The sequence below is a fragment of the Candidatus Nitrosopumilus sp. bin_6a genome, assembly GCF_054095695.1.
This window is the reverse complement of record NZ_JBSWSR010000001.1, coordinates 1-56,845: the sequence shown is the minus strand read 5'-3', so window position 1 is coordinate 56,845 and position 56,845 is coordinate 1. Positions and strand designations below refer to the sequence as shown.

The 56,845-nt window shown below is 33.7% G+C and carries 67 protein-coding genes and 1 pseudogene (1 of these 68 cut by a window edge); 33 read left to right on the top strand and 35 right to left on the bottom strand.

The annotated features are described in order from the left end of the window. Positions 1 to 247, bottom strand: the 5' portion of a protein-coding gene (locus ACW9XA_RS00340) for a hypothetical protein (RefSeq protein WP_457762477.1). It extends 140 nt beyond the left edge of the window; 247 of the gene's 387 nt are visible here — the first part of the coding sequence; its start codon is at positions 245 to 247; its stop codon lies beyond the left edge, outside the window. An 82-nt stretch (positions 248 to 329) separates the two neighbouring features. On the opposite strand from ACW9XA_RS00340, the gene ACW9XA_RS00335 reads away from it, so the two are divergent. Then, positions 330 to 701, top strand: a complete 372-nt coding sequence (locus tag ACW9XA_RS00335; RefSeq protein ID WP_457762476.1) for a C2H2-type zinc finger protein — start codon at positions 330 to 332, stop codon at positions 699 to 701. Here the strand turns inward: ACW9XA_RS00335 and ACW9XA_RS00330 are convergent. Further along, positions 698 to 991, bottom strand: coding sequence for a hypothetical protein (locus tag ACW9XA_RS00330; protein ID WP_457762475.1), 294 nt, complete (start codon positions 989 to 991; stop codon positions 698 to 700). The genes ACW9XA_RS00335 and ACW9XA_RS00330 overlap by 4 nt on opposite strands. Before the next feature lie 50 nt (positions 992 to 1,041). Between ACW9XA_RS00330 and ACW9XA_RS00325 the strand changes: the two genes are divergently transcribed. From ACW9XA_RS00325 to artG, 4 genes are all read left to right on the top strand, one after another. Continuing rightward, the gene (locus tag ACW9XA_RS00325) at positions 1,042 to 1,239 is read left to right on the top strand and encodes a hypothetical protein (RefSeq protein WP_457762474.1); all 198 of its coding nucleotides are present in this window, start codon (positions 1,042 to 1,044) and stop codon (positions 1,237 to 1,239) included. 32 nt (positions 1,240 to 1,271) lie between these two features. Next, positions 1,272 to 1,931: a DsbA family protein gene (locus ACW9XA_RS00320; RefSeq protein ID WP_457762473.1), complete on the top strand. Its 660-nt coding sequence runs from the start codon at positions 1,272 to 1,274 to the stop codon at positions 1,929 to 1,931. Further along, positions 1,931 to 2,416, top strand: a complete 486-nt coding sequence (locus ACW9XA_RS00315) for a hypothetical protein (RefSeq protein WP_457762472.1) — start codon at positions 1,931 to 1,933, stop codon at positions 2,414 to 2,416. Before ACW9XA_RS00320 ends, ACW9XA_RS00315 begins: the two co-directional genes overlap by 1 nt. A 234-nt stretch (positions 2,417 to 2,650) precedes the next feature. Further along, positions 2,651 to 3,568: a thaumarchaeosortase gene (gene artG, locus ACW9XA_RS00310; protein WP_457762471.1), complete on the top strand. Its 918-nt coding sequence runs from the start codon at positions 2,651 to 2,653 to the stop codon at positions 3,566 to 3,568. A 7-nt stretch (positions 3,569 to 3,575) separates the two neighbouring features. Here artG and dinB read toward each other — a convergent pair whose 3' ends face one another. Further along, complete coding sequence (gene dinB / locus ACW9XA_RS00305; protein WP_457762470.1) at positions 3,576 to 4,670, bottom strand: DNA polymerase IV; 1,095 nt, start codon at positions 4,668 to 4,670, stop codon at positions 3,576 to 3,578. 71 nt (positions 4,671 to 4,741) lie between these two features. Here dinB and ACW9XA_RS00300 point away from each other — a divergent pair, with 71 nt between their 5' ends. Then, positions 4,742 to 4,990, top strand: coding sequence for a hypothetical protein (locus ACW9XA_RS00300; RefSeq protein ID WP_457762469.1), 249 nt, complete (start codon positions 4,742 to 4,744; stop codon positions 4,988 to 4,990). A gap of 41 nt (positions 4,991 to 5,031) precedes the next feature. Further along, positions 5,032 to 5,568 carry a DNA-binding protein gene (locus tag ACW9XA_RS00295; protein ID WP_457762468.1) on the top strand — a complete coding sequence of 179 codons (537 nt, stop codon included), beginning with the start codon at positions 5,032 to 5,034 and terminating at the stop codon, positions 5,566 to 5,568. A 248-nt stretch (positions 5,569 to 5,816) separates the two neighbouring features. Here ACW9XA_RS00295 and ACW9XA_RS00290 read toward each other — a convergent pair whose 3' ends face one another. Together ACW9XA_RS00290 and ACW9XA_RS00285 are read right to left on the bottom strand one after the other, a co-directional pair. Next, positions 5,817 to 6,530 (bottom strand): proteasome assembly chaperone family protein, encoded by a 714-nt coding sequence (locus ACW9XA_RS00290; RefSeq protein ID WP_457762467.1) that lies wholly within the window; start codon positions 6,528 to 6,530, stop codon positions 5,817 to 5,819. A gap of 42 nt (positions 6,531 to 6,572) precedes the next feature. Continuing rightward, positions 6,573 to 7,514: a deoxyhypusine synthase gene (locus ACW9XA_RS00285; protein WP_457762466.1), complete on the bottom strand. Its 942-nt coding sequence runs from the start codon at positions 7,512 to 7,514 to the stop codon at positions 6,573 to 6,575. Positions 7,515 to 7,616: 102 nt separating this feature from the next. Here ACW9XA_RS00285 and ACW9XA_RS00280 point away from each other — a divergent pair, with 102 nt between their 5' ends. After that, a complete protein-coding gene (locus ACW9XA_RS00280) occupies positions 7,617 to 8,711 on the top strand; it encodes an inositol-3-phosphate synthase (RefSeq protein WP_457762465.1) in 1,095 nt (364 codons plus the stop codon). Here ACW9XA_RS00280 and ACW9XA_RS00275 read toward each other — a convergent pair whose 3' ends face one another. Continuing rightward, positions 8,712 to 9,449, bottom strand: coding sequence for a carbon-nitrogen hydrolase family protein (locus ACW9XA_RS00275; protein ID WP_457762464.1), 738 nt, complete (start codon positions 9,447 to 9,449; stop codon positions 8,712 to 8,714). Between the two features lie 180 nt (positions 9,450 to 9,629). On the opposite strand from ACW9XA_RS00275, the gene ACW9XA_RS00270 reads away from it, so the two are divergent. Then, positions 9,630 to 13,154: an AAA family ATPase gene (locus tag ACW9XA_RS00270; RefSeq protein WP_457762463.1), complete on the top strand. Its 3,525-nt coding sequence runs from the start codon at positions 9,630 to 9,632 to the stop codon at positions 13,152 to 13,154. Here the strand turns inward: ACW9XA_RS00270 and ACW9XA_RS00265 are convergent. Further along, complete coding sequence (locus ACW9XA_RS00265; protein WP_457762462.1) at positions 13,151 to 14,116, bottom strand: ABC transporter ATP-binding protein; 966 nt, start codon at positions 14,114 to 14,116, stop codon at positions 13,151 to 13,153. The two genes, ACW9XA_RS00270 and ACW9XA_RS00265, sit on opposite strands and share 4 nt — an antisense overlap. Positions 14,117 to 14,211: 95 nt before the next feature. Between ACW9XA_RS00265 and egtD the strand changes: the two genes are divergently transcribed. Continuing rightward, positions 14,212 to 15,234 (top strand): L-histidine N(alpha)-methyltransferase, encoded by a 1,023-nt coding sequence (egtD, locus tag ACW9XA_RS00260; RefSeq protein WP_457762461.1) that lies wholly within the window; start codon positions 14,212 to 14,214, stop codon positions 15,232 to 15,234. Here the strand turns inward: egtD and egtB are convergent. Genes egtB through ACW9XA_RS00245 form a run of 3 tightly spaced genes read right to left on the bottom strand, consistent with a single transcriptional unit; the run spans position 15,231 to position 18,375 of the window. After that, positions 15,231 to 16,541 carry an ergothioneine biosynthesis protein EgtB gene (gene egtB / locus ACW9XA_RS00255; protein ID WP_457762460.1) on the bottom strand — a complete coding sequence of 437 codons (1,311 nt, stop codon included), beginning with the start codon at positions 16,539 to 16,541 and terminating at the stop codon, positions 15,231 to 15,233. The genes egtD and egtB overlap by 4 nt on opposite strands. A gap of 48 nt (positions 16,542 to 16,589) precedes the next feature. Next, a complete protein-coding gene (proS, locus tag ACW9XA_RS00250; RefSeq protein WP_457762459.1) occupies positions 16,590 to 18,032 on the bottom strand; it encodes a proline--tRNA ligase in 1,443 nt (480 codons plus the stop codon). Between the two features lie 55 nt (positions 18,033 to 18,087). Further along, positions 18,088 to 18,375, bottom strand: coding sequence for a hypothetical protein (locus tag ACW9XA_RS00245; RefSeq protein WP_457762458.1), 288 nt, complete (start codon positions 18,373 to 18,375; stop codon positions 18,088 to 18,090). 103 nt (positions 18,376 to 18,478) lie between these two features. Between ACW9XA_RS00245 and serB the strand changes: the two genes are divergently transcribed. From serB to ACW9XA_RS00230, 3 genes are all read left to right on the top strand, one after another. Continuing rightward, positions 18,479 to 19,129, top strand: a complete 651-nt coding sequence (serB, locus tag ACW9XA_RS00240; protein WP_457762457.1) for a phosphoserine phosphatase SerB — start codon at positions 18,479 to 18,481, stop codon at positions 19,127 to 19,129. A gap of 34 nt (positions 19,130 to 19,163) precedes the next feature. Beyond that, complete coding sequence (cofE, locus tag ACW9XA_RS00235) at positions 19,164 to 19,889, top strand: coenzyme F420-0:L-glutamate ligase (protein ID WP_457762456.1); 726 nt, start codon at positions 19,164 to 19,166, stop codon at positions 19,887 to 19,889. Between the two features lie 195 nt (positions 19,890 to 20,084). Further along, positions 20,085 to 20,531, top strand: a complete 447-nt coding sequence (locus ACW9XA_RS00230) for a universal stress protein (protein ID WP_457762455.1) — start codon at positions 20,085 to 20,087, stop codon at positions 20,529 to 20,531. A 23-nt stretch (positions 20,532 to 20,554) separates the two neighbouring features. Here ACW9XA_RS00230 and ACW9XA_RS00225 read toward each other — a convergent pair whose 3' ends face one another. Then, entirely contained in the window at positions 20,555 to 21,973 is a 1,419-nt protein-coding gene (locus ACW9XA_RS00225) for an SLC13 family permease (RefSeq protein WP_457762454.1), read from the bottom strand. Positions 21,974 to 22,070: 97 nt separating this feature from the next. On the opposite strand from ACW9XA_RS00225, the gene ACW9XA_RS00220 reads away from it, so the two are divergent. Both ACW9XA_RS00220 and ACW9XA_RS00215 read left to right on the top strand, forming a co-directional pair. After that, entirely contained in the window at positions 22,071 to 22,307 is a 237-nt protein-coding gene (locus tag ACW9XA_RS00220; protein ID WP_457762453.1) for a sulfurtransferase TusA family protein, read from the top strand. Between the two features lie 8 nt (positions 22,308 to 22,315). Continuing rightward, positions 22,316 to 23,308 (top strand): cysteine synthase family protein, encoded by a 993-nt coding sequence (locus ACW9XA_RS00215; protein ID WP_457762452.1) that lies wholly within the window; start codon positions 22,316 to 22,318, stop codon positions 23,306 to 23,308. 1 nt (position 23,309) lies between these two features. Here ACW9XA_RS00215 and ACW9XA_RS00210 read toward each other — a convergent pair whose 3' ends face one another. The 4 genes from ACW9XA_RS00210 to ACW9XA_RS00195 are packed head-to-tail and all read right to left on the bottom strand — an operon-like array spanning position 23,310 to position 25,514. Further along, positions 23,310 to 23,783 (bottom strand): hypothetical protein, encoded by a 474-nt coding sequence (locus ACW9XA_RS00210; RefSeq protein ID WP_457762451.1) that lies wholly within the window; start codon positions 23,781 to 23,783, stop codon positions 23,310 to 23,312. Between the two features lie 19 nt (positions 23,784 to 23,802). Next, positions 23,803 to 24,027 (bottom strand): hypothetical protein, encoded by a 225-nt coding sequence (locus ACW9XA_RS00205; protein ID WP_457762450.1) that lies wholly within the window; start codon positions 24,025 to 24,027, stop codon positions 23,803 to 23,805. Continuing rightward, the gene (gene trxB / locus ACW9XA_RS00200) at positions 24,027 to 25,028 is read right to left on the bottom strand and encodes a thioredoxin-disulfide reductase (protein WP_457762449.1); all 1,002 of its coding nucleotides are present in this window, start codon (positions 25,026 to 25,028) and stop codon (positions 24,027 to 24,029) included. Before trxB ends, ACW9XA_RS00205 begins: the two co-directional genes overlap by 1 nt. A 48-nt stretch (positions 25,029 to 25,076) precedes the next feature. Further along, positions 25,077 to 25,514 (bottom strand): CBS domain-containing protein, encoded by a 438-nt coding sequence (locus ACW9XA_RS00195; protein ID WP_457762448.1) that lies wholly within the window; start codon positions 25,512 to 25,514, stop codon positions 25,077 to 25,079. Positions 25,515 to 25,625: 111 nt separating this feature from the next. On the opposite strand from ACW9XA_RS00195, the gene ACW9XA_RS00190 reads away from it, so the two are divergent. Together ACW9XA_RS00190 and ACW9XA_RS00185 are read left to right on the top strand one after the other, a co-directional pair. Then, a complete protein-coding gene (locus tag ACW9XA_RS00190; RefSeq protein ID WP_300325935.1) occupies positions 25,626 to 26,057 on the top strand; it encodes a universal stress protein in 432 nt (143 codons plus the stop codon). Next, positions 26,054 to 26,482 carry a universal stress protein gene (locus ACW9XA_RS00185; protein WP_457762447.1) on the top strand — a complete coding sequence of 143 codons (429 nt, stop codon included), beginning with the start codon at positions 26,054 to 26,056 and terminating at the stop codon, positions 26,480 to 26,482. The genes ACW9XA_RS00190 and ACW9XA_RS00185 overlap by 4 nt, the downstream gene beginning before the upstream one ends. A gap of 2 nt (positions 26,483 to 26,484) precedes the next feature. Here ACW9XA_RS00185 and ACW9XA_RS00180 read toward each other — a convergent pair whose 3' ends face one another. Continuing rightward, entirely contained in the window at positions 26,485 to 27,339 is an 855-nt protein-coding gene (locus ACW9XA_RS00180; RefSeq protein WP_457762446.1) for a CBS domain-containing protein, read from the bottom strand. Positions 27,340 to 27,448: 109 nt separating this feature from the next. Between ACW9XA_RS00180 and ACW9XA_RS00175 the strand changes: the two genes are divergently transcribed. From ACW9XA_RS00175 to ACW9XA_RS00165, 3 genes are read left to right on the top strand one after another with little or no spacing between them, the layout of a single operon-like run. Next, positions 27,449 to 27,790: an HPF/RaiA family ribosome-associated protein gene (locus tag ACW9XA_RS00175; protein ID WP_300325943.1), complete on the top strand. Its 342-nt coding sequence runs from the start codon at positions 27,449 to 27,451 to the stop codon at positions 27,788 to 27,790. Then, positions 27,790 to 28,224 (top strand): universal stress protein, encoded by a 435-nt coding sequence (locus ACW9XA_RS00170; protein WP_457762843.1) that lies wholly within the window; start codon positions 27,790 to 27,792, stop codon positions 28,222 to 28,224. The genes ACW9XA_RS00175 and ACW9XA_RS00170 overlap by 1 nt, the downstream gene beginning before the upstream one ends. Positions 28,225 to 28,239: 15 nt before the next feature. Then, the gene (locus tag ACW9XA_RS00165) at positions 28,240 to 29,142 is read left to right on the top strand and encodes a malate dehydrogenase (RefSeq protein ID WP_457762445.1); all 903 of its coding nucleotides are present in this window, start codon (positions 28,240 to 28,242) and stop codon (positions 29,140 to 29,142) included. On the opposite strand, the gene ACW9XA_RS00160 is transcribed toward ACW9XA_RS00165, so the two are convergent. Together ACW9XA_RS00160 and ACW9XA_RS00155 are read right to left on the bottom strand one after the other, a co-directional pair. Continuing rightward, entirely contained in the window at positions 29,133 to 29,903 is a 771-nt protein-coding gene (locus tag ACW9XA_RS00160; RefSeq protein ID WP_457762444.1) for a DUF6775 family putative metallopeptidase, read from the bottom strand. The two genes, ACW9XA_RS00165 and ACW9XA_RS00160, sit on opposite strands and share 10 nt — an antisense overlap. A 24-nt stretch (positions 29,904 to 29,927) precedes the next feature. Then, positions 29,928 to 30,746 carry a sulfide-dependent adenosine diphosphate thiazole synthase gene (locus tag ACW9XA_RS00155; protein ID WP_300325955.1) on the bottom strand — a complete coding sequence of 273 codons (819 nt, stop codon included), beginning with the start codon at positions 30,744 to 30,746 and terminating at the stop codon, positions 29,928 to 29,930. Positions 30,747 to 30,914: 168 nt separating this feature from the next. Here ACW9XA_RS00155 and ACW9XA_RS00150 point away from each other — a divergent pair, with 168 nt between their 5' ends. Both ACW9XA_RS00150 and ACW9XA_RS00145 read left to right on the top strand, forming a co-directional pair. After that, positions 30,915 to 32,720, top strand: coding sequence for a nitrite/sulfite reductase (locus tag ACW9XA_RS00150; protein WP_457762443.1), 1,806 nt, complete (start codon positions 30,915 to 30,917; stop codon positions 32,718 to 32,720). Continuing rightward, positions 32,717 to 33,514, top strand: coding sequence for a sulfurtransferase (locus ACW9XA_RS00145; RefSeq protein WP_457762442.1), 798 nt, complete (start codon positions 32,717 to 32,719; stop codon positions 33,512 to 33,514). The genes ACW9XA_RS00150 and ACW9XA_RS00145 overlap by 4 nt, the downstream gene beginning before the upstream one ends. On the opposite strand, the gene ACW9XA_RS00140 is transcribed toward ACW9XA_RS00145, so the two are convergent. Then, positions 33,515 to 34,636 carry a tetratricopeptide repeat protein gene (locus tag ACW9XA_RS00140; RefSeq protein WP_457762441.1) on the bottom strand — a complete coding sequence of 374 codons (1,122 nt, stop codon included), beginning with the start codon at positions 34,634 to 34,636 and terminating at the stop codon, positions 33,515 to 33,517. Between the two features lie 125 nt (positions 34,637 to 34,761). On the opposite strand from ACW9XA_RS00140, the gene ACW9XA_RS00135 reads away from it, so the two are divergent. After that, positions 34,762 to 36,399 carry a collagen-like protein gene (locus ACW9XA_RS00135; protein ID WP_457762842.1) on the top strand — a complete coding sequence of 546 codons (1,638 nt, stop codon included), beginning with the start codon at positions 34,762 to 34,764 and terminating at the stop codon, positions 36,397 to 36,399. A gap of 264 nt (positions 36,400 to 36,663) precedes the next feature. On the opposite strand, the gene ACW9XA_RS00130 is transcribed toward ACW9XA_RS00135, so the two are convergent. Both ACW9XA_RS00130 and ACW9XA_RS00125 read right to left on the bottom strand, forming a co-directional pair. Beyond that, positions 36,664 to 37,005, bottom strand: a complete 342-nt coding sequence (locus ACW9XA_RS00130; RefSeq protein ID WP_457762440.1) for a hypothetical protein — start codon at positions 37,003 to 37,005, stop codon at positions 36,664 to 36,666. Positions 37,006 to 37,294: 289 nt separating this feature from the next. Next, positions 37,295 to 38,404 (bottom strand): OBG GTPase family GTP-binding protein, encoded by a 1,110-nt coding sequence (locus ACW9XA_RS00125; protein WP_457762439.1) that lies wholly within the window; start codon positions 38,402 to 38,404, stop codon positions 37,295 to 37,297. Positions 38,405 to 38,493: 89 nt separating this feature from the next. Here ACW9XA_RS00125 and ACW9XA_RS00120 point away from each other — a divergent pair, with 89 nt between their 5' ends. The 3 genes from ACW9XA_RS00120 to ACW9XA_RS00110 all read left to right on the top strand — a co-directional run bounded on the left by ACW9XA_RS00120 (position 38,494) and on the right by ACW9XA_RS00110 (position 41,980). Beyond that, positions 38,494 to 39,189, top strand: coding sequence for a phosphoglycolate phosphatase (locus ACW9XA_RS00120; RefSeq protein ID WP_457762438.1), 696 nt, complete (start codon positions 38,494 to 38,496; stop codon positions 39,187 to 39,189). Position 39,190: 1 nt separating this feature from the next. Next, the gene (locus ACW9XA_RS00115) at positions 39,191 to 41,077 is read left to right on the top strand and encodes an arginine--tRNA ligase (protein WP_457762437.1); all 1,887 of its coding nucleotides are present in this window, start codon (positions 39,191 to 39,193) and stop codon (positions 41,075 to 41,077) included. Between the two features lie 306 nt (positions 41,078 to 41,383). Beyond that, a complete protein-coding gene (locus ACW9XA_RS00110; protein ID WP_457762436.1) occupies positions 41,384 to 41,980 on the top strand; it encodes a response regulator in 597 nt (198 codons plus the stop codon). A gap of 4 nt (positions 41,981 to 41,984) precedes the next feature. Here ACW9XA_RS00110 and ACW9XA_RS00105 read toward each other — a convergent pair whose 3' ends face one another. The 6 genes from ACW9XA_RS00105 to ACW9XA_RS00080 all read right to left on the bottom strand — a co-directional run bounded on the left by ACW9XA_RS00105 (position 41,985) and on the right by ACW9XA_RS00080 (position 44,712). Next, complete coding sequence (locus tag ACW9XA_RS00105) at positions 41,985 to 42,281, bottom strand: hypothetical protein (RefSeq protein WP_457762435.1); 297 nt, start codon at positions 42,279 to 42,281, stop codon at positions 41,985 to 41,987. A gap of 68 nt (positions 42,282 to 42,349) precedes the next feature. Then, positions 42,350 to 42,862 (bottom strand): hypothetical protein, encoded by a 513-nt coding sequence (locus ACW9XA_RS00100; RefSeq protein WP_457762434.1) that lies wholly within the window; start codon positions 42,860 to 42,862, stop codon positions 42,350 to 42,352. A gap of 48 nt (positions 42,863 to 42,910) precedes the next feature. Further along, complete coding sequence (locus ACW9XA_RS00095; RefSeq protein WP_179372614.1) at positions 42,911 to 43,048, bottom strand: hypothetical protein; 138 nt, start codon at positions 43,046 to 43,048, stop codon at positions 42,911 to 42,913. Positions 43,049 to 43,132: 84 nt separating this feature from the next. Beyond that, on the bottom strand, positions 43,133 to 43,456 hold the full coding sequence (locus tag ACW9XA_RS00090) for a hypothetical protein (RefSeq protein WP_457762433.1): 324 nt from the start codon (positions 43,454 to 43,456) through the stop codon (positions 43,133 to 43,135). Positions 43,457 to 43,872: 416 nt separating this feature from the next. Beyond that, positions 43,873 to 44,316: a hypothetical protein gene (locus ACW9XA_RS00085; RefSeq protein ID WP_457762432.1), complete on the bottom strand. Its 444-nt coding sequence runs from the start codon at positions 44,314 to 44,316 to the stop codon at positions 43,873 to 43,875. Between the two features lie 207 nt (positions 44,317 to 44,523). Then, a complete protein-coding gene (locus tag ACW9XA_RS00080; RefSeq protein WP_457762431.1) occupies positions 44,524 to 44,712 on the bottom strand; it encodes a hypothetical protein in 189 nt (62 codons plus the stop codon). Positions 44,713 to 44,987: 275 nt separating this feature from the next. On the opposite strand from ACW9XA_RS00080, the gene ACW9XA_RS00075 reads away from it, so the two are divergent. Genes ACW9XA_RS00075 through ACW9XA_RS00065 form a run of 3 tightly spaced genes read left to right on the top strand, consistent with a single transcriptional unit; the run spans position 44,988 to position 48,197 of the window. Then, the gene (locus ACW9XA_RS00075; protein ID WP_457762430.1) at positions 44,988 to 45,917 is read left to right on the top strand and encodes a tRNA (adenine-N1)-methyltransferase; all 930 of its coding nucleotides are present in this window, start codon (positions 44,988 to 44,990) and stop codon (positions 45,915 to 45,917) included. Between the two features lie 56 nt (positions 45,918 to 45,973). Then, on the top strand, positions 45,974 to 46,837 hold the full coding sequence (locus ACW9XA_RS00070) for an NAD(P)H-hydrate dehydratase (protein ID WP_457762429.1): 864 nt from the start codon (positions 45,974 to 45,976) through the stop codon (positions 46,835 to 46,837). 7 nt (positions 46,838 to 46,844) lie between these two features. After that, on the top strand, positions 46,845 to 48,197 hold the full coding sequence (locus ACW9XA_RS00065; protein WP_457762428.1) for a M20/M25/M40 family metallo-hydrolase: 1,353 nt from the start codon (positions 46,845 to 46,847) through the stop codon (positions 48,195 to 48,197). Here the strand turns inward: ACW9XA_RS00065 and ACW9XA_RS00060 are convergent. Then, positions 48,194 to 48,610 carry a DoxX family protein gene (locus tag ACW9XA_RS00060; protein ID WP_457762841.1) on the bottom strand — a complete coding sequence of 139 codons (417 nt, stop codon included), beginning with the start codon at positions 48,608 to 48,610 and terminating at the stop codon, positions 48,194 to 48,196. The two genes, ACW9XA_RS00065 and ACW9XA_RS00060, sit on opposite strands and share 4 nt — an antisense overlap. Before the next feature lie 95 nt (positions 48,611 to 48,705). Here ACW9XA_RS00060 and ACW9XA_RS00055 point away from each other — a divergent pair, with 95 nt between their 5' ends. Next, positions 48,706 to 49,302, top strand: coding sequence for a proteasome subunit beta (locus ACW9XA_RS00055; RefSeq protein WP_457762427.1), 597 nt, complete (start codon positions 48,706 to 48,708; stop codon positions 49,300 to 49,302). 22 nt (positions 49,303 to 49,324) lie between these two features. Here the strand turns inward: ACW9XA_RS00055 and ACW9XA_RS00050 are convergent, their stop codons facing one another. The 5 genes from ACW9XA_RS00050 to ACW9XA_RS00030 form a co-directional block, all read right to left on the bottom strand. Beyond that, a complete protein-coding gene (locus ACW9XA_RS00050) occupies positions 49,325 to 49,801 on the bottom strand; it encodes a PUA domain-containing protein (RefSeq protein ID WP_457762426.1) in 477 nt (158 codons plus the stop codon). Beyond that, positions 49,798 to 50,808 (bottom strand): homoserine dehydrogenase, encoded by a 1,011-nt coding sequence (locus tag ACW9XA_RS00045; RefSeq protein WP_457762425.1) that lies wholly within the window; start codon positions 50,806 to 50,808, stop codon positions 49,798 to 49,800. The genes ACW9XA_RS00050 and ACW9XA_RS00045 overlap by 4 nt, the downstream gene beginning before the upstream one ends. A gap of 130 nt (positions 50,809 to 50,938) precedes the next feature. Then, a complete protein-coding gene (msrB, locus tag ACW9XA_RS00040) occupies positions 50,939 to 51,346 on the bottom strand; it encodes a peptide-methionine (R)-S-oxide reductase MsrB (RefSeq protein WP_457762424.1) in 408 nt (135 codons plus the stop codon). A gap of 35 nt (positions 51,347 to 51,381) precedes the next feature. Then, positions 51,382 to 53,001, bottom strand: coding sequence for an FAD-dependent thymidylate synthase (locus ACW9XA_RS00035; RefSeq protein WP_457762423.1), 1,620 nt, complete (start codon positions 52,999 to 53,001; stop codon positions 51,382 to 51,384). 32 nt (positions 53,002 to 53,033) lie between these two features. After that, on the bottom strand, positions 53,034 to 53,327 hold the full coding sequence (locus tag ACW9XA_RS00030) for a hypothetical protein (protein WP_457762422.1): 294 nt from the start codon (positions 53,325 to 53,327) through the stop codon (positions 53,034 to 53,036). 134 nt (positions 53,328 to 53,461) lie between these two features. Between ACW9XA_RS00030 and ACW9XA_RS00025 the strand changes: the two genes are divergently transcribed. The 3 genes from ACW9XA_RS00025 to ACW9XA_RS00015 all read left to right on the top strand — a co-directional run bounded on the left by ACW9XA_RS00025 (position 53,462) and on the right by ACW9XA_RS00015 (position 56,304). Next, entirely contained in the window at positions 53,462 to 54,343 is an 882-nt protein-coding gene (locus ACW9XA_RS00025; protein WP_457762840.1) for a CdvA-like protein, read from the top strand. 374 nt (positions 54,344 to 54,717) lie between these two features. Further along, positions 54,718 to 56,019 (top strand): hypothetical protein, encoded by a 1,302-nt coding sequence (locus tag ACW9XA_RS00020; protein ID WP_457762421.1) that lies wholly within the window; start codon positions 54,718 to 54,720, stop codon positions 56,017 to 56,019. Positions 56,020 to 56,073: 54 nt separating this feature from the next. After that, positions 56,074 to 56,304 carry a hypothetical protein gene (locus ACW9XA_RS00015; RefSeq protein WP_457762420.1) on the top strand — a complete coding sequence of 77 codons (231 nt, stop codon included), beginning with the start codon at positions 56,074 to 56,076 and terminating at the stop codon, positions 56,302 to 56,304. 93 nt (positions 56,305 to 56,397) lie between these two features. On the opposite strand, the gene ACW9XA_RS00010 is transcribed toward ACW9XA_RS00015, so the two are convergent. Both ACW9XA_RS00010 and ACW9XA_RS00005 read right to left on the bottom strand, forming a co-directional pair. Beyond that, positions 56,398 to 56,550, bottom strand: coding sequence for a hypothetical protein (locus ACW9XA_RS00010; RefSeq protein WP_457762419.1), 153 nt, complete (start codon positions 56,548 to 56,550; stop codon positions 56,398 to 56,400). Positions 56,551 to 56,552: 2 nt separating this feature from the next. Continuing rightward, positions 56,553 to 56,845, bottom strand: a pseudogene (locus ACW9XA_RS00005) (hypothetical protein); the annotation flags it as partial.

The following is a 56,845-nucleotide window of genomic DNA, read 5'->3' as shown; positions in this document are numbered from 1 at the left end:
GTTTGTAACCTCCTTCAATTACTTTCACTTTGAATCTCTTACTTGCTTTAATTATCATCTTTCTTGCACTTTGAACATCCCCGATCCATGAAAACATTTCAAAATCTCCAAAATTTTTAGTAGATACATTATATCCGTATAATCTTGCTTCAAATTTCATTGAGTGTGATTTAGCCTGTTCATTTAACCATGAAACAACCTCTTCCCCATGGCCTTTTTCAATTCCAAATGTTTCTGAATCCCCCATTAATTTATCTGACAAAATTAATCCATAATAATCATTTTCAAATTGATGTTAGACTAAAATATTGTTCTAGTTGTAACACTATATGCTAACAATTGATTGCAGAGATGTCATATCAATTAAGAATGATTTACTTGTTTATGTTGCAGATCAAGTTGCTGCAATTCCAACTTTAAAAAACCATCAATTTACCTTGTCATCATTTGACGATGATGAAATTATTGACACATCTGAAGTAATTTCTGCTATAAAAGAATTTTTAGATTCTATAGATGAGGGACGTAACTTTGCAGTCATTTCTAACAATGATGTAATTAACATCACCTCTATTTCTGGAAAAGTAATTGAGAGGATTGTTTCTGAATCAGAACATGAGATGTTTTCCTGCACCCATTGCGGTTTTGTTACTCAATACCAAGTTGAATTAGACACTCATATGAAAATTCACTATATCTAATTTTTTTTTAAATTTTCAAGCAACCAGTTTCTTTTGACTATGGGCATTTCAGATGACATTGAGAATTCATATTGAGGAAATCGATTTTGGTATTCTGAGATAAAATTATTTGCGACTTTGAATGTCTTGAAACTTGTTCTCACTCCGTCTATGTTCACTTGATTTCCTAAAATATCATAAATGATTATTTTGTATTGGGTTGGTTTTACAAAACATTTTGTACAATACCACAATATTCCTAATGTTACAATAAAAAACCCTGTCACGCATTTGTCCAATATTTTTCTCATATGTTGATTTTCAACAGGATCTTTATAAGCACTGATTACCCGAAATGTTTGTGGGAAAATCATCTAAAAATAATGTCACAAAGGTATATTGTGAAAAATGTGATCTAGTTTTTGAATCTCGTGAAAAGTTTGAAAATCATCTTGATAGTCATTCTTCAAGTATCCCATGTGATGTTTGTCCTATAGATACTATCATTGCAAAATTCGTGAATTTGTTTAAGAGAAAATCTTCACGTAATTTGGAATAAGTTTTTTTAACCTATTTTGTCTGATTTGGAATATGAATAAAAAAGGTGTAGTGATAGGTGTTATTGTTATTGGAATCATTATTGGTATAGTTTCTTCTCTTTCTACCTCTGATGAAACTGTTAATTTGGATATGAGTAGGACTCATGGAACAATCTCTACTGCTATGGGGTCACCCATTTTAGGAGATCCTTCTGCTCCAATCACTATTGTTGAATTTGGGGATTATCAATGTCATCAATGTTATAATTGGTTTCATAACACCAAACCCACAATATTTCAAAATTATATTGAAACTGGAAAGGCAAATTTGGTTTTTGTAGATTTGGCTTTTTTAGGTCGTGATTCTCAAAAAGCCTCACAGGCATCGTACTGTGCAGAAGATCAAGGGATGTATTGGGAGTATCATGACACTTTGTACAATTTTCAAGAACCTCAAATTGATGGAGGATGGGCAAATTCTGAGAGATTAAAGGCATTTGCAAGTAACTTGGGATTGGATATGGATTTGTTTGAAAGTTGCCTTGATTCTGGGAAATACACAAAACGTGTTCAGTATAATATTCAGCAGGCAAGAGATCATGGTGTTAGAGGAACTCCAGGATTCTTTATTGTTGGGCCTGATGGACAACAACAACTTGGTGGGGCACAACCCTATTCAGTATTCAAACAGATTTTGGATACTATGATCTGATGACATCGCCAATCATTTTGATATTTTCTGACCCGAAATATCTTGTTCTTTCATTGGCGATTTTCTCATCCATGTTGATTGGTTTGTTGATTTTATCTGAATATGTTTTCATAGAACCTTATGTTGTAGGTCATATTCCATCTGGAACTGAATTAGGGTTTGCACTTATTGTGGTGATAACTACATTGTCTGCATTAGTCCTTCCTATGAATATATTTAGAATAAATTTTCTTAAAAAATCAAAACAGAAGATGGGTGGAGGATTACTTGGGTCTGTTGTTGGTGCAATTGCAGGAGCATGCAGTTGTGGTCCGATCGGATTTGCTGTCATTTCTACATTCGGTTCAGTTGGGGCCACTGCCACAGCTTTTTTGACTAGCTATGAAATTCCAATCAGAATTATCGCAATTGGAATTTTGGCAATCACTTATTTTACAACTGTGAAATCCCTGAAAATCGAATGTAATTTAAAATCTAACTCGTAATGGATTAGAAATTACCTGTTGGACAAACTTTTACAACCTTGGAATGTATGTTATAGTATTCTTAACTTTTATTGTGACCTTTATCTATATTCCAATAAGGCCTGGTAGAAGGGATCCCGAGGCTGATGAAATAGACGATGCCGAAGACTGACTAGGATATTTTCAATTTCTTTTTGATGGGGTTTGATGTGAGTAAAGTCGAGATATTTATTTACCTGTTTTAGATCTACCTTAATGCAGAATTGGAATTTAATTTTTGGAATCCTGATCATTTCAAGTCCAATTCTCTTTGCAATTATTGCGTTTCCTGATTCTATAGCTTGGAGCTGGAATGAAGGGCGCGGAGGCTACTTTTTTGCTCTAATTTTTGTTGTCGCTGAATTAATTGGACTAAAAATTATGATTTCTAAGAAAAGACTACTGTCTGTCATTCCAATGGCTTTTGCAACGATTGCCTATCTCATATCATTAGAATATGGGTTGCGAGAATACATTGTTGAATCTGCAGAATTATTTAATGTACAATTGATTTATTCTTGGACTTGGCTGTGGGATTTTGTTGTAATGGCAATATTTGTTGTTGCTGCACTGAGTATCTTTTTTGGAAAACGTTGGATTAGAATTGCTCCTGCAGGCCCAATATTTCTAACAGGAACTGCAATCATTCTTTCACTTGATGCATTTTTCCCATATGATACACTTGGTCCTTTACAGTACATAGTTCCATATTTTGTTCAGGCAAATGTATGGTTAGTAACTGTGCTTGATCTTGGAACTGCAGTAGCGCGTGACAATGTGATGTTTTTGCGTGGTGATCATGGTTCTATGGCTCTTCAGGTATTTTGGCCATCAGCTGGGGTTCATAGCATCATCATATTTTCATTGGTAATTGGCGCATTCATGTTAAAACTAAATATCCCACGAACTCGAAAGACGATTTATTTTGTTTTAGGAATTATTGGAACAATTACTGTAAACTTGATTAGAATTTTTTCATTATCTTGGTATGCCCTCAAAGTAACAACCGACCCTGTGGCCTGGGAAGAATATCATAAAATTGCAGGTGAGATAATGTTCTTGCCTTGGTTATTTGCTTTCATCTTAGTTGTGGTTGTAATAGAATCAAGGCGTCTGAAAAATTCAGAAAAATAACCTGATTTTAAAAATACGATGTAATGTCACTCTGTCCTTGAACTTCAGAAAGCTCTGAAACTTTAACTCCTAATCTTCTAATTGTCGTAGTTTGAGTTTCTAGTGCTTCTTTTAGTAACATGTCTGCAGTTTTTTGTAATTCTTCTATGCTTGATGTTGGACTTCTGAGCATCCTTGATTTTGATTTATTTGATAAATTGGACTCTACAAAATGAATCCCAACTGATTTGAACATTTGATTATTTTTTTTAACTATGTCGTGTACTTCTTTACATAATTCTGAAATATTTTCCGACAAGAAATCATAATCTTTTGAATCTTTTTTCAATGTAGTAATTTTGCTATATTGAATTCTAGCTTCACGTTTCTTTACTGGATCATTGTCTATGCCTCTAACTGAATTGTAGATATAGGATCCTGTTTTTCTTCCAAAATGTTTGTTCAATGTAAATATGTCGATTTTTTTTAAATCTTGAATTGTCTCTAATTTCATCTCTGAAAACTTTTCTTCTGTTTTTTTACCAATTCCAGGTATCGTTCTGATTTTTAATCCGTCTAAGAACGCTTCAACTTTTTCTGGAGACACTACTGTTAGTCCGTCTGGTTTTTGAAAGTCAGATGCAATTTTTGAAATTAATTTGTTGGGTGAAATTCCAATTGAACAACTTAGTTTGATTTTATCACGAATGGAATTTTTAATTTGCTGTGCTAGATGAAATGCTTTTTTAAAATCTCCTTGAACTCTTTCTGTTACATCCAAATAAGCTTCATCTCTACCTACATATTCGAATATGTCCGCACTTTCTTTCATAATTTCCATAGCTTTTTCAGACATTTCTGAGTAAAAATCAAAATCTACTGGTAAAAATACTGCATCCTTTCTATCCTCTAATCTTTTTTTAGCAAATGCAATTGGAATTCCTGATTTGACTCCGTATTTTCTAGCTGTATAATTTGCAGTTGCAATGGCTCCACTATCTCCCCCTCTATCTGAAAAAACACAAACACACACAGGTTTTGATTTTAATTCTGGAGATCTTGTTTCTTCACATTGGGCATAAAAATAATCAAAATCTATGTGGAAAACTACTCTGGTTTCCAATATTGTTCAGAACTATTTTGATTATTACTGTTTTGTGTATTGATTAAATATTGATTTGATTTAGTATTTTTATGGAATATCCTGTGTCTGTAGATGAAAACGGGATAAAGTTCAAACCTGAAAAAATGGAAAAAGAAAAACTTTACCATTGCATATACAAAGACAAAGCTATGTTGGTATTCAAAGATTCCCAAGATGTAATGAATTGTTATGAAATTGAAGAACCTGATCTAGTTGAACAAATCAAGAAAATTGGCAGTGATGACGATCTTGAAAAATTATTTGAGGACTATATGCAAGGAAAACACCTTAAAAATTAAATAAAAGCGAGAGAGAAATTTGCTATTACAGGAATTTGAAATTGAGCAGCAATAAAAAATCTAAAGACGCAGAAGACATTCTATCTGAATTTGACTCTAGAATTAATTCAGAACCTGAGCCAACACCAGAACCTGAGCCAACACCAGAACCTGAGCCAACACCAGAACCTGAGCCAACACCAGAACCTGAGCCAACACCAGAACCTGAGCCAACACCAGAACCACAACTTGAAGCACCTGCACCAGAACCACAACTTGAAGCACCACCATCTCAAACTGAAAATTTTGAAACACAAAAAATTCCAGAAGAACGCAATGTGATTTTTGTTGGAACAAAACCTATCATGACTTATGTTTCTGCAACTTTAACTCAACTTTCTACAAGACCTACAGTTACAATCAAAGCTAGAGGCAAAAGAATTACTCAAGCTGTTGATGTTTCTCAAATGATTGTGAAAAGAATGGATTCTGTAGGTTATGTAATTAGTGACGTTAGAATTTCCTCTGACTCTTTAACTTCACAAGATGGAAAACAACGTAATGTTTCTACAATGGAAATTGATATTTCAAAAAACTAATTTAAAATATTTAACATTAATTTTATTTGGTAGTATATTTTTGATTGGAGTTTTGATGCTTACAAATGATTCGTGTAATATTAAATATTTTGTAATATCTGATGAGATTAATTCATATGAAAAATCTTTAGACCCTGAGTTTTGTGAAAATATTCTTGAAAAAATTGACTTATACAATGATCAATGTTCATCACCAATTGATATTTTGGATTGCGGTTAAGGTACTAAATCTATCAAAAGATTTCGTTCTACCTGTACATGAAATCTTTAAGGTAGTTTGTTTCTTCCTGTGCTTCTTTAATTATTTTTTCTGCCTTTTCTGCTTCTTTTTGTAATGATGAAATATTACATGATGATCCTGGAATTAGTTTTGACATTGCCATACATAATTCTGCGCTTGATTGAAAATCTGGACCTTTCCCATCTGTATGAAAAAGTATCACAATGACATCTTGATCTGATACACTTCCTTCATTGAGCAGCATTCCTGGAATTCCTGGAACTGTCCCATGTTCTAATACTTTCAACCCTGATTCTTTTATTTTGTTTCTTGCAGATTCAGTACTTCCAATACCTATCATTTCTCCATTACTTGTCGTTGATTTTATTGCAACACTGCTTACAATCAATTTGATTTTGTGTTTTTTTGCCCATGACAACATTGTTTTTGCAGTAATTCTATGTAATGACTGATCTAATGTAAGATACGACAAAAATACTCCGACTTTCAAATCATCGTTAACAAAAATTCTTGTTGTGAAATTTGGTTTTCCATCTTGTATCACACTAATTGGTGGAAAACTTTCAGAATCCACAACTCCTGCTAATCTAAACTGTGATGTATGAATCATCGATTCTGTTGCAATTGCACTACTGAATCCTATTGAAGGAAATCCATCGACAAGATATCCTCCCTCCAAATCTAATTTTCCAAATTCTCTTATTCTAATTTTTGAAGACAATGAATTCTCAATCATTGATCAACTAATATCTTTTATCTCACTTTATTTTTGTAATTTAGAAATTAATGCCGCATAAATAAATGGCAATATTGTTGTAACTTCTGCATGCAATGTTGATTGTTTTGCTTTTTGTGTTACTTTGCCCCATGAAATTGCCTCTCTTACTAGTGCTCCACTTAAACTGCCATCAAATTCTTGAGCCGTAGTGATATAGAATGCATAATCCAATCCTTCTCTGTATTGATTCCACCATAATGTGTGATGTTTTGAAATTCCTCCCCCAATCATGAATGCTCCTGATTTTTCAGCCTTGAAAATTAATCCTGAAAGTAAGTTTGCATCTCCTGCCATATTTAATTTAAAATCGCTGTGTTTTTGTGTAAATAACCAAATCTGGCTTCCTACAGCACCATCCATTATTCCTGGAACAACTACATCAATATCATTTTTGTATGCCCAATAAAGAAATGAATCTTCTCCTAAATGTTTTCCAATCATTTTACATATTTCTGCTGTACTCATTTCTTTATTCCCTTTTTGATATTCTTCCTCTAGAAATGATTGCATTTTTTCCTCAATGAGTGGACCGTAACTATCCATCGGAACCAATACATTGCCTAATCTGTGAATGTTTTGATTTGCAAGTTCCATGTCATCCATTGTGAATGAACCTTCGTTATAATGCGAGAAATGTCTTGCAATGTCATGATCTAATGCACCACATGTGGTAATTGTCACATCGAACCATTTGTTTTTTATCATGTCTTTGATAATTCCTCTGAGACCTGTGGACACTACTGCTCCTACAAACGAAACGAATCGTAAACACTGTTTATCTGAAATCATTTCTGTTAAAATTTTTAAACCGTCAGAGAGATTCACTGATTCAAATCCTCCGGATTGAGATAATTCTTCAAAAATTTTCTCTAAAGTTGTGTTTGAATCAATTACTATGTCTTTTACTGGACGTCCTGACACTACCACGTCCTTGATCTTTGATGCCGAGTATAAAATTCTGCCTTAATTTTATTGATTTTTTATTTCCCTAAGAAAACTTTAAACCCACCCAATAACACTCATTTTCGAATGCCAGATAGAATTAAGGTGGGATTAGTAGGGATTGGTAATTGTTTTTCAGGTTTAATTCAAGGTATTGAGTATTATAGACAAAACCCTACCCAGGAGGTTACTGGTATTATTCACGATAAATTAGCTGGTTATGGCATTCATGACATTGACTTTGTTTGTGGTTTTGATGTTGGTGAGAATAAAGTTGGAAAGCCACTTCATGAAGCAATCTATGCATTTCCTAACATGGTTAATTGGATTCCTAAAGATGAATTGCCAAAAAATGATGCCAAAATATACGAAAGCCCCATTTTGGATGGTGTTGGATTATGGGTTGAAAATCGAATCAAACCTATTGAGAATCCAAAATCTATAGAACAACTTACTGAAGAAGTTAAACAAGTAATCAAAGATACTGGTGTTGAGATAATTGTCTCTTATTTGCCTGTAGGCTCTGACAAAGTGACTGAATTTTGGGCACAGATTTGTCTTGACACTAACACGGCATTTGTAAATTGCATTCCATCCTTTATTGCATCTGACGAAAAATGGGCAAAAAAGTTCGCAGAAAAAAATATTCCTTGTATTGGTGATGACATTAAAGGTCAGGTTGGCGCAACAATTGTTCATCGAACTCTAGCTAAGCTTTGCAGTGACCGAGGAACAAAAATTGAAAAAACATATCAAATCAATGTTGGTGGCAATACTGATTTCTTAAACATGAAAGAACAAGATAGACTTGTATCCAAGAAAATCTCTAAAACTGAAAGTGTTCAGAGCCAACTTAAAGAAAGATTAGACGATGATCAAATTTATGTTGGTCCTTCTGATTTCATTCCTTTCTTAGGTAATACCAAACTCATGTTTATGAGGATTGAAGGTCGTCAATGGGCTAATATTCCATACAATATGGAAGTTCGTTTAGAAGTAGATGATAAAGCAAATTCTGCAGGTATTGTAATTGATGCAATTAGATTAGCAAAAATTGCTCTTGATAGAGGTGTAGGTGGACCAATAAAGCCTGCAAGTGCATATTTGATGAAACATCCTATTGAACAAACATCTGATGTCCTAGCAAAAACTGAATGTGAAAAGTTTGTTGCTGGTGATTAATCACTGAAAATTATTTGAATCTCTGAATCTCACTGTTCTGCTTTTTTCATATTTCTTTAAATCAAACTCTTTGCTTATTCCACACTCTCCTTCTAATTCAGTAATTTTTGTTGTCACCACTTTGTTGTTTTCAGTCATGTCTACAATGAGGCTGTCTCCTCCAAATTTATGACTCTGAACATTAGCTGCTAAAATCGGTATTCTGTTTTCTAATGCCCTGACTTGTACATACATCTTCCAAGGTCCTATTCCTCTTTTGACTATTCTACTTGGTGAAAATAGTACTTGGGCTCCTTTTTTTACAAATGTATTTGCAACATTAGGGAAAACCATGTCATAGCAGATTATTACTCCAAATCTACATGCAGTATTGAATATTTTAGCCTCTTTTCCAGGCGTAACGTTGTCTCTCTCATAGTCAAACGGATGGATTTTTTCCTGCTTTCCGATAAATTCCCCGTTTGGGCCTATGATTGGGGAGATTATCGATGTTCTAGTTTTGGTAATCTCATAGAATGCTCCTGGGATTACGGTCATGGAAAATTCTTTTGCAATTTTCCTAAATTCTGAAAATTCCTTCTCAAAATCACTGATCTCATTATTTTTTAGCCATTGTTCTGGCAGGCATACAATGTCTGTATTTTGCCTCCCCAGTTTTTTTAAAATTTTTGATATTTCGAAAATTCCTTTTTGATTTGTACTTTGTGGTTTGGTTTGTATTAATCCAAGCTTTACCATGAATCTATAATTTCTTTTTAGTAATTATAGTAGGCGCAATCGTGCGATCTATCCATAAAAATTCAATGTATTTTTTTTACCGCTACGAAAAATATCATATCGTAACAAGAAAAATTAAGCAATTATGTCAACTAAACTTGTTAAGCATCGATTATCCTACGTAAAAAGAAATTACTAGCATTGGTTCATGTAAAAAAAGTTGAGATCTTCGGTTTCAAATCATTTGGATTCAAGAATACTACTGTACAGTTTGAACCTGGTTTAGTTTCTATTTCTGGACCCAATGGTTCTGGCAAAAGTAACATTTTAGATGCAATAATTTTTGCAATGGGTGAAAATAAACCCAAAGTTATGAGGGTCGATAAATTACGATCACTGATTCATGATATTGAAGGAAATAGACGTGGACCTAAATTAGCAAGATCTAGTGTTCACTTTGATAACTCTGATAGAAAAATTCCAGTCGATTCTGATGTTGTTGAAATTACAAGGGAAATGGATGGTGCTGGTGAAAATACATACTATCTAAACAAAAAGAAAACAAACAGAAGTCATATTCTAGATTTACTTGATATGGCAAATGCTGGATTGGGACAATTAAACGCAGTTCAACAAGGTACTGTAACTAGAATTTCTGAATTCACTTCTGAAGAAAAAAGAAAAACTATTGAAGATTTAATCGGTCTATCGTATTTTGATGATAAAAAAACTGAATCAGTAAAACAACTTGATGAAGCAGATAGGAGACTTGAAATTGCTCTTGCAAAAATGGGTGAAATTAAAAAAAGAATTGATGAATTAGAAGAAGAAAGGAATCAAAAATTAAGACATGATATTTTGGAACGTGAATTAAATCGCTATAAAGCAATAGCTGCTGCTAATAAAATGAAGGTAATTTCTGCCCAAAAAGACTCAAAAGAAGCAACTTTGAGGGAATTGACTGCTGAAGTCACTTCACTCGATGCCGAAAGAAATGTTTTGAGAGAAGAAATCACTTCTTTAGAAACTGAAAAAACAAAGTTAATGGCTGAAGCAAATGATTACAATAGAGCAAAAGCCTCACTTGATGCAGAAATTAGTACTGCAATGGAACAATATGAAATAGACAATACTGCAATATCTGCATCCAAGAAAAGAATAGATCAAATCAATGCAAGATTACCTGAGATTCAGAATGAAATTGATGAAATTAATCAAGCTCGAAGTGATATCGATATACAAGTACAAAAAATTAAAGACTCTATCGAGGAAACTAATGTCAAGAAAAGTAAAATTAACGATGATCTTGAAATAATTGATACTCAAAGAAATAAAATTCTTACCGAACAATCAGAGGCTGCTGCAAAAAAATCTGAAATTGACAATAAAATTAAAACTCTTACAGGACAACTAAATGATACTAAACTAAAACTTTCCAAAGTTTTACATGAGCAAGATGAATCTAAAACCAAAATTAATGTAAACACTACAAAACTTTCTGAATTAGAAAATGATATCGTTCAACTAACTGGTTATCAATCCCAACTAGAAACTATGTTGAACAATCATAACGCATCAATTGCTGAATTAAAATCTAGAATTGAAAAATTACAGACAAAAAAATCTAAACTAAATAATGACATGGATGAACTTGGATTGATTTTAGAGAAATCAAGTAAAGCTGCAAATCAATACGAATCAAAAATTAATACTGTCAAAGGATTCATGCATGAAGATTACACTGTTGCTAAATTAAAAGAAGATGCAGATAAGCTTGGTATTGAAGGACTAGTTTATGAGATGATCTCTTGGGACAAAAAATACGAACGTTCTGTTTTAGCAGTAAGCTCTGATTGGATTAAGGCAATCGTCGTTAAAGATTTTGCAACACTGCTTGGCATTGCTGAAGTTGCTAGAAGTAGGAAACTTCCAAAACTGAAAATAATTCCACTGGATGCAATCCCAAAATTTTCTCTCTCATTACCTAAGGAATCTGGAGTTGTAGGAATACTTGCAAACTATGTATCCTGTGATCCTGCTTATTCTTCTCTCAAAACATTCCTGTTTGGAAACATCATTCTTACTGAAAATCGGGAATCTGCTTACAATGTCTCTCAAATGGGATACAAATCAGTCACCCTTGATGGTGAATTTTTTGAGGCAAAAGGAGGCACAGTTGTAATTGATATTGATTCTAAAATTTCAAAACTTACGAAACTTATCTCTATGAGTAGTGATATTGACGGGTTATTTCAATCAATCAGTCTTATTAAAAAATTCATGTTGAAGAAAAAGTTTTCATTAAAAAAATTAGAAGAATCTATTCAATCATATGATGATAGATTATCGATCTCTGAAAATTCTCTAACATCCACATCTGAAAATCTCTCTAATCTCAAATCTAGAATTGCATCTGCAATTAACATGAAAGAACAACTAACAAAAAGAATTTCTGAATTAACTTCTAGAAATAATATTATTGAATCTGAAGTAAGTACTAATGAATCTCACATAGAATCTTTGCAAGAAAGAATTGCAATTGTTGATGAAAACTATGCTAGTGGAGAACAGGATAGAATTGCAAACGAATTGTCTAGAATAAATATTAAAAAATCTGACATTGAAAAATTATACACTACAATTATGAATGAATATCGTGATAAATCTTCACAACTAACGACACTTCAAACTCAGTACAATAGAGAAAAATCTCAGTCTAATCGCCTTAATGATGAAACTAATTCATTAAATCTTGAACGTCAAGAACTAGAAGCAAAAATTCAAGAATTGGAAAAACAAAAGGAACCAAAGAATGCTTTACTGGTTTCTTTACGTCAAAAAGAACAGGAATTAATCTCTACATCTGGATCTTCTATTGGCCATCTCAAAGAATTTGATGATAAACTCAAAGTATTATCTGAACAAGATCGTGAATTGACAAAACAGATCAATACTTTAGAACGCCAATCTGATTCCCTTAACCGTGATTTACATGATTTAATTGAAAATGAGACTAAATTACAACAAATTCTGTCTGCATTTGGATTTGACAAAAATATGGAAACATTTGATGTTGAATCTATTGTACAAGGATTAACAACTGAATTAACATCTCTTAATGCACTAAATGCAAAAGCTCCTGAAACATATCTTGAAGTATCATATGGATACCGCTCAATGTCTACAAGAAAGAATTCTCTTGAGGCAGAAAGAAACTCTATTGTTAAATTCATTGAAGATATTGAAAAAGACAAACGACAAACTTTCTTGGATGCCTTTGACAAAGTCGATAAAGAAATTCGCTTGATTTTCAATAAAATGACTGAAGGTAATGCATGGTTAGAACTACAAAATGAAGATGACCTGTTTAATTCTGGAATTTCTTATTTGATTCAATTTCCAAATAAACCAAAAAGAGAATCTACTTCCATTAGTGGTGGTGAAAAAACTTTAGCTGCAATCGTATTTGTTCTTGCGTTGCAAAAACTAAAACCTTCTCCATTTTACTTATTTGATGAAGTAGATGCTCACCTAGATGCTCCAAACTCTGAAAGACTGGCAAAAATTTTAGAAGAAAGATCTAAAGAAAGTCAGTTTATCATGGTGTCTCTAAAAGATTCTGTTATCCAAAAAGCAAAACTGATCTACGGCGTATTTCCAAAGAATGGCGTCTCAAATGTTGTTACGTACAAAGATAAACGTCTGCCATCTGTAAAAACTTCTTAGTCTATCTTTACAAAACAAGCAGAATAATGTTCATCATTTATTGCCTTTAATTCTGGTTCTTCTATGCATTTGTCAATTGCATATGGACACCTTGCTCTGAATTTACATCCTTGTTCAATTTCTGTTTTGACTGGTTCTTTAATTCTGATTTTTCTTTCTTTGTGTAAATTGTCTGGATCTGGCTCTGAAATCGCATCAATTAATGCCTGAGTATATGGGTGCCTTGGCTTGCCCAGAACTTGGTCTATCGGACCGATTTCTACAATTTTACCTTTATACAAAATCCCTATTCTTTGTCCAAAATATCTTGCAGTAGCTAAATCATGTGTAATGTAAATAAATGAGATATTGTATTTTTTCTGTAATTCTTGCATTAATTCCAGCATCTCTGCTCTAATTGAAACGTCCAGCATAGAAACTGGCTCATCTGCAAGAATCACTTTTGGTTTTAGTGCAAGTGCTCGTGCTAATACTACTCTTTGCCTTTGTCCTCCTGACAACATGTGTGGATATCTTTTTAGAATATCTTCGGCAGGTTCTAGTTTTACTTCTTGTAAAACCTCGATTACTCTTTTGACTCTATCTTCTTTGTTTCCTATATTGTGTATTTCAAGTGGTTCTGACACAATGTCTTTTATTTTCATTCTTGGGTTGATGGAATCATATGGATCTTGATGGATCATTTGGCAATTCATTCTAATTCTTGCTAAATTTTCTTTTTTATCATCAATTTCATGTCCTTCAAAAAATATTTTTCCAGAATCTAATTTGATTGATTTTAGAATTATTTTTGCAATTGTAGATTTCCCAGATCCTGATTCACCCGCTAAAACAAAAACTTCTCCTTGTTTAATGGCAAATGATACATCGTCTGTTGCTTTGACTGTGACTGATTTTGTTCCAAACATTCCCTTTTTTATGAAATATTTTTTTAAATTTTTCACTTTTAATATTTCACTCATTGAATATCTCTGGATTAAGTGGTATATCAAGAAATATTTTTCATGCGTAAACTTTGGGATAAAGCATTTATGTTAAATGATGACCAGATTAATACTTGAACAAAACTGTACAAAAAAATCTAGATTACAAAAAATTTGTTGTTGACTCTAAACTTCAATATTTTAAACCTCATGCTAGTAAAATTGAAAAAACTTTTGCTGAAGAGATTTCTTTCAGTCTTGATAGGAATTCTAAGTTTATTTCTCCTAAATTTTTCTACGATAAAAGAGGCTCTGATTTATTTGAAACCATATGTTCTCTGCCGGAATATTATCCTACAAGGACTGAGATTCAAATTCTAAAGAATTTACAGGATGAATTGCCTTCTTTTATAGATGAGTCATTCAGACTAGTTGAACTTGGAAGTGGTGCCTCTGTTAAAACTAGGCTGATTCTTGATATTTTTACAAAATTACAGTCTAAAACAGAATATTTTCCGATAGACATATCTGAAATTTTGACTGAAAGTTCTGAACAACTACTCCGAGATTACAATAGTCTTCACATTACTGGTATTGTTGACACTTATGAAGGCGGATTAGAATTCCTTAAAAATTTTGATGATAAAAAAAATCTAATCCTCTTTTTAGGTTCTAGTTTTGGTAATTTTTCCCACTCTGATGGAAAAGAGTTTTTGAAAAAAATAAATTCAATAATGAAGTCTGGTGACTTGTTTTTAATTGGCTTGGATTTGGTAAAAGACTCTGAAATTTTAGAATCTGCATATGATGATTCACAAGGCGTCACTGCCAAATTCAATCTTAATGTTCTCTCTAGAATTAATGATGAGCTTGATGCTGATTTTAATTTGAATAATTTTTCGCATCATTCGCTATACAATAAAGAAGATCAAAGAATTGAAATGTATCTGAAATCTCTTGTAAATCAGTCTGTCCTAATTTCAAAATCCAATCTGTCTCTGAATCTCGAAAAAAATGAACTGATTCACACTGAATACTCTCACAAGTATACTCTGGAACAAATTAATGATCTTCTTGAAAGTACTGGTTTTAAAATTAATCATGTTTGGTTGGATGACAAAACATACTTCTCTCTTACCCTTGTCTCAAAAAACTAAACATCTTCAGCACATCTGAATCCTGAAAATAACCAACGTTCATCTAATCTAAAGAAATTTCTATAACTTCCTCGAATTGACATTTGTGGAGTTCCAAATGATCCTCCTCTCAAAACTTTTTGGTTTGTAAACCATTTATCATTATATTCGTCAAAACCTGACTTGAATCCTGGATATCCTGTAAACTCGGATGAAGTCCATTCCCATACGTCCCCCATCATTTGCTGACATCCTAAATGACTTGTTCCTTGAGGATATGCTCCTATTTCAGAACAACTCCAATTATATGATTCAAGTAAATTACATCTTTCTTTTGTGGGATTTTGATTTCCCCATGGGAATGTAGTTTTTTCCTGCGTTTCTTCATTCCAACACGCTGCTTTTTCCCATTCTGCCTCAGTTGGAAGCCTTTTTCCTGCCCATTTGCAATATGCATCTGCTTCATAGTAGCTTACATGGCATACTGGCTCATTTGGATTGATTTTTCTAATTCCCAAAAAGTCTCTTACATGCCATATGTTGTTGATCTTTTCCCAATACATTGGGGCAATCCATTTGTTTGCTTTGACTTTCTCCCATCCGTCTGATAGCCAGTATTTGTATGTCTCATATCCGCCATCTTCAATAAATTCTAGATATTGCCGGTTGGTAATTGGAAAAATATCTATTTTGTAATCATTAAGGAAAACTTTGTGTTCTGGTAATTCTATATCGTAACAAAATTCATCTCCTTTGTTGCCCATCGTGTATATTCCTCCTTTGATTTGAACTGATTTTGTTTCTACTTTGATTGGAGTTGGTCTGTTGTTTTTCTTTACGGGTCTGTATTGCTCTGCAAGTAAATGTTGCAAATCATATACTAAAAGTTCCTGATGTTGACATTCATGATGAAATCCCATAACTATCAACTTAATTGCATCTTCCTTCAAAATTTGGGATTTGATAAATTTCTCAACTCTTTGATTAATCGTGTTAAAATATTGAAAAATCTGATCTGTTGTTGGTCTTGATACCACTCCACGTAACCCTTTATCATGCGGAACTCCAAATTGTTGGTAATACGAATTCAGATACTCTGAAAATTCTTTTGAATAAAATTCATAATTTTTGTCTATTTTACTCATAATTGCTTCATAAATCCAACTGACATGGCCGATATGCCATTTTGGTGGACTCATAAAAAATGCAGTTTGTACAACGAAATCATCCTTTTCCAGCGTCTTTACAAGTTCTAATGTTCTACTTCGAGTTTCTTTAAATTGATTTAACAACAAATTATCTGAATCTAGCTCTGGATTTGAAGCCATAATTAAAAAATTATTTTTTCTATTATTATGTTTGTTGGATGTTGCCCACTAGTATCCTCTTGCAAAAACTGGTGTTGATACACTTTGTTGTTGACAATAAATGCATTTTTTGCTTGTGTTTTCGCTTTCAAATGGAATTACTCTTATTTCCGCGCCTGTTTCTTCTTTGATTTTTTCCTCACATTCTAATTTTCCGCACCATGGTGAATTGAAAAATCCTCCTTTTTCAATTTTAGATTTAAAATCTGTGTAATCTGAAATTTCAATTGTGTTGATTTTTGCGGTTTCTTTAGCTTTCTTTAGCATTTCTGCTTGAATTTCATCTAATATTGTGGGGATTTTTTCTATTTCAGTGAATCTTAAACTCTTTTTCTCTGAGTTGTATCTTTTTGCAAGAATAACACTCTCATTTTCCAAGTCTTTAGGACCTATTTCAATTCTCAATGGTACTCCCTTTAATTCCCAATCGTTGAATTTGTATCCTGGAGACAACCCTTCTCTTTCATCTACGTGCACTCTGATGTTTTTAGATTCTAATTCTTTTTTGATCTCTTCTACTTTTGGAAATACTTGATCTTTTCCTTCATCGTTTCTATATATCGGAACAATTACTACTTGCATCGGAGCTACTTTTGGTGGCAATACCAACCCCTTATCATCTCCATGAACCATGATCATTGCTCCAATCAATCTCCAAGAAACGCCCCATGATGTTTGCCATGCAAAATGTTCCACATTGTCTTTATCTGCAAATTTAACCTCAAAGGGCTTTGAAAAATTTTGTCCAAGGAAGTGCGATGTACCCATCTGTAATGCTTTTCCATCTGGCATTATGGATTCCATAGTTGTTGTGTATACTGCGCCAACAAACTTTTCTTTTTCACTTTTTTTCCCTGTTGTGACAGGAATTGCCAGCTCTTCTTCGACAGTGTTTTTGTAAATATCTAAAATCTTAATCACTTCTTTCTCTGCTTCTTCTTTTGTAGAATGTACTGTGTGTCCTTCTTGCCACAAAAATTCCGATGTTCGAAGGAATGGTTTTGTGGCTTTGATCTCTGCTCTTAATGCTGTGTTCCAAAAATTAATTTTTAATGGTAAATCTCTCCAACTCTGAATCCATTTTGAATAGAGTGTGTAAGCTAGGGTTTCTGATGTGGGCCTTAATGCAAGCCTGTCTCCTATCTCGTTGGTTCCTGAATGAGTAACCCAAAAAACTTCTGGATTAAATCCTGCAAAATGTTTCTGCTCTTTTCCTAAGAGTGATTCTGGAATTAGTATTGGCAAAAATCCATTTCTGATGCCATTTCTTGAAAATTTATTATCAAATGTACTTCTAAGTGACTCCCATATAGAATACCCGTCTGGTCTGAGAACGATTAACCCTTTAACTGGAGCATAATCTGCAAGTTTCGCTTTGAGAACTACCTGTGTGTACCACTCACTAAAATCATCTTTTTTTGAAACTGTTATTCCTACGTCTTCTTTAACCAAACTAGAATTGATGGAATTAATTTAACTAATGAGCCTTTCGTGAGAATCTAAATAACTACAGTTTGTCGCCTTTACAAAGCACTTTTCCCATAACTCTGCTTTGGAAATTTGGACACACAAAACATTGTATGAAATGAATGTCTTCTTTTAGAACTGGGCAGTCAACAAATTCTTGTTTCATTTTTTTGAGCATCTTTGGACTAACACCTTTTAATTTTAATTTCCCTTTCTCATCCATCATCCCTGATGCTTTTAGTTCTTCTTTGACTGGGTCTGGAAGTTTTTGTCTGCCTTCTCTTTCTTGAATTACTACTTCAAACTTGTGTTCTAATTCTTCTGCCATGTATGGTGTATCATATTCGGTGATTTATTACTAGCGTTTTTTAGATCTAAAAACAGTTTAAACTTTAATATAATTAGCGATTTTTTTCCAAATCAGAAATCTATTGTTAATAATTTTTGATGTTGAGGGGGTTTTGTATGATGAAGAATATCTTCCAATTCTCGCAGAAAAGATCCATAAAGAAGATGAAATCTGGGAAATTACAAGACAGGGTATTCAAGGAAAAATCAATTGGGAGGAAGGATTGCGAACTAGAGTTGCTGCCCTCAAAGGATTAGATGAAAAAATTTGCCAAGAAGTATCTGATGGATTACCTATAATGACTGGTGCAAAAGAAGCATGTAAGACATTAAAAGCAGCAGGATGGAAATTGATGGCTGTATCTGGCGGTTTTACTTTGATGATGCACAGACTAAAAAAAGAATTGGATTTGGACTATGTTTTTTCAAATGAATTGATATTCAAAGATGGCAAATTAGATGGTGTCACAATTAATGTGGATTCTGATAAATCAAAATCTGCACGAATAAAAATTGAAGAATGGGGTGAGAAAAAAGAAGATATTGTCTGTGTTGTAGATGGTGCAAACGATGTAAAACTATTTGATGTATGCGGATTGGGGATTGCTTACCGTGCTCAAGATATTGTAAAAGATTTGGCTACTACTACTTTGGAAGAAAAAGATCTCTCAAAAATTATAGATATTATTAACAAGCATTACAAACTCGAATTAGACTGTACATCTCCAGCATAAACAATTTTTTAGTCTATATGTTCAGACACTGTACTTGCAAATAATCCCAATTCATATTGAAAAAGAGATCAAACCTTCTGATGATCTTTCTGAACTCATTTTAAAGTCTGAAAAATTAATTGATGGTGACATTTTAGTAATTGCACAAAAAATTATATCTAAACAAGAAGGACGTTTGATAGATCTATCTACAATAACTCCTTCTTTGTTGGCTGAAGGCATTGGTTCTCAATACCACAAGGATCCTCGTATCATTGAATTGATTCTATCTGAATCAAAACGAATTATTCGAATGAATAATGGTATTTTGATAGTTGAAACCCATCATGGGTTCATTTGTGCAAATGCTGGAATTGATGAAAGTAATGTGGAAGAAGGCTATGCTACTTTACTTCCTGTTGATTCTGATGCATCTGCACAAAGAATTAGAAAGAAAATTTTAGAAAAGTCCAACAAAAATGTTGCAGTTATAATCTCTGACACTTTTGGTAGGCCATTTAGAATGGGGCAAACAAATCATGCAATTGGCATCTCTGGATTAAATCCCATTTTAGATTATGAGGGAACAAAGGATTCTTTTAATAAAATTTTACGTGTTACAGCAATTGCGATTGCAGATGAACTTGCATCTGCATCAGAATTGGTTATGGGCAAATCATTAAAATGCCCTTTTGCTATAATTCGCGAGTGTTCTTTTCAATCTGGTGATTATGCTATAGATGAATTAATTCGGTCTGAACATGAAGATCTTTTTAGATAATTTTTTAAAATTTGTTTTTTGATCAAAATAGGTTCTTTCACAAAAATAACTGACTTGATTCCATCTCAAACTTTCTTGGATGCAATAAAGAATCTGCATGAGCGAAAAATCATTCACTAAATCGGGATTGTTAAACAACACAGCACGTTTAGAATTTTTATATATCTTAATATTTGAAATAGTTTTAATTAATCTATGATAAATAACATTCTTGTTCCCTACGATTTTACTGATTTTGCCGATTTATCCTTGGATAAAGCAATGGAAATTGCTAAGAAATTTGATTCAAAATTAACTTTGTTGACCGTAATTGGAAGTGATATTGATACATCTGGAATGTCTTGGTCACGAGCTCAAGAAGTACATGATGAGATGGAGGTAAAGGCAAAAGAAGATTTGAATAAAATAAAAAATATCCATTCTGCTGACGATGTAGCCATATCCGTTGACGTTGTTCACAATCCCTCTCCTGTAAATGGAATTCTTTTATTTGCTGAACAAAATAACATGGACTTGATTGTTATGGGATCTCATGGTAGATCTGGGTTTAAAAAATTGGTTCTTGGCAGTGTTGCATCCGAGGTAGTAGCAAAATCGAATTGCCCTGTGTTGATAGTTAAATTATCCAATAAACCCACCTGATTCCATAAATCACAAACTGTTTTTTAGATTAGAATTTTTGTTGTTACCATTATTGTAAATATTGTGATCAATCCAATTGCCATTGTGTTGAGAACCAATCCGTGTTTTACCATTGCTTTGATTGAAATTTGAGCTTTTTCATAAATCAGGGCATTGGGTGGGGTTCCCATAGGTAAAAGAAATGCAAATGATGTTGCGACCGTTATCGCAAACAGCACTGGCAGAGGGGCCCATCCATTTAGCATGGCCATGGTTCCAACAATTGGAATGAAAATTGCTGCAGTTGCAGTATTTGATTTTACATTTGTCAAAAACATGATCATTGCAACCAAAACCACAATCACTAGTTCAAATGGATAGTCTCCAACAAACGATAATGAATGCGCAATCCAAGTTGCTAATCCTGAATCCATAAATGCCAAAGATAATGCGAATCCTCCTCCTAGTAAAAACAATAAACCGTAAGGGAGTTTCTCAATTCCTGCCCAATTCATCAAACTTTCTGATCTAGTCTTAGGTAAGATAAAGAGAGAAATTCCTCCCAAGATTGCAATTACTGAATTTGTGATAAAAGATCCTTCAGGCTGCCATAATGGAATTGTAAACATTAGGACCAATACCCCTATGAGTACACCGAGCACTGTTTTTTGCTCCAGCGTCATTTTTCCCACAAGTGATTTTTCCAATAGGATGGTTTTTTTAATTTCAAATGTTGTTTCTGAATTGTTTTTCCCGATTTGCATATTCATGTACAATCCACAAAGAATTAGCATAGAGAATGCTAGCGGAGTTCCAAACATGGACCATTCTGCAAATGTTACCTTGTGTGAAAACATCTCCATCACTGTTGCCGCATAAAGTAAGTTTGGAGGGGCTCCAATCAGAGTTGCAACACTTCCAATTGATGAGGAATACGCAATAGATAACATAAAAATAACTTTGAATTTTGTTGTTACGAAATTAGTCTTAGAAAGAGCAGTCAAAATTGTTGCAGCAATAGGAAGCAATATCAAAACAACAGTGGTACTCATTACCACTGTTGAAAGCAAAGCTGTTGTGATCATAAAGCCCCACACTATTCTTTTTGGAGAATAACCAAATATTGAAATCAATTCAAATGCAATTTTTTTATGTAATCCTGATTTTTCAATTGCTAAGGCTATCATGAACATTCCAAGTAATAGTACAATTATTGGATGCATGTATTCTGCTGCAATTTGTTTTATTGGAAGTATTCCAAGTAAGGGAATTAACCCCATCGGAAGTAACGCAGTTGCATAAACAGGAATCGCCTCAGTAATCCACCACACAATCATCCATACTGAAATTGCCAAAACTGCTTTTGCAGAATAATCCATCCCTTCAGGTGTGGGTATGAATATAATTAGAAAAAATAAGGCAGGTCCTAAAACCATACCTAGTCTTCTGAGATTAAATTTCATCTTCCATATCTGCATTCAGAGTAATTTTATCTCTATTGATGTAACTTGTTAAAATAGATTTTAATATGACAAATTGGCCTTTAAAAATTAGTCACTGATGTCTGAATCTGCTGAAAAAAAACTAGATGCCACTGGATTATTTTGCCCTGAACCTGTGTTTAGAACAAAAATTGAAGTTGAAAGAATGCAAGTAGGCGATGTGATTGTTGTATCTGCTGATGATCCAGCTGCAGAAGATGATATTTCTAGATGGGTTACTCGAAATGGACATGAGTTAATGGATATGTCAAAAGACGGTGATACCATCACATTCAAAATTAAAAAGGTGAAATAATCTAAATCATGACTACTGTAACTGATACAGATGTATTGAATCGTGTAGGAAACACTCCTTTAGTTCGTTTGGATTCTCTTTCTCATGATAATGTAGAATATTTTGCAAAACTAGAGGGACACAATCCATTTGGTTCAGTCAAAGATAGAGCTGCTTATTGGATGATCAAAGATGGTGAAGAAAAAGGAATTTTAAAAAAAGGGAAAAGCATCATCATTGAACCAACATCTGGTAACACTGGCATTGCATTAACCGGAATTGCAAATCTACTTGGATACAAAGTTGAAATCGTCATCCCGGAAAAAGCAAGTAATGAAACTAAAGACATCATAAGAAAATTGGGAGCTAAAGTGTTTGAAACTAGTGATGATTTGTGTCCTAAAGTGGGTGCTGGCACTGATCAGAGTATTGCTCTTGCCACATCTATTGCTTCTTCAAGACCTGACACTTACTACTCTCCAAACCAATATGCAAATGAAGCTAATTTCAAAGGACATTATGTTGGAACAGGACCTGAAATTTGGAAACAAACTGAAGGGAAAGTAACTCATTTCTTTACTGGTGTTGGCACTGGCGGTACTATTACTGGAATTGGTGCTTTTCTTAAAGAAAAAAACCCTAACATCAAAATTATTGGATGTCAACCACAACAAAATCATTTAATTCAAGGTTGGAGAAATTTTGAAGAATCTGCAAAGCCAGATTTATTCTTGAAAAGAGAAAATGTCGTAGATGATTGGGTATCTGCTGACAATGATGAAGCATTTTCAGTTGTTAAAGAAGTGTATGCCAAAGACAAACTCTTGATCAGTCCATCATCTGCAGCAGTGTATGCTTGCATGAAAAAATATCCTATATCTGGAAATGCATGCGTTGTAGGAATTTTTGCTGATGATGGAAGAAAATTCAAAAGTGTTTATGCAACTCAAAACGTTATGACTGAAGAAGAATTTGATAATTCTCTTAAAGATGCAAAATATCTCTCTGAACTAGCATACTGATCTATTCAAGAATCTTCTTCAAATGTTTTTCATAAAATTCTCTAAATGAAGAATTCATATCCATTTCATGCCGTAAACACTTGTTACTTTGCTCTGTTATTTTATTTTTAATTTCTCTACTCCAAGAACTTTGCTGTTTATCTTTAGAGTCTACTATAGATGGGTTTTCTTTAATTTTCTCCATTGTTTCTAACAAGATTTTACTTAGTTGTCTGAATTTACTTATTTGTAAAAGAAATATCTGCGCTTCTTCTTTGTTTACTAGATTCATCATTGCATGAACTTGATTGTAGTATTCCAAACCTTTTTCATTGTATTTTTTAAAATCATCCATTCTTTGTTTCCAATATTCTTTAGTTACTTTTTCTTCAATTTTGTAACTGAATTGAATCTCTCCTAATCCTCTACCTAATTTTGCTAATTTGTCACTATGTTCTTTTGCAGATTTTTTGAGATTTTCTTGCTCTTCACTCATCATTGCTTACTTTTTCTTCTCAAATAAAGAGTTTAGATTGTTTTTTCCATTCTTTCTCTGATTCTTTTGAGTAAAACAATATGCATTTTTCACAGAATGAATCCCATTCGGATATTCCTAATTTATCAAAATATGTCACTGACCACTTGTATGTTGGTTGTTTTCTATATTGAAATTGCTGAATAGTGTAGATCTCTTTTTCGTAAAATTTATTCAGGCATTTTTTGCATTGAGCATTTTTCATTATTTGCTGTCTGCACTTTCTGTAAGATACTTGTCTACATCAATTGCTGCCATGCATCCAAAAGCTGCTGCTGTAATTGCCTGTCTGTAATTTCTATCGTGTACATCGCCAGCTGCAAAAACACCCTCTATGTTTGTATATGTTTTATTTTTCAATACAATATACCCTTCTTCATCTAAATCAATCTGACCTTTGAACAATTGTGTATTTGGTTCATGTCCAATTGCTACAAATAAACCTCCTGCATCTAGTGTGGTCTCTTCATTTGTTTTTAGATTTTTTAAAACTGCTTGTCGCATCTTTTGATCTCCTTTAATTTCTGTAACTGCTGAGTCCCAATGAAATTTTATTTTTTCATTGTTAAGTGCCCTTTCTTGCATGATTTTACTTGCACGTAATTCATCTCTTCTATGAATTAAGTGGACATTTGTTGCAAATTTTGTAAGAAAAGTTGCCTCTTCAATAGCTGAATCTCCTCCTCCTACAACAATGATATCTTGATTTCTAAAGAATGGTCCGTCACATGTGGCACAATATGAAACTCCTTTACCGCCAAATGTCTCTTCACCTTCCAATCCTAATTTCCTTGGATTTGCTCCTGTTGCAATAATTACAGCGCGCCCTTCGTATTCTTCTGATGCTGTTAGAACTTTGAATGGCTTATGTCTAAAATCAACGTTCACTACAACATCATCTATGATTGTAGTCCCCATTCTTTGAGATTGTTTTCTCATCTCTATCATCAAGTCCGGACCCATTATGCCGTTTTCAAATCCTGGATAGTTTTCAACTTCCGTTGTGTTTACTAGCTGTCCTCCTGGTAAAATTCCTGATAAAATTAAAGTATCATATCCTGCTCTTGAACAATAAATCCCTGCAGTGTATCCTGAAGGTCCTGCACCTATGATGATGACATCAAATTTTGTCTTGGTTTTATCTGAAATTTTAGGTACGTCATCTTTTGTTTCAAGAACTGCTGCACCTGCATCTCCTGCCATCATTATGCTATCTGTCTTAATTTCAATAATTTAAGTGAATATCCTTCACAGTCATTCATTTTTCATTCGCAAAAGAATTTGATCACAAATTCTTCTCATCTCTGAATCTGATCCAACACTTGATATTCTTACAATATCTGACGTTGTAACAATTCCTACAATCTCCTCATTTTCTTTGACTGGAAGTTTGTGAATGGTTTTCTCTTTCATCAATTCTGATGCTTCCCAGATTGTCTCATCCGGATCAATTGTAATCAATGGTGATGACATTACTTCTTTTATTTCTGTAAATAACGGCCTTCCGTCTGCAGCAATTTTTGTGACAAAATCCCTTTCAGTAATAATTCCAATTGGTTTTTTGTTTTCTGTAACGATAACACATCCTATTCTTAGCTTTTTCATATGTTCTGCAGCTTCTTGTACTGATGTTGATTTGTCTAGTGTTAGTACATTCTTATTCATTACATCTTTGACAAATGTACTATTCATGATTGGATTCTTTTTTTCAATTATATGATATAAATTCTAAATTACCAAGATTGATAATCAATAAGGATAATCACATAAGTCTTTAAACCCGAATTTACATTGTGATCATATATGGCTGTCAAAACAAAGAAAATCCTAGTTCCTTTAGATGGGTCTAAAAATTCTCTTCGTGGATTGGACATGGCTATTCATCTTGCAAGACAGTCTCAAGGGACGATCACTGCGTTGGCTGTAAAATCGGTGCCGGGGATTTATGCAATCCACCCTCTTGGATTTCTGGATTTTTCTTCAATGACTGAAGTGAAAAAATTACTTGCCGATGCAAAATTACGTGCCGCAAAAAAAGGAATCATGTTGACTGGAAAAGCAATAGCAGGAGATCCTGGATATGACATTGCACGATTTGCAAACAATTCGAAAAATAGAATTGATTTGGTTGTTATTGGTGCACGTGGAAGAAGTGCTGCAAAAGAAATTTTCTTAGGTAGTGTTTCTAATTATGTTCTTCACAAATCTAAAAAGCCTGTATTGGTAGTAAAATGACTGCAAATAATTTCAAGAAAATCCTAGTTCCTCTAGATGGTTCGACATATTCTGAAAAAGCATTAAAACGTGCATGTGAATTTGTTGATGCATTCAATTCTGAAATCATTTTGATATACGTTATCGAAAAATCTATTCCCATCAATTTACTGGATAGAAAAGAATATTTGGAAATACTGCGAAAGTTTGGAACAAAAGTTTTGGATAAATCTAAGACTGATTTGTCTAAAAAAGGAATATCTGCAAAAATTTTCTTGAAAGAAGGAAATATTGTAAATGAAATTGAAAAACTTGCAAAAAAAGAAAAATGTGATCTTGTTGTTGTTGGAAATAAAGGTCTTGGCTCTGTAGCTAGATTTTTGCTTGGAAGTGTTTCAAATAAAATTTCTCAGTCTTCATCGTGCTCTGTCTTGATTGTGAAATGAACTTAATTTGCTAATGTACTTACAACATCTGATTTTGTAATTATTCCTACCAATTTGTCATTTTTTACGACTGGAAGACCACTGATGTTGTATTTGATCATTTTAGTAACTGCAAGTTTGACATCATTATCTGACTCTACTGTAATTGGATTTGTTGCCATGATATCTGTTGCATGAAATGGAAAAAGATAACTCATCTGATTTGAGTGTATTTCCTCCAATCCTTTTTTGAATTTATATTCTTGAACTTCTTTAGGATCTGCTGATTCTGCAATCCATTGTGGGATTTTTGCAGGTACAAAATCCCTGAATGTGATAACACCTACCGGTTTTTGATTTCTTTTGATGATGATTCTGGAAATTTTATATTTTAACAATAAACTTTCCACATGTAATATTGGATCACTTGGAGATGCAGTAATTACATTTGACTGCATTATCTTTGAAACTTTGATAGAGTCTGAACCTTTTGTGAGAAATGCTTTTGCAAGATCTGTTTCAGTTACTATTCCTTCAAGCGTTTTGTCTTTATTTAAAATAATTACCACACTAATTCTGTGCTTTTTCATCATTTGTGCACATTCTTTTACTGTATTTTCTCTCGTCAGTGTAAATAATTTTCTTGGTTTGAAATCTTTTGCTTTTACATCTTTAATGGGGGTTGATCCTAATTCATAAATTTTTTTTGCTATATCTTTTTCAGTTATGATTCCAACTGGATTTTTCCTGTCTGTAACTATGACTCTTTTGACTTTGTGTTTTAGTATTGATTCTCTAGTTTTCATGAGTGTTGTGTTGGGACTGACTGTGATTGGTTTTGTAATCAATTCTGATAATTTCAAATTTTTAATATCCATGGATCTATTAAATGACAATTTGATAAATGTCTTTCAACGAAACCATTACTAAAAATCAAATTTGGTAATTATTAGAAAGCTATTTAGTTATAGTTTGAGTAGGTTGTATATGACAGAAAAAATCCCTTTGTTTGTCATTGGCTTGCCAAAAGATGAACCTGCTAATGAAGTACTTTTATCAAAATTTGGAGATGCATTAGAGAAAGTTCAACAAGTATTGTCTCCAATAATTGAAGCAAAAATTGCTGTAGAATCTCAAAATTCTGAAGGTACTAGAACTCACTATGATGTTACTGCCACTGTGAAAACTTCTGATGATCGACTTGTTTACACTGAATCTGGTTGGGATATTTTGAAAATTGCCGATGAATTATCTAGGAAACTAGAGCGCGAATTGTCAAAACACTATGATAAAAGACAAAGAGAAAGTATCCGTAAAAAGGAGGATTAATCTTGTTCAAAAATATTCTGGTGCCTTTTGATCTTTCAACTCAGTCCACTAGGGCATTTAAAGTTGCATTGGATATTGCTAAATGCCGTGATTCTAAAGTTACATTACTTACTTGTCTTGAAGGAGATGCATGGCATCACAAATACTATGATGCCCGAGCAGACTCTGAATTAATCAAAAAACAAAAAAAAGTTTCACAAAAACATCTTGAACAACTAGAATCTTTAGCAGAGAAAAATAACGTTTCAATTAAATCTCAAATCATAACTTCTAAATCTGTAGTAAATGACATTGTCAATTATGCAAAGTCTAGAAAATATGATTTGATAGTAATTGGTTCTCATGGTAGGACTGGTTTTGATAAATTACTTTTGGGTAGTGTTGCAAACGGTGTTTCTCAAAAAACCCGCTGTCCAGTTCTGATTGTTAAATAAACAGAAGGTGTTTAATTGATTTCAATTGTAGGTAGTGGCCGAGTTGGCTCATCTATTGCATTTCTTTGTGTATCTCACGGATTAGATGATGTTTTACTTTTTAATCCAAACAAAGAGAAAGCAATTGGCGAATCTTTGGATGTCGCAAGTGCAATTCCTGCTGATTCCAAATTTTCTATTCATGGAACTGATGACTACTCAGAGTTATCTAGCTCCGATATTGTTGTAATTACTGCAAGTGTTGGTGTATATGAAAAAGACAGAACGGAAAACATGGGGCTGCAAGTTAGAATGATTAAAGAAATAGCACAAAAAATTAAGCAATATTGTCCATCTGCAATAATTTTGATAGTTTCTAATCCTCTTGACGTTCTAACCTACTTTTTTCAAAAAGAAAGCAATTTTTCTAGATTCAAAGTTATTGGAATTGCATCTAGTCTTGATACCAGTAGGTTTCGTTATTACATATCTGAAACACTTTCTGTTCCACAATCTTCAATTTCAAATGCTCTTGTTTTGGGCGAACATGGTGATTCTATGGTGCCTGTATTTTCTGGCGTAAAAGTTGGAGGTAATCCGCTTTTTTCTATGATTGACACTCGAGACCCCATCACGGATGCTGTTCGAAATTATTGGAAGACCTTGAGAAACTTTAAGAGCCGATCTCAATTTGGCATTGCCAAAAATGTTTTTGATGTCATTGAATCTATTTTACACAAAAGAGAAATTTTCATTCCTGCGTCTGTCGTACTTGAGGGTGAATATGGAGAAAACGATGTCTCTATGGGTGTGCCTGTAAAAATTGATAGAAATGGTGTGTCTGAAATTCAAAAAATAAAACTAGATGACACTGAATCTTCATCTTTGAAAAAATCTGCTGAAAAAATTCGTAATGATATTAAATCCCTTCAAGATTGATTTAGTTCTTTGAGATCTTTATCGTGTTTCATACAAAGTTTTTTGTTTTTTAATTGTAAATCCAAAAGATCTTTTTGCCAGTGGGCATTGTACAGTCTACATTCTTTATTTTCACAAAATGCATTGCCTGTTTCATAGTACATTATTGCTTGTAATAGATAACCTTCAAGTATTTCAGAGATTCTTGGATCGTTATATTCTAAAAATTCTCCTTTGTATTTTGCTTTGATTTCTTCAACTCTTTCTCTTGTAAAATCTGTCATCAAATCCAAATAGTACTGTTTAGGTTTTGCCGGTGCTTCTATTATGCCTGAAGTCGAAATAATTGCTGGATTTGAACCAATCATTGCTCGTGCATGATATCTGAAATCATTTTCATCAAATGTACACGTTAGTTTATTTGTAAAAATAATATGTAATGTATCTATTTGATTTTCTTCTTTTGATATGTATTCTGAAGCTATTTTTTGTAATTCAAATCCATCATACAAATTCATTTCTTCTCTATTTGACATGTCTTTGTTTTGCACTTCTGCTTGAATTTCATCTGTTGTAGGAACGTGTATTTTAAACGGTTTTTTTAAATCAAAAACTCTAGCACTTGCAATTTTTTTAAATATTTTTTGATTTGAATTTTGAAAAAAGTTATCCCTTGTCTCAATCTCTACTGGAAATATGTCTACAATGAATTTTGCTAATTTTTTTAATTGGATTTCTGGTACGGTTGGCTCATCGTATAGAATAATTTTAGATGTTTTCAATAAGAAATCTAATTCTTTGATGGCTTATCTTTCTAACTCTTTGATTTTTGCTGCTGCAATTTCAGCTGCTCTCTTTCCAGAAAATAACATGGATCCAAACGTTGGACCCATTCTTGCCAGGCCATGTGTCTCTGTAACTGACATTCCTGCTGCAATCAATCCTGGATAAACTTCTCCTGTTTTGTGTACTACGTGTTCTTCTCCATCATTTACGTACATTGGTTCCATACCTTTCCATTTGGCAAGACCTCTATCCACAAGTCTTTTTACTGCAACTGAATCGTGACCTGATGCATCTATGATTACTTTAGCTTCAAATGCAACTGGATCAACACATGTAATGTTGCGTGGTAATGCTGAGACTGGCATCCAATTTACTACGATTCCTGCAACTCTTCCATTCTTTAAAACCAAATCATCAAATTTTGTAAGTTGAAGGAACTTGACTCCTGCATCACATGCTGCGGCAATCAATTTGGATACTGCATGTGGTCCTGGTGTTAAGTATAATCCGTCTTGAATTTTTTTGTATGGTACTCCTAACTCGTCCCAAATCTTTTGGGCTGGTTCTCTTACTGTAACTGGATTCATCATGTATCCTCCTAACCAATAACCTCCTCCGAGATAGTTATTTTGTTCGATTACTAGAACTTTGTAACCCATATTGGATAATTCTCTACTTGCTGTTAATCCTGCAGGACCTGCACCAATTATGATGACGTCTGATTCTGCTCTGTCAATTAGTACGTCGTGAAATTCATTTGCAATTGCACGTGTGATTTCAACTTCCCTTACATCTGTGAAAATTTTATCTGATTGTTCTGCAACAGTTGCTTCTTGCATGAGAGAGAAGAATTTTGTTAATAATTAATACTTTGCCACATTTTTAAAAAATTAGGTTACACTAATACTATTATAAAAATAGGAAAATTTTGTACTTTGAGTAAAATTGTTCTCCTAAAAGCTCCAAATATCAAAAATTTATATCCAAACTAACAAGATTTCTTTGTATTGACAGTACCTAATCTTAAACAGACTGCCAAACCTGTAAAACCAAAAATCAATTGGGCTAGAATTGAAGAGGCAGACAATTTTGCAAAAACCGTGAAATTATTCCGTCAGGGAAAATATGATGAAGATAGTTTTAGACGATTTAGACTCCAGCACGGTGCATATGGTACTAGAATGACTAATGACTATGCAATGGTTAGAATCAAACTTCCTGCAGGTGAAATTTATCCTCACCAATTTGAAAAAATATCCCAACTTAGTGAACAATATTCTATTGGGAATGCCCATTTTACAACTAGAGAAAGTGTTCAATTGCACTGGGTGATACTTGAAGATGTTTCAGAAATACTGCGTAGTCTTGCTGAAGTTGGAATGACTTCAAGAGAAGCATGTGGAAACACTATAAGAAATGTAATGTGCAGTCCTATGGCTGGTGTATGTCCTGATGAAGAATTTGATTCCACTCCTTATGCACTTGCTACTGCAAAATTCTTTTTACGAAATCCAATGTCTCAGGGATTGCCACGTAAATTCAAATTCACTTTTACATGTTGTGAGAAACATGGTATGGCAAGAATAGTTGATGTGGGGTTAATTCCACAAATAAGAGAAATAGACGGTGTGCCACAAAAAGGCTTCAAGATATTTCTTGGAGGTGGATTGGGTAACAAATCTTTTGTTGGACATCAATTAGAAGAGTTTACTCCCGAAGATGATTTGCTTTACACTTCAATTGCAGTGGTCCGACTATTTGATCGAATGGGCGATAGAACTAATCTTGCAAGAAATAGACTACGTTATCTTGTAAATGAAATGGGTTGGGAAAAGTTCCAAAATCTTGTATTGAAAGAAAGAGCAGTTGTAAGAGCAACTCAATCAGTAATTACTAGACTTAAAGTTGACACTACTCCTAGTGAAATTAAACGTCCTATTAGAATCACTGATGAAAGTGGAGAATCCGCCCCTGATGGTTTTGCAAGATGGCTTAAAACAAATACTGTTAAACAAAAACAATCTGGTTACCATTCTGTGTTTCTTACTCTTGAGGCAGGGGATATCACCTCGAATCAATTAAACGCCATTGCCGATATCATTCGTGACTTTTCTGCAGAAGGTAAAGCTAGGACTGGATTTGTGCAAAATGTGGCTATTCGCTATGTTCACGAAGATGATTTATCAAAAATGTATTCTAAACTTCTTGAAGTTGGATTGGCAAAATCTGGCGCTTTAACTATGACTGCTCCTATTGGCTGTTCTGGAACAACCTCTTGTAACTTGGCTCTGACTAATTCTCACAGACTCGCAAAAGAAGTTCAAAGAAAATTCCTTGAGTTAAAACTTGATGAAGACGATGATCTTAGTGATTCTTCAATTAAGATAAGCGGATGTCCTAATTCTTGTGGACAACATGGAATTGCAACCATTGGATTCTTTGGTGGTGGAGGACGTGTTGGAAAAGACATGTATGCTAATTATCAGATGTCTATAGGTGGACGTTCTGATGGTGATGCTATGTTAGGTCATACCCTTCTTAGAGTTCCTGCAAAGAGAGTAATCCCTGTAATTCTTAAGATCATTGAAATTTTCAAACAGAATAAAAAATCTGATGATACTATGAAGTCTTGGATTCATAGAATTGTTAGTGGAAATGAAGATTCTGAAATCAAATCTGTCAGTGATCTTAAAAACATTCTTGAGCCATTGACGATTCCTCCAACAAAAGATGAAGATCCTGATTTTTATCTTGACTATGGTACTGACACAAGTTACCATACAAAAACTGGCAAGGGTGAATGTGCTGCTTGACAGAATCTAATAAAATTACAACTGATGTAGATTCTTTACGTTCAGAAATCCGGGATAAAAGTGTCAGAGTAATTGACGTTAGAAGAGAATCTGATTACAAACAAGATCATATTTCTTCTGCAGTGAACCTTCCTCTGGCACATTTATTATCTGATGATAGTCCTGAACGAGTTCTAGCTCTTGTTAATTCTATGGGTATTGATGATGAAACACCTGTAGTAGTTTATGATGATACTTTTGGTGCATTAGCATCAAGAGTTGCTTGGACTCTGGAATATTTAGGACACAATGATGTGACATTACTTGAAACTACTTACAGTCATTGGAAATCTCTTGGGTTGGAAAATGATTCAACTGTCCCTGAAATTCAAAAAAAGGAGCATTCAATGAAACTCCGACCTGATATTTTGGCAACGTCTGATTATTTGGAATCTGCAAAAACTAGGGATGATGTAATTCTGATAGATAATAGAGAGCGATTAAATTTTCTCGAACAGCACATTCCTGGGGCGATAAGCTTGCCTTATCGTACTTTGGCCTCAAATGATAAAATTTTACGACCAAAAGAGGATATGAAAAGATTGCTGAATAACAGAGGCATTACAGGTGATGCTGAAATCATTACTTATTGTGGTAGTGTAGGAACTCTTTCTGGATTGGCATATTACGCATTAAAATCTGCAGAATTGCCTAATGCAAAATTGTATGTCCGTTCTTTTAAAGAATGGAAAAAACTCGAAAAACCTACTGAAAAACAAGAAGATGCTAGTTACTGGGATTTGTCTGCTGAATAATTAAGAAATTTCGTTTCTAAGTTTCTTTGTTACGGTTCCTTCTATGTTGTCAAACAAAACAATCATTTTCTCTTTATTGTCAATCAAATAATCTACTCCTCTGTCTTTTAATCTGATTTTCCACAATCTTATTTCTCGATGTTCATCAAAGAAATTTTCTATCATCTGCTCCCCTGATTTTTTTGGGTCTATGAATACTTCAAAAATCTCTATGGTCTTATCAATATCTTCTTCTTCAATTGCTTCTTTGACTGATTGAATTGCTTGACTAAGTTCTTTTAAATTCTTAACTGGTTTTGGCAGTGTTTTTTTGGTAATTCCAAACAAACCTTTCTTTTCTTTTCCTAGTTTCTCTGCAATGTTGTCTGCAAGATCATATATTGGAATTTTACTTAGACCGTCACGTTTTTCATTTTGTACGATTAATCCTTTCTCTAATAATTTATTCAGAGCTGTTTCTGCATCTGCTTTATCTAGAAATGTTGTCCAGACAATAGCACCTAATGTGTGGTATCCTTGTCTGATTGATTCTAAAACTACTACTTCTTCAATTCTTTTGAATCCTTCTTCAACTCTTACATTCATGAAATCTTTATCTCTGATTGACTTTCTGGCGTTTTTGACATCGATTTCAATTGAACGTTTCAATGCTTCTAATGCTTCTGGAACTTGATTTAGTAATGATAAGAAACATGCTTGGTTATACCATGCCATTCCGTATGTGGGATCTGTTTCGATGGCTTTTTGAGCTGCATCCAGGGCTTTAGCATAATTCTTTTGTTCATAATGTACTAATCCTTTGAGATTCCAAGCTTCAGGATTTGTGACATCTATTTCTAAAATTTTATCATATACTTTTAGTGCTTCAGAATGCTCGTCTAGGTGGAATCTTGCATATCCTAATTTCATTAATGTTTCAACATTATCTGGATCAATTCTTAATGCTTGTTCAAAAACTTCAATGGCTTCTTCTAGCTTTTCATCTGCCATCAAATTAACTCCTTTTTTAAATAATTTTTTACGATTATAATCTACATCAACCAAACTTCGTTCTTGAGGGATTATTTCATCTGATTTTGTCTCCTTAACTTCTTTTGATTTCCTACCGAATGGTTTCTTCACAGCTCAATTATTCATTTTATCTAGATAAATACCAAGCTTAATCGAGCCTGAGGTATTTTACCTCCTATTTGGAATAGGTTTAAGCGATCTAAATACAGAAATACTTGAAATATCCACAAACGATTGTGTCATCTCAGCCACGATTAGAGATTCAAGGACAGGCACCTTTCAAACAATCAGGTGTCTATGAAGTCCAAATCGCCATTACTGATAATATGCCTTCTGATAGTGCAATCAAAACAAAACAATTTTCAGCATTATGGAAAGGTAATTTTCATCTTCGAGTAAAAGATGGGATATTTTCTGAAACTCTTGGCTCTACATCTAATCCTCTTCCTTCAACAATTGAAAATTTTGAGAAGGTTTGGATTGTTGTAACTGACTTATTTTCTTCATTGCATAGCGTTTTTGATGTTCCTCTGTCTGGTTCAAAATCTAAACCTGAACCAAAACCTGAACCAAAACCTGAACCAAAAACTGAACCAAAAATAATTTCTGAACCTCAACCTAAACGTTTTACAAAATCAAATGATAATCTGTCAGGACCTTCTGGAAACAAAGGCCCTGATGGTCCACCTGGACCTGTTGGTGACAAAGGTCCACAAGGTCCACAAGGTCCACCTGGTCCACAAGGTCCACCTGGAAACAAAGGCCCTGATGGTCCTAAAGGTCCTCCCGGTGACAAAGGTTCCACTGGTGACAAAGGTCCACAAGGTGACAAGGGAATTTCTGGCGATAGAGGATTAACCGGTGACAAGGGAGTTACTGGTGACAAAGGTGACAAAGGTGACAAGGGAGTTACTGGTCCTCCCGGTGACAAAGGAGAAAAAGGTCCAACTGGTCCTATTGGAGATAAGGGTCCATCTGGATTAAAAGGTCCACTTGGTGACAAAGGAGAAAAAGGTCCAACTGGTTCTGTTGGTGACAAAGGAGCAACTGGATTAAGAGGTGTCCCCGGTGACAAAGGTGACACCGGTCCGCAAGGTGTTCCTGGCGACAAAGGATTAACTGGTCCAACCGGACCACCTGGAGAAAAAGGTCCAACTGGATTGTCTGGTGTGCAAGGTGAAAAAGGAATTCAAGGAGGTCCCGGTCCTATTGGCGACAAAGGTCCTGTAGGTCCTCCCGGTGACAAAGGTCCATTAGGCCCACCTGGACCTCATGGCGACAAAGGATTAACTGGTCCTGTAGGTCCTATTGGCGACAAAGGTCCTGTAGGTCCTCCCGGTCCTATTGGAGAAAAAGGCAACAAGGGAGTTGAAGGTCCTATTGGAGAAAAAGGTCCACAAGGCCCTCAAGGTCCTGCTGGTTCTAAAGGATTAACTGGTGTTCCTGGACCTCAAGGAGAAAAAGGTGACAAAGGTTCCACTGGTCCAACTGGCGACAAAGGATTAACTGGTCCAACTGGTCCTCCCGGTGACAAAGGTCCACAAGGCCCTCAAGGTTCTCAAGGTGAGCGTGGAACTACTGGTCCATCTGGAGAAAAAGGTCCACAAGGTCCACAAGGTATTCAAGGTCCACAAGGTGAGCGTGGTCCCACAGGTCCAATTGGTTCAATAGGTGAACAAGGTCCTGTAGGAGGACAAGGTCCTGTAGGCCCAGCCGGTCCAAGAGGTCCACCTGGTCCACCTGGAGAAAAAGGTCCATCTGGAGGAATGTCATCTGAACAAAAAGCACTTTTCAAAGATTTACTAGAAATTCTAACTAACAAAAATATCATCACTACAGAAGAACAAATCAAATTGATGAGTTATCTTTACTGATTATTTTTGATGTGTTTTACAAAATCCCTTTATGAAAAACTTATTTTTCATATGCTGAAATTTTGTTTTAAAATTTTCTAATTAATTTTCAAAATATTTTTTGACAATTGTTATATTTTTTATCATTAAATAAAAAATCTTTTTTCATAAAACATGTTTTATTATTTTTTTAATGTGAAATGATTCATAGTTAACACTGTTTAGAATTTAGAAAAATGAAAACAATTCGTCGTCGTTGTGACGATTGTTAATTTACTGACGAGATTATCGTCTTTTTGCTGCTTTTCTCTTTGGAGCGGCTCTGCGTTTTGTTGCTGCCTTTCTCTTTGGAGCTGCTTTCTTAGCTGCAGTTTTTCTAGTAGCTTTTCTCTTTGGAGCGGCTTTTGTTGCTGCCTTTCTCTTTGGAGCTGCTTTTCTCTTTGGAGCTGCTTTCTTAGCTGCAGTTTTTCTAGTAGCTTTTCTCTTTGGAGCGGCTTTTGTTGCTGCCTTTCTCTTTGGAGCTGCTTTCTTAGCTGCAGTTTTTCTAGTAGCTTTTCTTTTTGGAGCTGCACTGGTAGATTTTTTAGTTGATCTACGTTTAGTTGCAGCTTTTCTTTTTGTAGCCATGATAGAAACCGCATTTTCATCGTTTTTCAGTGGTTAAACTAAAGAAATTTACACAAATTGATTACTATTTATCAAGTAACTTTTTTTATTTTTTTTTATTTTTGATCGAATTTTTTGTTTTATTATTTTTATTTGCTTTTTCATTTTTAGATCACATATTTTTTAAAAAAATTGCTTAATTGGGTCCTTTTTTATTCGTAAATATGTCGGTTTTTCTAATGTTGTTTTTTTATTTTATTTTTTTTAAATTTTTGTGACAAAATTTTTCCATATTCCTTGATCTCTTTAATTAATTCCCACGTCTTTTGATGATTGTAAGCACATCTTCATCAAGCAAAACATGATTCAAACCTACTCTTTGACCTCCAAACTTTACACTCTTCCCCCAAACCAAACCATATCTGAATTCTCTTCTCAATCGTCTATGCATTTTATTACAAATATCTTCTACAGTGTCTCCTTCCCTTGCAATAAATGGTTCTTTGAAATCTGTTTCACCTCCTTTTGGTCGCATGTAAATTCTGATGAATTTTAATTTTTCATAAATTTTTTCTTTGAGTATTTCGATATTGGTATCTGAATTTGCAGATACTTCTACCACATCTGATTTGATTTTTGTTTTCAAATCTTTTAGAAATGCTTCATCAACCAAATCTATTTTGTTTAACACTGTAAGTGCTTTGGAATAGCTTATGTTGCCTGCAATATGATCAGCTAATTGTTCAGATGTTATGTCTTCTCTTATCACGACTCTGGCACTAACTAATCCGTACAGATGTAAGATGTCCTTCAAATGCTTCTCTGTGATTTTCGTTAACTTTACTTGCTGTGCAATTGCAATTCCTCCCATCGATGCTTTTTCAATTGTTATGTTTGGGGGTAATTGGTTTAATCTGATTCCTATATTTCCTAACTCATTCGTTAAAACATCTTCATGATATGGCTGAAACACATCTAATACTAATAGGACCAAGTCTGCAGTTCTAGCGACTGATAAAATTCTTTTTCCTAAGCCCTTACCAGTGGATGCACCTTTGATAATTCCTGGCAAATCTAATACTTGGATCTTTGCACCTCTATATTCCATCATTCCTGGAACTACAGTTAGTGTTGTAAATTGAAAAGCCCCGACTGTAGATTTAGCACTGGTCATTTTATTTAACAAGGTTGATTTTCCCACACTTGGTAATCCGATGAAAACAACAGTTGCATCTCCTGTACGTCTGACATCGAATCCGTCTTGCTTCATCCCTGATTTTTTTGCAACTTCTGATTCTTGCTCTCTTTTCAATTTTGCAATCTTTGCCTTTAGTAATCCGATATGGTGCTCAGTTGCTTTATTGATCTGGGTTTTTGCCATCTCATCTTGAATTGCTTTAATTTTTTCAGGAATCCCCATTACTAGTCAAATCTGTTTACATTCTTTTCAAATAAAACCGTATTACTTTGGTTAGTAGCAAATATTATTCGGTTCTAAAAACAATTTTTGTGAAAAAGAGAACATTTGCAGTGGATATTGATGGTACTATTACTGAAAATGGCGGTGGTCGGATTCATCTAGATGCTCTAGAGGCATTACGACGTTTAACCACCATGGGTCACAATGTCATTTATGTAACAGGACGTTCTTCTGTTGAAGGATTTCTGCTTTCTGTTTTTGGTGGAACCACAAAAATTGCTGTAGGTGAAAATGGAGGTTGTATCACATTGGATTCAGAAGATCATATTTTGTTGGGTAAAATCGATGAATGTAAAAGTGCTTTTGATATACTAAAAAGTAACATCGATAACGTAAAAGAGAAACGTGTTTTTCCTAGGATGACTGAAGTTGTTTTGGAACGGACTTTTGATTTAGATCTTGCTAGAAAATTACTCTCTGAAAAAAATATTTCCGTAGAGTTATCTGATAGTCAATATGCATATCATATCAATTCTTCTGGTATTAACAAAGGATCTGGTTTTACGAGGATTATGGAAAAATTATCTATTTCACGTGAAGATGTAATTGCCATTGGTGATAGTGCAACTGACATTCCTCTGTTTAAAATAGCAAAAACTAGTATTGCTTTGGGGAATGCATCCGATCAGGTAAAATCTGAAGCAAATATGGTGGTATCTGCAAGTGCAGGTGATGGTGTTCTTGAAGCATTAGATAAATTAGCACCTAAATTATCTGAGATATAATATGACATTCAAATCAATACTGGATGAAATTGAGAATAATCTGAACAAAATCATATCTGATCTATCTGTATCTGATGTGCAGTTTTCTGTTGAACCTGCAAAACCTGGTTTTGGTGATGTAAGCTCTAACATTGCTTTCTTACTTACAAAACAACTCAAAAAAAGCCCTCGAGAAATCGCTGAAATGCTTTCTGAAAAATACTCTGCTTGCAGAAATACTCTTGTTTTAAAATCTGAATCTCATACATCTGGATATCTTAATTTCTATGCAAACTGGGACAAACTAAATCAGTTGATTTTATCTGAATCTTATCTTGAAACCTGTGGTGATGTTGATATTGGCAATGGGTCGACAATAGTGGTTGAACACACTAGTGTAAATCCAAACAAAGCTCTTCATATTGGACATATTAGAAATATAATCATAGGTGACACTATTTCTCGAATTCTACAAAAAGCAAAATACAAAGTCAATGTGTTAAATTACATTGATGATTCTGGACTTCAAGTTGCAGACATCATAGTTGGATTCAAACATTTTGATTATGATCAAGAACCTCCAAATGGAAAAAAATTTGATCATTACTGCGGTGATGATGTTTATGTTAAAACGACTGAAAAATACGAGGCTGATCCTAGTCTTGAAGATATTCGAAAAAATGTTCTAAAAGAACTTGAAGATGGAGATTCTGAAATTGCAAAATTTGCAGATAAAATAACTAGGCGGGTATTAGCAGGACAACTTGAAACTTGTTGGAATCTTGATGTTACATATGATTGTCTGAATTTTGAATCTCAAATCATTCGTTCTGGTTTATGGAATGAAATATTTGAAAAACTACAAGAAATGAACCTCGTCGAATTTGAAAATGAGGGGAAAAACAAAGGCTGTTGGGTAATTCGTGGTGAAGATAAGGAAGAGGACAAAGTAATTGTTCGTAGCAATGGGACTGCTACATATATTGCCAAAGATATTCCATATGCTGCCTGGAAACTAGGTTTACTTGAAGATCCATTCAATTATGAAAAATATCCCTCAGAACAGCCAAATTCACGTATTTTATGGCAAACCACTTTGGATAAAACAAATCCTATTTCCAAAAATTTTACTGGCGAAAAAGTTGTCACTGTAATTGATTCTAGACAAGCTAGATTACAAAAAATAATTACTAGTTTGATGGGGAAATTTAAATCGACACCAGATGCATATAATCACCTTGGGTATGAGTCAGTCACTTTAAGTTCTGAAACTGCAAAAACTCTTGGTTTGGACACTGATGGAAAACAAGCTCAAATGTCTGGTCGTAAAGGACTGTATGTAAATGCAGATTCTGTATATGATATTCTAAAAGAAAAAACAAAAGATGAAACTAGAAAAAGACATCCTGAAATGAGTGATTCTGAAATTGATTCTATTGCTCATCTGGTATCTGTTGGGACTTTGAGATATGAAATGATAAAACAAGATTTAGATAAAATTATCACTTTTGATTTGACAAAATCTCTTAGCTTGGAGGGTGACACTGCGCCTTATATTCAATATACTTATGCACGAGCGTCTCGAATTCTGGAAAAATCTAAGCGTACTCCAACAATTGATGTTGATTTCTCTTTGTTGAAAGAAAAACCTGAATTAGATTTGATCAAAAACATTGGACTTTTTAATTTACAAGTTAGGGATGCAACAAACAATCTTTCACCTAAAGTTATTGCAAGATATTGTTATGATCTGGCCGTGGCGTTCAATTCATTTTATGAAAAATCAAAGGTCTTGGATTTGAATGATGTTGATCTTGAAAATGCTCGGCTATGTTTGGTAAATTCTTTTAAAATCGTTTTAGAGAAAGCATTATCTCTTTTAGGAATCAAAGCTCCTGATAGAATGTAATGTCCTAGAGAGATAATACTCTTATCTCCCTAGGGATACTTTGCTGAGCCGAAACTCTGTAAAGTATCTTGGCGTGCAAACCAATTACTGTCAGTTGAAATCAATCAAGCCATAAATGTTCCTAATGATATAATGAGCACAAAATAGAAGCAAATTGTCTTAATTTTAGTTCATGTGTTTTTATTGCACACTTTCATACAAAATATGAATTTATTCTCTTTATCGTGTCTTAACTTGTTATTTATTTCCTGAACAGACACCATTTAATTTGAAGATTGAATATGATTGAAACAGGTATGGGAAAATATGACGACTGTTATTGTTATTGATGATAATAAGGACATTGTTAACTCTATGTCTGAACTTTTAGAATTGTATGGTATTGATGTTGTTGGAAAAGGGTATGATGGGTTGGAAGGATCTAAATTATTTGAACAATTACGTCCTGATGCGGTTTTATTGGATTTGATGATGCCAAAATATGATGGAAAATATGCCTTGAAAAAAATCAGAGAGATTGATCCTAAAAGTACAGTTCTAATCGTTACTGGCGGTTCATCTGATTTGATGAATGATGAACTAAATTCATTAAAGCCTACAAAAATCTTATTCAAACCTGTTGATACAAGCAATTTGGTTGAAGTGATTTTAAAGGAAACAAATACTACTATGCCCATTAAAATACAATATTCATTTAATGACGATTCTAAATCATATACTTGCCCTCTTACCTTTGAACAATATCAAAATTTCAAAAAATTACCTATTCTTGCAGAATGTAGAATAGTTCCAACTAAAGAAAAATACGTGAAACAGCCTAGAGAAATAATGCAAAAAGCACTAGACTTGGCTGCGAAAAATGATATTAGTCATATTCAAAAATTGTCTCAAATCGTTGAATAGATGATTATTTTCTAGGTCTTCTGGGGTTTTTCTCATAAAATTTCTCGATGTTTTCATTCCATTCTTTGTTTTCTGGAAGTTTTGTCCTATCGTGAGGTCTTTTTCCATTAATTGACAATATTGCACTGTTATCTTGATAAAATCTATCTGTTTCATTTATCAGTATTTCTAGAAATTCAGATGCTTCTTTAACTTCTTCCCCTTTAGGTTCTCTATGATTCAAAATGAATTTTACAAGCGTCTCAATCTTTGCTATTTTTATTCTGTATTCACTAAGAATTCTATGTTCTAAAGAAATCATTTCGTTTTGATGGTGTTTTACTAGTGTATGTTCATTTCGGTGTTGGTTTTTCCTGAAAAATTGACTGTTTAACCATACATTGATTTGTCAATTGTAGCATCTGTTGTATTGCCTTGTGTTGAAAATCCACTGAAATTTGAACGAAGAATTTTTTGAATATGTCCTGAAACTCTAGCAACGTTATCCCACGTATTGTGAAATGAAACTCTGTCTAGAACCTCTTCATCCACATGAGAAAATATGGCCAACCCTGCAATGTTTTCCCCATCTTTGATCCATTGATGACCTACATGGCATATGGTGCAAATTTCACTTATCTCCATTATTGCTTTTGAAAATGATGGATTTTTCATTACTAATAATTTTGAATCTTGAGCTGGAAAACGCATATTTACATTCACATGAATTCTGTCCGTCCTGTTTGCATTTTTACTAATTATCACATTTGCACCCACGTGAAATTGCCAGTCTATGATCTTGCTCTTCTCTCGAATCTTTTCGGTTTGATCTTCGTAATTGATGTTTGTTACTTTGATATATTCTTCAACTAGGTCTTTCATTTGTTCTGATGTCTTTGCCATAATCGTAATCATTCTCTGTTGGATATATGCATGCTAGAAAAAAAGGAGTTAATGGCTGTGTCCACAACCACAGGAATCATGACCTTCATGTCCTTGGGATTCTTTTCCTGCGCATCTGGAACATTTGTCTGATCCCATTGGAGAGAAAAAACTAATTCCACATGACACACATTTCATGTTTGACATACTAAATCTAAAAAATTGCTGTATTTAATGAATACGCATTATTTGGAATAAGACAAATGGTGCTATTTTAAATCTCTTGAAAAATTACTCTTCTTTTTTCTGAAATACTCTGTATTCTCCAATGATGGAATTACACTTATGACAAGTGTATTGTCCTCTTTCTATCAAAATTAATCCATCTGCAACTGCCTCATTTGGCTTCTCTTCGATTTGTATTTGTGTTGCTCCTTGAAATTCTGAATTACATTGTTTGCAAAAATGTTTTGACATTTTTGCTGTATCTAGTTTTTCAAGTGATGACAAAAAGTGCTTATCTATATTTGGAACAAGTTTTGATTTTGTTATCTGTTCGTCTGTAAGATCTGCATAAATCCATCCTCCTGAGCCATCTAGTTGAATTTCTGTCAATTTGTTCTATTGTTTTGATTGGCATTAAAAAACTGTTTGAATCTATAAATTCTAAAATTAATTTTCTTCTGGAAAAAAAGTCAGTCTCCTTTACTTTGGAGACTCTGTAATGCATTAACTAGTTTATGTGAGCATTGGGCTCTTCCAGCTAACACCGCGAGATGTCTCTGACTCAATACCACGGATAAGACAATGTTTTTGTTAAAAAGCCAGAATCAAAAATTATTACTTTTAGGTTAAATTTCTAAACGTCCGATCAATAGCGCTTAGAAGTAACTAATTATTCTATAATTTTCTTAAATTTGAAGAAATTTTTGAGAACCAGTCGTAAAAACTGTTAACACAAAAATTTTCCACACACTAATTGAGATCGAATTCTATCCGTGTGGGTAATTTCAGATGTTGTATCGGTCTTACTATTCATTTGAATAATCTGCTGCCTTTTCTTTTGAACGATCATAAAGTATTCTTGCTTGTTGCCATGAATACCATACAAAACTCCATGTCAAATCATCTATTTCTTGACGTTGTTTTTCTGTAATTTGCATATTTCGTAAATTATAGATTATTTTGCCTCTCATGGTGCCTAACCTGATTCCTAACATCATGCACTCTCTATTGTTTTTGGGTAATGTTTTCCCTCTGAAATTTTCAGGAGCAGAATCAAATGACTCAAAATGTTCTGGTTTCCATTCAAATTTCGATTTATCAAAAACTTCAAGAATTAACGCTACGGTGTCATAATCCAGTTTTTTCTTATTTAATTTCTCTTTAATTAATTCCTCTGAAACATTTTTAATTTCTCTATTGAGTTTTTTCTCTAATTCTTTGAAGGATTTTGATTTTTCACTCAATGACATGTTGCTTGAAATTGCAAACTTAAGCGTATTGGTATATATTATCTTCTAATTTTTTTCTTTGTTGTCTTTTTTATTAAACACAAGATCAGAATCGCCTTCATCTTTTTTCCATTTATCAAATTCTTTTTTCTGTTTAATCATTTTCTCTCTATATTCTTCTTCCATTCTGAACTATCTATGATGTTTGTAAACTTAAGCATATTGATACTAAGAATTAATGAATACCTTTGAGTTTGAAATAGTCATCATTTCTACCATTTTAACTGGGATGCAAGTCTCGTTAGAAACTTCTTCCATTTCCTTTACGTGTTTTTCTTTTAGGTGTTTTAGAAATTCTTCCTCTTCTATGTTGTTTTGTTTGTAATTGCAAGATGGAAAAACACAGTTAAAATTCAATGGTGTATTACTACTGTGGCTATTTTTAAGAATTTGCCATTATCTCATGGTGGTATATGAAATATACAAAATAACTGAAACTATGACTGAAATTCCTATGATGATTCCCATTTCTTTTCTTGAAAAGACGTTTACCCTAAAACTCATGAATTCTTTCAAACTTTTGACCTTAATAATCTACATTTGGGAGGTCTCTGATTTTGATCTTGTTTTTGGCATGTACAAAAGATAAAGAAAATCAGTAGATTCTTATCTAAAATTTTTAGGAAAAACACATGGCAAAAATCAAACAAAATTCCCCGGTACTGTTCTTTTATAATAATTCAAAAAAATGGTTGGCAAAAATTTCAAAAAATGAATCTTTTCATACTCATATAGGAATACTGAAACATTCTGATGCGATTGGAAAAGAATATGGTTCCAAATTAATCACGAACAAGGACAAGTATGTCTATCTTCTCGAGCCTACTATGTATGATTATGTAATGAGAATTCAACATGGGACTCAAATTGTATATCCAAAAGATATCGGTTACATTATTGCACGAGCTGGGATAGGGGACGGTCAAAAAATATTAGAAATTGGAACTGGAAGTGGCTCGCTGACTTCGTTTGTCGCAAGTGTTGTTAAACCTCGTGGACATGTATACACATTTGATGTGGATGAAAATTTTATGAAGATCGCTGAAAAAAATATCAAAAAAGCAGGAGTTTCAAAATATGTGACACAACATAATATGGATTTGAAAACTGTTAAAAAAATGCCTTTGGAAAACATGGATGTTGCATTAATTGATTTAGGTGATCCTTGGGTTGTTATTCCGCAAGTCAGACAGATGCTTAAAGGAAGCGGAAGCATATTTGCAATTTGTCCTACAATGAATCAATTGGAAAAACTAACTATGGCTTTAGTTGAAAATGAGTTTACTGATATTGAATCCACAGAACATATTATTCGAAATATTGAAGCTAGGGAAGGAAAAACAAGACATTCTTTCCAAGGTATTGGTCATACGACATATTTGTGCTTTGCAAGAAAGGCCTTTTTTGATAGAGGTATTCAATTGTCTCCGGAAAACTCTGCATCCAGCGATACTAAAAAAACAAGTTCAAAACCTGTAAAGAAATCTACCAAAACAACCAAAAAAACAACAAGCGCTGCAAAGAAATCTACTAAAACAACCAAAAAATCTCCCAAAAAATAACTCTGGCTGTCTCACATAAAACAAGATTTATTCGGCTATTTCTTAGAAGATAACGCATGATAAGAAAGAATCTGACTTTATCCATTGTAAAAAAATTCATTCCTGCTAGAAAAGCAAAATCTAGAAAGGGCGATAATGGCATTGTCCTTGTTGTTGGTGGAAGCTATATCTATCATGGTGCTCCGATTTTATCTTCTATTGCTGCATTGAAATGTGGTACAGATCTTGTTTATACTTCAGTTCCCAAAGTTAACGTTACTCCTACTAGATCAATATCTCCTAACCTGATTGTAATTCCATTAGTTGATCAAAAGCTAACTCTTGGTGCCGTAAACAAGCTAATTGGTGCGTTACCTCATAATCTACATTCAGCTACAATAGGCATGGGTCTTGCAATCCAAGAAAAAAATTCTCTATTGCATTTTGTCAAATCCTTACTTGATAGAGATGTTAGATTGTCGTTGGATGCAAGTGCATTAATTCCTGATGTGTTGCCTTTACTTGCAAACAAAAATGTTGTAGTTACTCCTCATGCTGGGGAGTTTAAACGGTTATTTGGTGAATCTCCATCAAACACTAAAAATGAAAGAATCAAACTAGTAGAGAAAAAGGCAAAAGAGTTTGGAATTACTGTATTGTTGAAAGGAGCTACTGATGTAATTTCTAATGGTTCTGCTACCTATCTTAATGAGAAAAAAACTCCTGCAATGACTGTTGGTGGAACAGGTGATGTCTTGTCTGGATTAGTTGCTGGATTATTATCCGTTAACAGAAATCCTTTGGAATCTGCAGCAGCTGCCACATTTATCAATGGTTTGGCAGGTAAATCTGCACAAAAAAAATTAGGATTACATATGACTTCTATGGATCTTTTAGATGAAATTCCGGCTGTCATGAAGCCTTTTGACAGAATTGTGTGACTAGAATATGTCTTTCACAAAACATATTGATTCTCATATGGATGATCTTATCGCTGATTTGCAAACGCTAATTCGTCAACCAAGCGTGTCTGCAAAAAATGAAGGAATTGAAGAATGTGCAAAATTAGTGGAAAAATTATTAAAAAAATCAGGTGTTAAATCCGAAATTTTGAGATTGAGGAAAGGTGTTGCTCCAATTGTATATGGTGAAATAAAATCAAAACAAAATCCTGAAAAAACACTGATGTTTTACAATCATTATGATGTGCAACCTGCTGAACCATTTGATTTATGGGATGATCCTCCATTCAGCGGTGTCAAAAAAGGCAATAAAATTTTTGGGAGAGGGGCAACTGATGACAAAGGAGAACTAATTACTAGAATCAAAGCAGTTGAGGCATGTCTTAAAACAACAGGTGATGTTCCATGCAACATTAAATTTGTAATTGAAGGTGAAGAAGAAACTGGTAGTGAACACATTGAAGATTATTTGAAAAAATACAAAAAGAAGTTTTCTTGTGATGGTGTAATTTGGGAATTTGGATATGTTGATGCAAAAAATAGGCCTATTGTTGGGCTTGGCATGAAAGGATTACTCTTTGTAGAATTGTCCGTACAGGAATCCGTCCGTGATGCTCATTCGAGTTTGGCAGTTTTGATAAAAAATCCTGCATGGAGATTAATTGAAGCTGTAAACACACTTCGAAATTCTGATGGTAAAATTCTCATTAAAGACTGGTACAAAGAAGTTTCATCTTTATCTAAAAATGATTTGGAAATTATTCAAAAAGAACCTTTTGATGAAAACGTGTTTAAAAAAGAATTTGGAATCAAATCTTTTGTAGGTAACAAGAAGGGTTTGGAGGCAAAAAAAGCATTGGTTGGAGATGCAACTTGTAACATTGCAGGATTTGTTTCTGGTTACACAGGAGATGGCGCAAAGACTGTTCTTCCTGGAAATGCACTTGTAAAAATAGATTTTAGACTGATTCCTAAAATGGACCCAAAAAAACAAGTATCTAGATTAAAAAAACATCTAAAATCAAAAGGATTCTCAGATATTCGCATCAAAGTATTTCATGGAGAGGCTGCTGCTAGAACAAAATCTTCGCATCCTTTTGTTTCTCAAGTAAAGGCTGCTGCTGACAAATCTTTTGGCAAATCCATTCTAAATGTATCAAATGCAGGAACTGGGCCCATGCATCCTTTTGTAGAAATTCTAAAAGCTCCGTGTATCTCTATAGGAAGCACATACATGTTTTCTAGAATACACTCTCCAAACGAGTTTGCAAGAATTGATTTACTCAAGAAAACTACAAAATGCATGTGTATGATAATGGATAACTTTGGAAAAAACTAATGAAGACATCTAGGTAATTTCTTGATTATCTGTACAAGTGATATTCTGCCAGGACCTGCAATCATTATGAGTAATGCAGATGCAAGCAAAATCAAATCTAATTCTACTCCGCCTTTTCCAGTAATGCTTGATGCTCCTTTTACCATAAAAATTGCCCCTAACATAATAACTGAAATTAATGATGCAGATAATCTGCTTAATACCCCGATAATTATCAAAATGCCTGGAATTAATTCTGCCAATGCGATAGGAATTTGCATTTCTGCTGGTAATCCCATGTTGGGTAGATTTTCTGCAAAGCCTGGATTAAATTTTGAAATTCCGTGAAGAATGAAGATCACTCCTAAGGCTGATCTTAATCCCATAAAGACAATGTCGTTTAGAAACTTCTCCCTTATCTCTGCAGTTGTCAATGCGTTATTCATCAATTTTCAGTATAATTATTTTGCCCATGAATTACTCGTTAAATGTAGAAAGCCCTTTATTATGCGGCAAAATTATTTCAAATATGTCAATGTATATGCCAGGAGCAACTGCTGTTGGAATTACTTTTGATGGTGGTGTAGTTTTTGCTAGTGAAAAAAGGATCGCATTTGGAAACTTTTTGGTAAGTAAAACTACAAAGAAAACATTTCCAATTACTCCTAATGTTGGCGCAACTTGTGCTGGTCTTGTGGCTGATATGCAAATTTTGACTTTACAAATTGCAGCACTTGCTAAAATTAGAAAGATGGAGCTAAAAAGAGATGTTCCTCCAAATACTGTAGCTAAAATGATGTCAAATATGATGTATGAAAGAAGATACTTTCCACTCTTGACTCAAGTGATTGTAGGTGGGGTTGTTGACAAACCTATCATGTACACTCTTGATCCTTTAGGTTCTGTACTTCCTGATGAATTTGCTGCAGTTGGAACTGGAGCAGAAATGGCATTGGGTGTCTTAGATCCTCAGTTCAAACCAAACATGACTAAAGATGAGGCAGTTGATTTAGCAAAACGTGCAGTTCGCGCAGCTGCTCTTAGAGATTCTGCAAGTGGTGACGGAATAGATATCCTTGTAATCACTAAAGATGGCACAGAAGAATATTCAGAAGATATCAAGTAATCAAAATTTTTAGAAATTCTATTTATTCGTAAATTGTTTTACCTGTTTCCCAAAATCTGTCTGAGATATAATGTATGTTTTTAATGATTTCCCCTTTTTCCATGTTTTCTAATTCTGAGCTTGCAACTAATGACTTTCCAATTGCTAAAAATTTATGTTGTGATTCCTCAACAATACAAACAAGTTTGTCTTTTTCAAACTCTGTAAATTTTTTAATACCTGGCCTCATCACGTTTGCTCCTTTACACATGAATTTGACTGCTCCCATATCTACAGTTACTGATGGAAATTTCTCCAAAGTTTTTGTTTCTGATAGAAATGGAAGGTAATCGTCATCCACCTTTAAAATTTTAATTCCGCTACCTGTGATGATTTGTGCGTCATCTAATATTTGATGAACTTTGACATTTTTAATTCTAGGGAATTCTATTCCCCATCTTTCTGAAACTGTTTTTAAAAGTGCAGATGTTTCACTTTTTGAAATTAAATTAGACTTCAATCTCTAGCAATCTCTTGTCTGATATCTAACAAATCTCTGAGAATTGAACTGGCAGTTTCCATTCCTCCTGCACCCTTTCCGATAATTGTTTGAGTTCCTGAATGTTCTGAAGTAAATGCAATTGCATTTAATGTTCCGTTAACACATAGGGGATCGTCATTAGATACTTCCTTTGGTCCTACTATGAGATCTTTGTTACATGAAGCAATTAATTTGATTGAAGAATTATTTTTTGAGGCTTTTTTGATATCTTCGGAAGTAATTTTTCTGATTCCTGTACAGTTAATGTCTGGGAGTGTTACTTTCATTCCCATTACCCAGTTTGCTAAAATCACTAATTTTGCTGCTGCATCTAATCCGTCCAAATCTAAAGATTCGTCAGCTTCGACATATCCTTTATCTTTTGCATCTTTTAGCGCATCGTTATATGATATCCCTGTTCCCATATTTGTCAAAATGTAATTTGTGGTTCCGTTGAGTATTCCAGCAAATGATGTGATCCTTTCACCTCTGAGGCTGTTTTTAGCATAATCTAGAATTGGAGTGCCTCCTCCAACTGTACCGCTAAATTTGAACATGACTTGATTGTATGTTGCAAGTTCAAGCAATGAAGGAAATGCCAAAGCTAATGGTCCTTTGTTAACTGAAATCACATGCATTCCTTTTTTCATTGCAGTAGTAATATGCGTCATTCCAGGCTCTGCATCTTTGTAGTTGCTTGCTGTGGTCTCGATGAGAACATCAGCTTCTACGTTTTTCAACATGTCTATTCCTGACATTGTATTTTTCTTGTCTGCATAATTTTTCACGGTTCCAAATTTTTTCTTCACATCAATTAATCTGCTAAAATCTAATCCTGATTGATCTACTGCACTTCCTTTACTATCAAACACTCCTACTACTCTTGGTTTTAATCCGTATTTTGCATAAAGATCTTCTGATCTAGAATCAAATAATTTTACTAAGCTTTGACCTACTACTCCAAAACCACATAATATGATTCTCAAACCATTTCATTCCTTTTTGTTATGTTATCTTGTGTCATTATGTTTCTCTTAATTTTCTTATCATTAATTGTGTTTTATTAATAATTTTTGAATATTATTTTACCTATGGCATTTCTTTGATTATTTGTGACTATTCTACATTATTGTCATTTTCATGTTGTAATGAAATAGAATTGATACAATATCTTTGATTTGTTGGCTTTGGACCGTCATCAAACACATGACCTAGGTGTGCCCCGCATTTGTTACAATTAACTTCTGTACGAACCATCCCGTATGCTGAATCCGAAATATATTGAATTTTTTCTTCTGAGATTGGTTCCCAAAAACTTGGCCATCCTGAGCCTGAATCAAATTTAGTGTCTGATGAGAAAAGTTCTTCTCCACAACACACGCATTTGAAAATTCCTTTTAATTTGGTGTTGTTATATTTTCCAGAAAAAGGTGGTTCTGTTCCATGATTGATGCAAATTTCGTACTGATCTGGAGTGAGTTGTTTTTTCCACTCTTCTTGACTTTTCTCAATTTTCTCTATCATGATATTTTTTGTAGTTTCAATTATTAGAGTTTTTTCTATTTTTCTAATTTTTTTCTCTTTTCTTCGGTTCTTTTTTCAGACTCGAATCGTTCTAAATCATATTCTTTCATATCTACATATTTCATAATCTTGCTTAAATTTGGATGAACTTTGTTTATTTGTTTGAACATTTGTTGTGCAACCCGTCTATAATCTACATGTCCTTGTGGAACTGTTCTTAACTCAATTAGATGGCATGCTTCTCTGAGATTGAATTTCATAAAATATGGATAGTTATATCCAAAGTTTACTACATACTGCCCTTGTTCTGGATACTTTGTTCTAATTTTATCAAATGTTTCTTTTGTTTTGTTCATACAATCTTTGAAGTCTTTCTCTATTCCTAAAATTTTTATTTCATTTGGCATGTTATATCCGTGATCTGTTGTAAGAAGCTGTCTCTGTAGAGTTAATGCTCTGTGTCTGTGGAAATCTCTGAACATTCCAAAATTGTTACACAAATCAAATGTATAGTAGATATTTTCAAATGCTCTTGACGGTCTGTGACGTCTGTTTGCTCTAATTTTTGTAAAATCTTTGATGATTAGAATTTTTTTCTTATGGGGCATTTTTTTTACTTGTTGCAGAATATTTTGGTATGATGTACTAGGGGATTGATCATATATTATACTGGTAATGATCTTATCGATGGATTTTTTTTCTGGTTCATAATCTACAAGTTTTGTAATTGTTCCTTTCTTTGGATTAGGCTTGATTTCCTTTGAAGAAATTAATTTTGATTTATTTTTAATGTCATTGAGGTATTTCTGAAATGCTTTACCGTATTTGTCATCTGCTCTTCTTACGAATGATTTGATAGTAGTGTCTAACTCTTTCTTGATTTTTGAGGCTAAATCTTGCTCTTCTTTTAGCTCAGACGCTCCTAAAACCGTTAAAAGATATTCAAACGCTCGTCCGTTTCCGGTAATCCCAACATTTGTTAAAGTTGATGCAGGTAATAATCCTCTTAGAATATCGAGTGCTTTAGCTTTAGTTGATCCACGATAAATCATGTTTGCTGATTTTATGTCTGATTCGTTTTTTAGTTTGTGAAATAATTTTTCTTTTCCATCTGTAGAATCTTTGAAAGTGTATTTTTCTATTGGATATTTTTCTCTTACATAGTTTACCATCGGTTCTATATTCTTTGAATAAATATCAAATGAAAAATTACAACTGTCTTCATACATATCTGCAAAACGTGATTTCATTATTTCTGGATCTCTGTAAAATCGATACTTTCCTTTTTCTTTTTTATTCCAAGCTACGTATCTGGATGACTTTTCCAAATATGACAATCCAATTCTCCTGTCTTCAATTTTTTTTACTGCAATGTTTGACAATCCTTCAATTGCAATTTGTGCTTCACCTAATTCTGCAACTGAGTCGTCACCATATTCTAAAAGTACTCTATTGTAAAATTCCTCTCCTCTGTTTTTATTTTTTAAAAATTCATCAAGAAATATTCGTCTCATACTTTTATCAGTTCTACTATATCTTGACATTAACGCACCACGATCAACTTGACGTGGAGTAATTATTGCAAAGACATTGTCTTCTGCATTTGAAAAGTGACCTGATAGAATATTTTTTTCTTTAATTGAGAATTCTGACAACAACGATATGTCAATTCACAATTATTAATAGTCTATTTCTTTTTTCCAATTTGAATTAGATCGGGACCTTTGTCTCTGTCTTTATCTTGACCTTTTGCTTGCCATCTAAGTAATACTTGTTTGAATGCTTCGGCATCTTCTTCACTTTCCGTATACATCAAAGTTGTAACCCAATATCCTTTTTTGGCAGTTTTTCCACCGATAGAATTCATCCAAAAATCGCTTGGCAAAGTCTCCATTGCTTTATTATTCGGATCCTTGGTGGCTTCAGTCCATCGACTTGCAACAAAATTCAAAATTTGTTCAAGTTCTTCTTTTTGAATCATGAGCCTGCTATTTTGTCTCTAAATTTTAAAATTGCTGAAATTCAACCGATTTTCAGTTTAGTGAATTTAATCTTACTAAAACTAAAAACATTTCTTACACTTTGTCGGTTATACAAATCTCTAAACTATCACACATGACAAACAACGATATCGAAATTATCGGTAAAAATGTCAAAGACATGTACGGAACATTCATGGGTAAAGTCGTAGGAACAATAACTGACTTTGACGGAAGTATTCAATCCGTCGGAATTGACTGCGGTTCACAAGGATTACAGCAAATCCAATATGAGCAATTAGTAGTTCAAGGCGAAGTTGTTATTTTTATTCCAAAATGGAGACTCGACTCACAAAGACTCATTAGAGAAAAACAATTAACTCTACGTCGATTGAAAGCATTGATTGACATTGTTTCAGAAAATGATGACATGAAAACAGATGCAGAAATAATTCATGAAAAATACAAGTCAAAACTTGTATCATTAGATGAAACAGAACGTGAAATCAAAGCAATACTTGAGGCAAGATTGACTGAGTTAAATGAACAAATGAAGTCAGCTAAAATGTTATCGTTTGATGCAAAAGTACAATACAAGAGCAATGAAATCTCTGATGCAACATTTGAGACTGTGAAATCATGCACAACTGAGGTAATTGAGCATGTGACTCACGAAACAGCAGAAATCGCAAATGTAAAGAGCAGAATTGCAGACCTTGAATTGGAAGTGCAAGAGATAACATCTCCTTCAACACCAAACGTCCAAGAATCAGCCCGTTCATATCTGGAGACCACTGAACACGAACAACAAGTTGTTCAGACAATACTTCCAGAAGTACCAGTCGAATCAACAATAATACCTTCAGGACTAATTGAGGCACCTAGTACCCCTATACCAGAACCTCCAAAAGAATCTGAGGTAGCATTTGCATTTCCAGAACCACCCCAACAGGTGACAGCAGAAACTTCAAACGACGACAATGATAACGATTGGCTTGCAAGAATGGAAGCACAATAATTTTTTTATATTATTTTTTAACACTTAGAAATAGCAAAGTTAAATGGTTTAGCAATAATCTGTACAGGATTATTTTTTAAACACGAATTCTTATTCAACAATGGCAACAAATGTTGATTTGTATGGCCAATATTCGCAAAACGATACTTGGTCTGTGAACCAAGTTTCTTGATTTTTGATGGAGGGAATCAACCTAAAACATTAAGGCCCTTTGACGGCCTAACTATCACTAAATGAAGATTGGTCTGTGAATCTACTTCAAAGAGTCTTGAATTATAGGAATGATAACAATAGTTAGCACTAGAATTAACTAGTGCTTTTATATTAAATAATATGAAAAAAAATATTTTACATTGAATCTCTTTAGTATGATTTTGTTATTGTTTGTTTTTTCAATTCCAGTTGTATATGCTGAATCATCTAACACTGGAATTGTTTATTGGAAACAAGAAATTGTTTCTTCAAATTCTTTTGTTGATATCTATGTACAAGATGATGACATGAACAAAAAAGAATATCCAAACTTTGCAGATAAATTTACAATTAATGTTTGGTCTGATTCTTCACCTGAAGGTCTTGAAATTAAAGTAGTTGAAACTGGTGTGTACAGTGGTATCTTCAAGGGCAGTGTTTACGTTGCAAACTCTGGAAATACTGAAAATAATCGCCTTGTTTCTATGCCTGGAGATATTTTGTATGCAAAATATTTTGATTCTATTACATCTGATGGTAGTAGTTCTGAAATTATTTCAGTAGCAATTGTAAAAGTATCGAACCAAAACATGGATGAACTATTGAACAAAATTGATCCTACATTACGTAGTCAAAAATCATCTGATAAACAAGTCCCTATGTGGGTAAAAAATAATGCAGGATGGTGGTCTGACGGAACAATCTCTGAATCTGAATTCCTTTCAGCTATATCATTTTTAATTAAGGATGAAATCATCAAAGTCCCTATCAATAATGTCTCCTCGAAATCTTCTGATAGTGTTCCAGATTGGGTAAAAAATAATGCAGGTTGGTGGGCTGATGGCACTATTTCAGATGGTGAATTTGTTAATGCCATACAATATCTAATAAAATCTGGATTTCTTTCAGTTTCGATTATATCTGATTTTGAAGATAAACCTATTGAAAAATCTACAAACAATGATTCCACATTAGCCGCACTTGAAGCAGAGTTGGAGAAATGCTCTGAAATTGTTAAAGCATACAAAAGAATTGATTGTGAAAAACCAATTGATAAAGCAATCATGCTTTACAAATACAAAACCAATGCTGAACACTTTGATTTAGGGCCAATAACATATCATTGGTTTGGTGTAGGTTCTGAAGGAAATGAATTTGAAATCACTTCTTCAGGACAAGCAATATTGTCAGTACGTATGCTTGCAGAAAATACTAGCTCAGAAATCACTGCAATAAACTGTACTAGTCCTTCAATATGTGCATATGATGTCTGGGATGGCTCAAAAGCATTCAAGTATTCTGGAATGGACTTTACCAGTGGGCAAATAGTATTGAATCCTGGTGATTCACGAGAATTCAATATTCTCTTTGGACCCAACATTGGATATGGTGGAACTGAGTTTGAGTATGATTCTTCAAAAAGTTATACATTTAGAATCGATGAAACCTTTGGAAGTGCAAACATTCCTCTTAATCTAAATTAAAAATTGTGTTTTTAATATGCTCAAATCTAAATTTATTTTGGAAAATCCATGTACTTGAAATGGTCTAAATTCAAATTTTATGATTGGATTCCAATGATAGTTAGATTACAATCTGTAAAAGATGAGAATTGGCAAATAGTTCGCAAATCCATGCTCAAAACAACTTTACAATTCAAGTATGATACTTTAGAACAATGGCTTGAGAAAAACCAATATTCTAAACAATCAAAGGTTCAGACACAACATTATGTGCAAGCATTAAGGAGAAGTGGTTTAATTGAATAATTTTTAATTGAACATCTTTTGTCTCCTGGGGAAATCCCCTAATCTTTTCATTCAATACTCTGAAGTTCATACAAACCAAACATTATTGTAAATTTAGTTCAATAACTCCCAGTCATTATTTCCACACTTGCAAGAAACACCTGAATCTTTGAGGTATTTTGGATATTCTAAATCAGAACATGGTCCCATTTCTGGAATAGAAAATTTTGTTTTACAGTTTCTGCATCTTACAACTATAGATTCCATAGTTACAAATTCTCTATTTTGTCACATACACGTTTTGAAAAATAGCATCCTGCAAATGCTGCAATAATTGCAGGGATTAACGTGATAAGAAACACTTGAACAATTAATTCAAAATAAATGCTGTAAATCAAACTAGGTGAGACTAGTTTTCCTAATAAAACTTCGTTGTAAGTATACATGATGTATGGATAATAAAACATGTAAAATGTAGAACCTAGAATACCGGCTCCAACGTATTTAGCATATTTATAGTTTAATTTTGAAATAATATAATCAGATACAATCAAAGGAATCA

Coding starts and splice junctions, on each gene's coding strand:
- ACW9XA_RS00105 (WP_457762435.1), bottom strand. CDS start 42,281: ATGATTTCTTTAGAACATAGAATTCTTAGTGAATACAGAATAAAAATA.
- ACW9XA_RS00195 (WP_457762448.1), bottom strand. CDS start 25,514: ATGAATAGTACATTTGTCAAAGATGTAATGAATAAGAATGTACTAACA.
- ACW9XA_RS00190 (WP_300325935.1), top strand. CDS start 25,626: ATGGCTGTCAAAACAAAGAAAATCCTAGTTCCTTTAGATGGGTCTAAA.
- ACW9XA_RS00125 (WP_457762439.1), bottom strand. CDS start 38,404: ATGGGGATTCCTGAAAAAATTAAAGCAATTCAAGATGAGATGGCAAAA.
- ACW9XA_RS00025 (WP_457762840.1), top strand. CDS start 53,462: ATGACAAACAACGATATCGAAATTATCGGTAAAAATGTCAAAGACATG.
- ACW9XA_RS00100 (WP_457762434.1), bottom strand. CDS start 42,862: ATGGCAAAGACATCAGAACAAATGAAAGACCTAGTTGAAGAATATATC.
- ACW9XA_RS00335 (WP_457762476.1), top strand. CDS start 330: ATGCTAACAATTGATTGCAGAGATGTCATATCAATTAAGAATGATTTA.
- ACW9XA_RS00220 (WP_457762453.1), top strand. CDS start 22,071: ATGTCTGAATCTGCTGAAAAAAAACTAGATGCCACTGGATTATTTTGC.
- ACW9XA_RS00185 (WP_457762447.1), top strand. CDS start 26,054: ATGACTGCAAATAATTTCAAGAAAATCCTAGTTCCTCTAGATGGTTCG.
- ACW9XA_RS00230 (WP_457762455.1), top strand. CDS start 20,085: ATGATAAATAACATTCTTGTTCCCTACGATTTTACTGATTTTGCCGAT.
- ACW9XA_RS00085 (WP_457762432.1), bottom strand. CDS start 44,316: ATGTCATTGAGTGAAAAATCAAAATCCTTCAAAGAATTAGAGAAAAAA.
- ACW9XA_RS00030 (WP_457762422.1), bottom strand. CDS start 53,327: ATGATTCAAAAAGAAGAACTTGAACAAATTTTGAATTTTGTTGCAAGT.
- msrB (WP_457762424.1), bottom strand. CDS start 51,346: ATGATAGAGAAAATTGAGAAAAGTCAAGAAGAGTGGAAAAAACAACTC.
- ACW9XA_RS00110 (WP_457762436.1), top strand. CDS start 41,384: ATGACGACTGTTATTGTTATTGATGATAATAAGGACATTGTTAACTCT.
- trxB (WP_457762449.1), bottom strand. CDS start 25,028: ATGATGGCAGGAGATGCAGGTGCAGCAGTTCTTGAAACAAAAGATGAC.
- ACW9XA_RS00265 (WP_457762462.1), bottom strand. CDS start 14,116: ATGAGTGAAATATTAAAAGTGAAAAATTTAAAAAAATATTTCATAAAA.
- ACW9XA_RS00320 (WP_457762473.1), top strand. CDS start 1,272: ATGAATAAAAAAGGTGTAGTGATAGGTGTTATTGTTATTGGAATCATT.
- ACW9XA_RS00315 (WP_457762472.1), top strand. CDS start 1,931: ATGACATCGCCAATCATTTTGATATTTTCTGACCCGAAATATCTTGTT.
- ACW9XA_RS00215 (WP_457762452.1), top strand. CDS start 22,316: ATGACTACTGTAACTGATACAGATGTATTGAATCGTGTAGGAAACACT.
- ACW9XA_RS00130 (WP_457762440.1), bottom strand. CDS start 37,005: ATGGCTACAAAAAGAAAAGCTGCAACTAAACGTAGATCAACTAAAAAA.
- ACW9XA_RS00055 (WP_457762427.1), top strand. CDS start 48,706: ATGTCAATGTATATGCCAGGAGCAACTGCTGTTGGAATTACTTTTGAT.
- ACW9XA_RS00275 (WP_457762464.1), bottom strand. CDS start 9,449: ATGGTAAAGCTTGGATTAATACAAACCAAACCACAAAGTACAAATCAA.
- ACW9XA_RS00300 (WP_457762469.1), top strand. CDS start 4,742: ATGGAATATCCTGTGTCTGTAGATGAAAACGGGATAAAGTTCAAACCT.
- ACW9XA_RS00070 (WP_457762429.1), top strand. CDS start 45,974: ATGATAAGAAAGAATCTGACTTTATCCATTGTAAAAAAATTCATTCCT.
- ACW9XA_RS00225 (WP_457762454.1), bottom strand. CDS start 21,973: ATGAAATTTAATCTCAGAAGACTAGGTATGGTTTTAGGACCTGCCTTA.
- artG (WP_457762471.1), top strand. CDS start 2,651: ATGCAGAATTGGAATTTAATTTTTGGAATCCTGATCATTTCAAGTCCA.
- ACW9XA_RS00330 (WP_457762475.1), bottom strand. CDS start 991: ATGAGAAAAATATTGGACAAATGCGTGACAGGGTTTTTTATTGTAACA.
- ACW9XA_RS00155 (WP_300325955.1), bottom strand. CDS start 30,746: ATGCAAGAAGCAACTGTTGCAGAACAATCAGATAAAATTTTCACAGAT.
- ACW9XA_RS00095 (WP_179372614.1), bottom strand. CDS start 43,048: ATGTCAAACATGAAATGTGTGTCATGTGGAATTAGTTTTTTCTCTCCA.
- egtB (WP_457762460.1), bottom strand. CDS start 16,541: ATGGCTTCAAATCCAGAGCTAGATTCAGATAATTTGTTGTTAAATCAA.
- ACW9XA_RS00245 (WP_457762458.1), bottom strand. CDS start 18,375: ATGGCAGAAGAATTAGAACACAAGTTTGAAGTAGTAATTCAAGAAAGA.
- ACW9XA_RS00065 (WP_457762428.1), top strand. CDS start 46,845: ATGTCTTTCACAAAACATATTGATTCTCATATGGATGATCTTATCGCT.
- ACW9XA_RS00280 (WP_457762465.1), top strand. CDS start 7,617: ATGCCAGATAGAATTAAGGTGGGATTAGTAGGGATTGGTAATTGTTTT.
- ACW9XA_RS00175 (WP_300325943.1), top strand. CDS start 27,449: ATGACAGAAAAAATCCCTTTGTTTGTCATTGGCTTGCCAAAAGATGAA.
- ACW9XA_RS00010 (WP_457762419.1), bottom strand. CDS start 56,550: ATGGAATCTATAGTTGTAAGATGCAGAAACTGTAAAACAAAATTTTCT.
- ACW9XA_RS00075 (WP_457762430.1), top strand. CDS start 44,988: ATGGCAAAAATCAAACAAAATTCCCCGGTACTGTTCTTTTATAATAAT.
- ACW9XA_RS00180 (WP_457762446.1), bottom strand. CDS start 27,339: ATGGATATTAAAAATTTGAAATTATCAGAATTGATTACAAAACCAATC.
- ACW9XA_RS00205 (WP_457762450.1), bottom strand. CDS start 24,027: ATGAAAAATGCTCAATGCAAAAAATGCCTGAATAAATTTTACGAAAAA.
- ACW9XA_RS00115 (WP_457762437.1), top strand. CDS start 39,191: ATGACATTCAAATCAATACTGGATGAAATTGAGAATAATCTGAACAAA.
- ACW9XA_RS00210 (WP_457762451.1), bottom strand. CDS start 23,783: ATGAGTGAAGAGCAAGAAAATCTCAAAAAATCTGCAAAAGAACATAGT.